Here is a 56594-nt window from a genome sequence, read left to right as displayed (position 1 = left end):
CACCGGTGCCGACAGCTACCTGTCACGCGACGCGGGCGGTTTCGACCGTGCCGTCGGCGAAGACGGCCGCCAGCTTTCGGGCGGCCAGCGCAGCTTCCTTGCGCTGACGCGCGCCATGGTCGAGCCGCGCGAACTCCTGTTCCTCGACGAGCCGACCGGCGCCATGGACAGTGATACCGAGAAGCTTTTCGTCGAACGCCTCTCGCAGTCGGTCACGCCCGACCAGACACTGGTCATCTCGACCCATCGTCCGGCGCTGTTCGCGATCTGCGACCGCCTGATCGTGCTCGATCGCGGCCGCATCGCTGCCGACGGCCCGGTGAAGGAAGTCCTCGCCAAGGCCGGTGCCGCCCGCGGAGACGCCTCGTGACCTCGGCCGCGACCCACAAGGCCCGCCGCTACGGCGCATTCGCGCTGCTGGCTGGCGCGAGCTTCCTTGTCGGGACTTCTTCGCTGCTCGTCCCGCAGGAAACCGTTGCCGCGATGGCCGTGCTCGAGCCCGAATTGCAGCAGGATCTCGCTGCCATGACGACGTCAAGCGAGGCCGACGAAACGCTTGCGAACACCGATCCGCAGGGTGCGCTGGAGCGCAATCTTGCGATCCCGACCATGAAGGGCGGCATCGAGCGCGCAGGACGTTTCGCAGGCATCCCGATGTCGTCGGCGCACTATGGCACGGCAACCGAGTGCCTAGCGCAGGCAGTTTACTACGAAGCCGCGCTGGAACCGGAGAAGGGCCGCCGCGCGGTCGCGCAGGTGGTGCTCAACCGTGTCCGCCATCCCGCCTATCCCAACACTGTCTGCGGCGTCGTCTACCAGGGCTGGAACCAGCCTGTCTGTCAGTTCAGCTTCACCTGCGACGGCGCGCTGATGCGCAAGCCGCGTGCAGACCTGTGGCGCAATGCCAAGGCCATCGCCCGCGATGCGCTGTCGGGTTACGAGGTCGCCGAAGTGGGCACCGCGACGCATTACCACGCCGATTACGTAGTGCCCTACTGGGCGTTCCGCCTCGGCAAGATCGCGCAGGTCGGCCGCCACATCTTCTACCGCTTCCCCGGTTCGCCCGGCCGGTCGGCCAGTTTCTACGGCAGCTGGGGCGGCCGCGAATACAAGCCAGCTATCGACTTCGCGCGTTTCCGCACAGGCGATGACGCGGTCGAACTCGCTGCCAGCGCCGCACCCGAATACACGCCCGGTCTTACCGTCACTCCCGACATTAAGGACCGCCATGCCGCAGCCGACGTCGGCGGGCGGATCGACACCACGAAGACCTGGCGCCTGAGCATTCCCGATCCCGTACAACTGAGCGCGAGCTATCGCTCGACGGCCGGCGGGCAGGGCGAAACCATCACCGCGCCCGCAACAGTTTCGGAGCAAGAGCAATGAGCGTTACCCAGCGCTGGAATGCGATGACTGCCTCGCGCCGCCTCATCATCGTCGCGGCGGTGGGGATCGCGCTGCTGTTCTCATGGGCCGCCGTCGCGGAGGTCGACCAGATCACGCGCGGCACCGGCAAGGTCATTCCCTCGAGCAAGGCGCAGTTGGTCCAGCCCGCCGAACCCTCGGTCGTGTCCGAGATCCTCGTGCGCAACGGCCAGAGCGTGAAGAAGGGCGACTTGCTGGTCCGCCTCGACGATTCCCAGAGCGCGTCCGCCCTGGGCGAACTCCAGACCGAGAACGAGCGTCTGCAGGCCCGAGCCCAGCGCCTCGATGCGGAAGCCGGCGGTTCGTCGGCCGGATGCGAAGCCGGGACCGCCTGTGCCGAGGAGCGCCGACTTGCGCAGGCCCGTGCCGATACGGCTCGCGCTCGCGAGTCCTCGCTCGCTTCGGCGGTAGAGCAGCGCCGCCGCGACTTGTCGGAAGCGCAGGCCACCGCGTCGAGCCTCGAAAGCAGCCTGCGCCTCGCGCGCGAGCAGGTCGACATGCTGCGCCCGCTGGCAGAAAAGAACATCGTCCCGCAGACCGACCTGCTGTCGGCCCAGCGCGAAGTCGTCGACCTGCAGGGCCGCCTCTCGGCTGCGCGCCAGGCCGCAGGCCGCGCTTCGGCAGCGATCCGGCAGGCACAGGCCGACCTTAGTCAGGCGCGTGCCGATTTCCGCCAGCAGGCGCTGGCAGAGCGTAGCGAGATCACCACGCGTATCGCGGTGAACGAGGAAAGCATTCGCGGTGCTTCTGCAAGGCGAGACCGCAACGAATTGCGCGCGCCGTCGGACGGCGTCGTCAACGATCTCCAGGTCACCACGCAGGGTGGCTTCGTCAATGCAGGCGAGCAGATCATGCAGATTGTGCCCGTGGGCGACAAGCTGCTGATCGAAGCGCGCATTTCACCCAGCGACCGCGCTTTCGTGAAGGTCGGTGACAAGGCCAACGTCAAGGTCACCGCCTACGACTTCTCGATCTATGGCGGCATGCGCGGCAGCGTCGTGCAGGTCAGCGCCGACAGCATCTTCGACGAGGTCGAGCGCGAGGCCTATTACGCCGTCGTGATCGAGACCGACCGCGCCTTCATCGAGAAGGGCGGTGTCCGCCTGCCGATCGTGCCGGGCATGGTCTGCGACGTTGAAATCCTGACCGCGCGCCGCAGCGTGCTGTCCTACCTCTTCAAGCCGGTGAACCGCGCCTTCGACAGGGCGATGACCGAGCGATAAGGTTGGGGGCGAGGGGCGCGGTGCCGCAGCACCCGCCTCTCAATATCCGTGCAGGAAATTCTGCTTCGCGCCCAGGCTCATGACCGGGCGGTAGCCGTGGCTCTGCGATCCGTCGAGCGGGGCGCTGCCGACATTGTCGAGCATGACGAAGCCGTCCTCGGTCTTCACCACTAGCACGGCGTGGTCGCGGCGGCGGATCAGGTCGCGTGCGAGCGTGAGCATCATGTCTTCACGCTTGATGCCGGCCGCTGCGAGCAGCTCCATCTTGAGCAAGGCGAAGTCTTCACAGTCGCCGCGCCCGAGGCGCAGCGTCGTGGCTGCATCTGCCCAATAGTCGCTGCGGCCGAACAGGTCCCGGTCCTCGGCATGGCCGATGCTGCGATTGACCCACGCATTGACCGAAGCGATCAGATCCGCGCGATCCGCCTTGGGGCCGGAAATCGCTGCGAGCGTGGGGGCAAGATCGGTGCGAGCGCCGCTCACGCGGTTCCACTGGGCATCGAAGCTGGTGCGTCCGATCGGCACCATGCGGCTGCCGAGGATGATGCCGTCACGCGGCTCCGCACGCGGTGCGAAAATGGAAAAGCCCGGGCGCTGTGCAACGAAGCCTGCCGGCTTTGCAGCGAGCTTCGGATTGAGCTTGAAGGGCTGCGGGGCAAGCGCGCAAGTCCGCGTCTCGCGCGGCGCAGGAGCGGCTGCGGGTTCGAATTTGGCAGGCGCGCCGGACAGCAGCGGATGCGACGAGGGCGCTTCCTGCTGCGCGCGGATCGCGTCTAGCGCGCTGGTTCCGCCGAGGATCTGTGCTCCCTTGCTGGGCGCGCTGTCGGACATCGAGACCGGGGCGCTCGGAGCAAATGCCGAGGAGCAATTGGTTGCTTCGATCGCAATCGCCGCCGGTACCATTGCGGCGCCGGGGATGGCGGCCTGCGCGGCAGGCGCGAGTGCGAATGTGGCGGCACCGGCGAGCGCAAAGCGCAGCGCAGTTTTTGCCATGCGGGCGGTGTGAGAGCTTCCGGCCATGGGGCATGGCTAATGGCCTTGCCTCAATGTTCGGTTTCGCGTTCTGGTTAACGCGGGCGCAAGGATTGGCCCGCCCGAAGATCTCCTTCGGCGGAAATTCGCTGCTTCGCGATGCCCTTCAAATCATTTGATCGTGCTTGACGATCAGGCGCTGCGCCGCTGCGACCTCGTGCGACGAGAGTAGCGGCCGCGCGGACGCTGACGTGCCCGGCGTGCTTTCCGGCGCTGGTCGGGAAGTGCCGAGCCATAGCTGAAATAGGACTGCGTGACGCGCTTCCTGCGTTTCCGCGAGAGTCGGTCGATGATCGATTTCATGCCGTCATTCGCGCGCAGGATTAGCCAACCTGCAAAGTCGCAGGCGTCGTAGACAAACAGGAACGGCCACGCGATCGCCATCCACGGGCGGCCGTCGAGGCAGTAGGCGGTGAAGGAGTCCGGGAGCAGGCGGGAGTGGAGCGCGGCCAGAACAAAGCACGCGCAAATATAGGCGCAGAAAACTGCGAGCGGAGCGACCATCTTTTTCCTCTTTTCGGGAGCACCTCTTACGGGTGCGCGGTGCCGTTATTGCGGCAGGCTGCCTCGCACAAGAGGTGAGGCGAATAATTCCGGAATAATCCCGATTTGTTGCCGCGATGACCCGGTTTTGCATGCAAAAAGGGCGGCGCCTCGCGGCACCGCCCTCTGCGTGATCTCTCGGGTGAGAGACCGAAGCGTAAGCGAAAGGCTTACTTGAGCTCGACGGTACCGCCGGCTGCTTCGATCTTGCCCTTGATTTCTTCGGCTTCAGCCTTGTTGACGCCTTCCTTGAGCGCCTTCGGTGCGCCTTCGACAAGAGCCTTGGCTTCGGTAAGGCCGAGACCGGTGATGGCACGGACTTCCTTGATGACCTGGATCTTCTTGCCACCGTCGCCGGTGAGGACGACGTCGAATTCGTCCTTTTCTTCAGCAGCGGCACCTGCGTCGCCACCGCCGGCCGGGCCAGCAACAGCAACAGCAGCAGCGGCGCTCACGCCCCACTCTTCTTCAAGTGCCTTGGCAAGCTCAGCGGCTTCCATGACGGTCAGCTTCGACAGTTCTTCAACAAGCTTGGCGATATCAGCCATGATGTTTCACTCCAATAAATAGGCCGGGGCGGATGATTGGTTTGCCCCGATGAATAAGTCGCGTTTGCGAGAGGTCTCTTACGCTGCTTCCTTGGCGCCATAGGCACCGAAGACACGTGCGAGCATCGAAACGGGCTCCTTGACCGTGCGGACAACCTTGGTTGCCGGCGCGTTGAGGAGGCCCACGATCGTGCCACGCAGTTCGTCGAGGCTCGGCATCGAGGCGAGTGCCTTGACCCCAGCTTCGTCGAGCGCAACCGCTCCCATGGAACCACCGACGATTTCGAGCTTATCGTTCGTCTTTGCGAATTCCACTGCCACCTTGGCAGCTGCAACCGGGTCTTCGCTGTAGGCGAGGGCGGTCGGGCCGGTCAGGTGGTCGGCGATACCGGTATAGTCGGTACCGTCGAGAGCGAGCTTGGCGAGACGGTTCTTCGCAACCTGGTAGGACGCACCGGCTTCACGCATCTTCGTACGCAATTCGGTCGACTGGGCGACCGTAAGGCCCAGGTTGCGGGTCACGACGACCACGCCAGCCTGGTTGAAGACTTCGCTGAGCTGGGCGACCGCGTCGGCTTTCTGCGAACGATCCATGCCATACTCCTTCACTATGACCCCGCCGGAAATGCTCCGCCGGGATCGGCTACGTTTGTCCATGCCGATAGCTCGACACGGGCGGGTCCGTTGATGGGGAAGGAGTGCGCCTGATGACGCGAAACGGCGGGGTTGAAGCCCACCTGAAAATCTCTTTTCCCCGTCTAGGCTGGAAATTAAGACCGGCAAATTCCGGTCACCAACTGTCTCGGACGGATGAGGGCGAATACAAAGAGACCCGCCTTCGGTGGCGGGCCTCTAAGGATTTCAGCGATTCTGTCAAGCCCGCGCAGGGCGCGGACGCCACGATCACATTTCGGTTTCTTCCGTGTCTTCTTCATATTCTTCGAGCGATTCCTCGGTCGTGACCGGTGTGTCGTCGACGAGGCCTTCGGACTCCAGCATGCCGTCCTCGCTGGGATTATAGGCTTCGGCGTCTTCATCGCCGGTCTCTACGGTGGTCGCATCGTTCGTAATGTCCGCCGTGTCACTGCCGTCGATCGGATCGCCGCAGGCCGAAAGCGCGAGGGCTGCGGGCAGGGCGGCGATCAGGATGGTTTTCTTCATGGATAGGTCCCCAGTATCGGCCGGGGCAGGGCGCGCCCGGATCGGTTTTCCAACGCCGCCGGGCTGCGCCTGTTCCACTTTCCCTCAGTCGCGGTGGATCTGATAGGCGAGCAGGTCGCCCGGCTGGCAGTCCAGCTCGCGGCAGATCGCCTCGAGCGTGGAGAAGCGGATCGCCTTGGCCTTGCCGGTCTTGAGGATCGAGAGATTGGCGAGGGTGAGGCCGACACGGTCTGCCAGCTCCGTGAGGGTCATGCGGCGTTCGTGCAGCAGGTCGTCGAGTTTGACCATGATCCGGGTTCTTTCTTCGGCTGGCATCACACGGTCCCTTCGAGATCTGCGCGCATTGCGGCACCGTGACGGAACACGCGGGCGAGGATGAAGAGTAGGATCGCAAGCAGGACGCCGGTCAGCGAGAAATCGATGTCGACCGTCAGGTTCTCTTCGGGGAAGTATTTCACGAGATAGACCGCCATGGCTGCAATCGGGAAGGATGCCAGTTGGAAGATCAGGGCGATCCAGCCCATCCGCGTGAGCCGCTGCGCATTGTCGGCGCTGAAGGGGTCGCCATCGCCGACCGTATCGATGATGCGGCCGAGCAACTGGAAGAAGTGGAACGCCATCGCCACGATCACGGCAGCGGTTGCGATCAGTACCAAGCTGATAACGAAGGCGGGCAGGAATTCTCCACCAGCTTCGACGACCGTCTTCGCGAAGTCGGCCTGATGGTAGATCAGGAACGGCACGAGGAGCACCAGCAGCGCGGCAACGAGGCCGGTGATGCCCATCAGCAGCAGGGTCATAATCTTTCCTGCCGAAAGTAGAGGGTCTCTAGAAAGCTTTTTCATGGGTTTTCTCCGGCTTGGCTTACGCGATCGCTACAGGAAGGATCGGGCTGGCCTGCGCGGGCGGGACGGTGACGATCATCTGCATCGACACGATGGTGATCGCGAGCGCTGCGAAAGCGGCGGCGAACTGGTTGGATACGCGGGGCATTTATCGAACTCCTTGATCTTCAATATCGATAATCAATAAGTCGAGGCGCGTTTATTGTCAATCAATAATATCGAAAAACGATAACACCCTTGCGGATGAGGATTTTGGCTGGGCCGGGAATGCGGCTATGGGGTGAATTCCGGCCTGCTTCTGAAGGGGAAAGCATGACGAGAGTCCGCAGCCTGTTCCTACGCCTGACGCTCTTCTATCTCGTGGTAACGGGGGCAGTCGTGGGGTTCGTCTCCCTTTTCCCCTCCATGACCAACTACATGCCGATCGGCGGCGCCCAGACGCTTCTGAGTGCGCAATCGGGCGATCCCTTCCAGGGTATCGGCATCGGTGCCACCCAGGTCGGCAATCTAGCCCAGTCGATCGTCTGGCTGTTCGTGGCTGTCTGCGGCGCAGTGCTGACCACGCTTCCGGTCACATGGGTCTACATGGCCTCGCGCAGCCGAACCGAATACGACCAGGCGCTGGTGGAAACGATGATCGTCCTGCCGATCGCCGTCACCGCCATCGTGGTGATGGTGCATAATTCTCTCGCGCTGGCTTTCTCGCTTGCAGGGATCGTGGGCGGCGTGCGTTTCCGCAACACGCTCAAGAGTTCGGGCGATGCGATCTATATCCTCCTCGCCACGGGCATCGGCCTTGCCGCCGGGATCGGTGCGCTGGAGATCGCACTGGTCATGACCGTGTTGTTCAACTTCACCTTCGCCTTCCTGTGGGTCGCCGACTATGGCGGGCTGACCGGTACGCATCGCTACCTGCGACCGAACAATGTGCACCTTGAGGAAGAGGCCGAAGACGATCCGCAGGGACGCGACCAGTCGGGTGAGGGCGGAGGCCCGCGCAGCTAGCGGCAGCGCCCCGTCAGCCTGGCCTGGAAGGTCTCCGGACTGTCGATGTCCTCATAGAAGCCGGCGAGGTAGGACAGCATCTCCTGCTTCGTCGCGGCACTGGCATAGGGCGTGGCGGTGATTTCCGCCTCCAACTGAGGCCTCAGCTTGCGCATCCGGTCTGCCTCTGCGGGGAGAAGCGCATTGAAGGCACAAAAGCCGCGATAGACTCGGGTTTTGACCGAGCGCGTCTTCAGTCGCTCGTTCGGTTCGGCATAAATCGCGTCCACCAGCCCTGCGGCATCGAAATCGTAGGGCACGGGAGTGAGCGCGCCGCGCGCGGACTTTTCCGCCCCGAACAGGCGCGAGTTGTGACAGCAGTCGGACTTCTCCGGGCCGATCACCATCGACCAGTCGGTGTTGCCGATCATGTACTGGAACATCGCATATCGGGCCGCATCGCCCTGATCGAGGCTGGCGACGGGGATGTCTCCCGTGTCGATCTCTTTCATCCCCAGCCGGCGCGCAGCATCATCGCCATCCTCGATGAAGAATCCCAGCCGCGTCGCCACGACTTCGCCATCGTCGACATAGCGGATCCGCGCGAGCCTGACGCGCAGGCTTTCGGGCGTTACGCGGTTGTAGAGCCGGTAGGCGGCGTATTCGCGAAGGATCGTCTGCTCTGCCGCATCCACGTTTCGGCAATGGGTCACCAGCTTGATCCGCCCCTGCCGGTAGAACAGCGATTGCTCGCCGGGCTTCTCGGGAAAGGCGATGCGAAGCGGGGGGAAGCGGCATTTGTCGCGCTCGCGGCGGGACTTGCCGCGCGCGGCAAGCGTGATGGCGTGGCTCTCGCCTGCCGCATCCAGCCTTGCGGCGTGCGGCTTGGTCGATCGCTGCGCCCTACGCGCAATGCTTTTGACAGGGCCAGTCAGGGTGACTTCGATGATCGAATCGTCGTCGAACAGGGGGGTGACCTCGCCCGCTGCGGCCATGCTCTCGCTGCCGGGAACCGCGGCGCAAAGCGCGCCTGCAACACCAAGGACAAGCCAACGATTTTCCATCAGGTCTCCCTCCCGATCTCCGGCATGCATAACACAGGTCGCGGCCTCTCGGCAGTGCCGGCCGTTTCGAAGGCCAAAGAGGTGTTTGACTTAGCCCCGACGACTTCCTACATGCCCCCTCGACCGCACGCTTCGAGCGAGTCTGATTCATGCGCGGGGATCGGACACAGGATGGAAGCGGCGTTTCCATATCGCGACGCTTTTCATGAGCTGCAGCTGCCGCCGCTACCGGTGCGCATTCGCTGCGGCCTTTTTGCGTCCCTAGCGATATGGCTCTCACGCGCATGAGAAACACTTTCCGGTTCCGACCGCGCGGAACCAGATGCACACAAGAAGAGGTACACACCCCTTATGGCTACCAAGGCGAAGGCACCCCGGAACACTGCTTCCGGTACTGCAAAGCGGCGTATCCGCAAGATCTTCGGCGACATCCATGAAGTCGTCGACATGCCCAACCTGATCGAGGTCCAGCGCGAGAGCTACGAACAGTTCCTGCGCTCGAACAAGGAAGCGGGTCACGTTTCCGGCCTCGAGAAGACGCTGCGCTCGGTCTTCCCGCTGCGCGACTTCGCTGGCACCGCCGAACTCGACTTCGTGCATTACGAACTCGAACCGCCCAAGCACGACATCGTCGAATGCAAGCAGCGCGGCATCACCTATGCCGCGCCGATGAAGGTCACGCTGCGCCTGATCGTCTTCGAAGTCGACCAGGAAACCGAGACCCGCTCGGTCCTCGATATCAAGGAGCAGGACGTCTACATGGGCGACATGCCCCTGATGACGGACAACGGTACCTTCATCATCAACGGCACCGAGCGCGTTATCGTCTCGCAGATGCACCGTTCGCCGGGTGTGCTGTTCGACCACGATCGCGGCAAGACCCACAGCTCGGGCAAGCTCCTCTTCGCTGCCCGCATCATTCCTTACCGCGGTAGCTGGCTCGACTTCGAATTTGACGCCAAGGACATCGTCAACGTGCGTATCGACCGCAAGCGCAAGCTGCCGGTCACCGCGCTGCTCTACGCCCTCGGCCTCGATGCCGAAGGCATTCTCGAGCACTTCTACGAAACCGTCACCTGGAAGCGCGCCAAGGACGGCTGGGAACTGCCGTTCGTCGCGGAAAACTGGCGTAACCAGAAGCCGGCTTTCCCGCTGGTGGATGCTAAGACCGGTGAAGAAGTCTTCGCCGCAGGCACCAAGATCAGCCCGCGTGCTGCCAACAAGGCGGCCAAGGACGGTCTCACCACGCTGCTGCTGCCGACCGAAGAAGTCTTCGGCCGCTACGCCAGCGAAGACCTGATCGACGAAAGCACCGGCCGCATCTACATCGAAGCGGGCGACGAAGTCTCGGCAGAGAACCTCGAAGTGCTCGACGCTGCCGGCGTCGACAGCCTCGACCTGCTCGACATCGACCACGTCAACACCGGTCCGTGGATCCGCAACACGATGAAGGTCGACAAGGCCGAGAACCGTGATGAAGGTCTGGAAGCGATCTACAAGGTCATGCGTCCGGGCGAACCGCCGACCAAGGAGACCGCAGAAGCGCTGTTCGAAGGCCTGTTCTTCGATTCCGAGCGTTACGACCTGTCGGCCGTCGGCCGCGTCAAGCTCAACATGCGTCTCGACCTCGATGCCGAAGACACCGTCACCACGCTGCGCAAGGAAGACATCCTCGCCGTGGTCAAGGAGCTTGTCGACCTCAAGGACGGCAAGGGCGAAGTCGACGACATCGACAACCTCGGCAACCGCCGTGTCCGCTCGGTCGGCGAACTGCTGGAAAACCAGTACCGCGTAGGCCTGCTGCGCATGGAACGCGCCGTGAAGGAGCGCATGAGCTCGGTCGACGTGTCGACCGTCATGCCGAACGACCTGATCAACGCGAAGCCCGCCGTGGCTGCCGTGCGCGAGTTCTTCGGCTCGAGCCAGCTCTCGCAGTTCATGGACCAGACCAACCCGCTGTCGGAAGTCACCCACAAGCGCCGCGTTTCGGCGCTTGGCCCGGGCGGCCTCACCCGCGAGCGCGCAGGCTTCGAAGTCCGCGACGTTCACCCGACGCACTATGGCCGCATCTGCCCGATCGAAACGCCGGAAGGCCCGAACATCGGTCTGATCAACTCGCTGTCGACCTTCGCCCGCGTCAACAAGTACGGTTTCATCGAAACCCCGTACCGCGTCGTGAAAGACAACAAGGTCACCGACGAGGTCATCTACCTCTCGGCGATGGAAGAGCAGAAGCACACCGTCGCACAGGCTTCGGCCGATCTCGACGACAAGGGTGGCTTCGTGGAAGAGCTGGTCTCGGCCCGTCAGGCTGGCGACAACCTGATGGCTCCGCGCGAAACCATCACGCTGATGGATGTGAGCCCCAAGCAGCTCGTCTCGGTCGGTGCATCGCTCATTCCGTTCTTGGAAAACGATGACGCCAACCGCGCACTGATGGGCGCCAACATGCAGCGTCAGGCCGTTCCGCTCGTACAGGCGGAAGCGCCCTGGGTCGGCACCGGCATGGAAGAAACCGTTGCGCGCGATTCGGGCGCGGCCATCACCGCCAAGCGCGGCGGCGTGGTCGACCAGGTCGACGCGACGCGTATCGTGATCCGCGCCATCGGCGATGTCGAACCCGGCCAGTCGGGCGTCGACATCTACACGCTGCAGAAGTTCCAGCGTTCGAACCAGGACACCTGCATCAACCAGCGTCCGCTGGTGAAGGTGGGTGAAACGATCGAAGCCGGCGACGTTATCGCCGACGGTCCTTCGACCGATCTGGGCGAACTGGCACTGGGCCGTAACACGCTCGTCGCCTTCATGCCCTGGAACGGCTACAACTACGAGGATAGTATCCTCATCTCCGAACGCATCGTGAAGGACGACGTCTTCACCTCGATCCACATCGAGGAATTCGAAGTCATGGCCCGCGACACGAAGCTCGGCCCGGAAGACATCACCCGCGACATCCCGAACGTCGGCGAGGAAGCCCTGCGCAACCTCGACGAGGCGGGCATCGTCTACATCGGTGCCGAAGTGCACCCGGGCGATATCCTCGCAGGCAAGATCACGCCGAAGGGTGAAAGCCCGATGACGCCGGAAGAAAAGCTCCTGCGCGCCATCTTCGGTGAAAAGGCCAGCGACGTTCGCGACACCTCGCTCCGCCTGCCGCCGGGCGTTGCCGGTACCGTGGTCGAAGTCCGTGTCTTCAACCGTCACGGTATCGAGATCGACGACCGTACGCGTGCGATCCAGAACGAGGAAATCGAACGCCTCCGCAAGGACGCGGCCGACGAACGTGCCATCCTCAACCGTGCGACCTACAACCGCCTGCGCGACATGCTCACCGGCCAGACTGCCTCGGCAGCTCCGAAGGGCGTGAAGAAGGGCAGCGAGATCACCGAAGAGGTGCTCGAGGGCGTCGAGAAGCACGAATGGTTCAAGTTCGCCGTTGCCGACGACAACCGCCAGGCACAGCTCGAAGCGGTCAAGTCGCAGTACGACGAGAGCGTGAAGGTCATCGACGACAAGTTCGAAGACCGGAAGGAAAAGCTCGAGCGTGGTGACGAACTGGCACCGGGCGTGCTCAAGATGGTCAAGGTCTTCGTTGCCGTGAAGCGCAAGCTTCAGCCGGGCGACAAGATGGCCGGCCGTCACGGTAACAAGGGTGTCATCTCGCGCATCCTGCCGGTCGAGGACATGCCGTTCCTCGCCGACGGTACGCCGGTCGACATCGTGCTGAACCCGTTGGGCGTGCCTTCGCGCATGAACGTCGGACAGATCTTCGAAACGCACCTCGGCATGGCTGCCCGTAACCTGGGCATGCAGATCGGCGAGCAGCTCGAAGACTGGAAGAAGGCCAATCCGAACGCAGCCGAGGATTATTCCAAGGCCAAGCCGCCGGAAGCCGTGATCGAGCGCCTGAACGACGTCTATGGCGAACGTTACGCGGAAGACCTCAAGGCCCGTTCGACCGAGGAAATCGTCGAGCTCGCAGGCAATCTGTCGCGCGGTGTCCCGATGGGTACCCCGGTGTTCGACGGCGCCCGCGAAGGCGACGTTACCGTGGAACTGGAGCGTGCCGGTCTCGATGCGGACGGCCAGTCGGTTCTCTTCGACGGCCGTACCGGTGAAGCGTTCGACCGCAAGGTGACCGTGGGCATCATCTACATGCTCAAGCTGCACCATCTGGTCGACGACAAGATCCACGCCCGTTCGATCGGCCCGTACTCGCTCGTCACCCAGCAGCCACTGGGCGGTAAGGCGCAGTTCGGCGGCCAGCGCTTCGGTGAGATGGAGGTCTGGGCACTCCAGGCCTACGGTGCAGCTTACACGCTGCAGGAAATCCTCACCGTGAAGTCGGACGACGTGATCGGCCGTACCAAGGTCTACGAAGCCATCGTCAAGGGCGACGACACGTTCGAGGCAGGCATTCCGGAGAGCTTCAACGTTCTCGTCAAGGAAATGCGCAGCCTGGGTCTCAACGTCGAACTCAAGTCGCTCAGCGACGACGAAGACGACGACGGCCTCGCGATCGCGGCGGAATAGGGGGCTTCTCGCCCCCACCGCTTTCCGCCCATTAGAAATACCCCTTAGGGAATTAAGTCATGAACGAACTGACCAAATTCACCAACCAGCTCGCGAAGCCCGAAACCTTCGACGAGATCCAGATCGGCATCGCCAGCCCCGAGCGCATCCGCTCGTGGTCTTTCGGCGAAATCAAGAAGCCGGAAACGATCAACTACCGTACGTTCAAGCCCGAGCGTGACGGCCTGTTCTGTGCGCGCATCTTCGGTCCGGTGAAGGACTACGAATGCCTTTGCGGCAAGTACAAGCGCATGAAGTACAAGGGCGTCGTCTGCGAGAAGTGCGGCGTCGAAGTCACCGTGACCAAGGTTCGCCGTGAGCGTATGGGCCACATCGAGCTCGCCGCTCCGGTCGCGCACATCTGGTTCCTGAAGTCGCTGCCGTCGCGCATCGGCCTGCTGCTCGACATGCAGCTCAAGCAGCTTGAGCGCGTGCTCTACTTCGAAAGCTACATCGTGACCGAGCCGGGCCTGACCGCGCTCGAGAAGAACCAGCTTCTCACCGAAGACGAAATGCTCGAAGCGCAGGACGAGTACGGCGAAGACGCCTTCTCGGCCGACATCGGTGCATCTGCGGTCAAGACCATGCTCATGGATCTCGACCTCGAGCAGGAAAAGGAAGACCTGCTGGAAGAGCTCGCGACCACCAAGTCGAAGCTCAAGCCCGCCAAGATTATCAAGCGCCTGAAGGTCGTCGAAAGCTTCATCGAATCGGGCAACCGTCCCGAGTGGATGATCCTCGAAGTCGTTCCGGTCATTCCGCCCGAACTGCGCCCGCTCGTCCCGCTGGATGGCGGCCGCTTCGCGACTTCGGACCTCAACGACCTCTACCGTCGTGTGATCAACCGTAACAACCGCCTGAAGCGCCTCATGGAGCTGCGCGCGCCGGACATCATCGTCCGCAACGAAAAGCGCATGCTGCAGGAAGCTGTCGACGCACTGTTCGACAACGGCCGTCGTGGCCGCGTGATCACCGGTGCCAACAAGCGTCCGCTCAAGTCGCTGTCCGACATGCTCAAGGGCAAGCAGGGCCGCTTCCGTCAGAACCTGCTCGGTAAGCGCGTCGACTATTCGGGCCGTTCGGTCATCGTGACCGGTCCGGAACTCAAGCTGCACCAGTGCGGCCTGCCGAAGAAGATGGCGCTCGAGCTGTTCAAGCCGTTCATCTACGCCCGCCTCGACGCCAAGGGTCTTTCGATGACCCTCAAGCAGGCGAAGAAGTGGGTCGAGAAGGAGCGCAAGGAAGTCTGGGACATCCTCGACGAAGTCATTCGCGAGCACCCGGTTCTTCTGAACCGCGCACCGACGCTTCACCGCCTCGGCATCCAGGCATTCGAACCGGTCCTGATCGAAGGTAAGGCTATCCAGCTTCACCCGCTGGTCTGCGCCGCCTTCAACGCCGACTTCGACGGTGACCAGATGGCCGTCCACGTCCCGCTGAGCCTCGAGGCACAGCTGGAAGCGCGCGTCCTGATGATGTCGACCAACAACATCCTCTCGCCCGCAAACGGCAAGCCGATCATCGTGCCTTCGCAGGACATGGTGCTGGGTCTCTACTACCTGTCGATGGAGCGTCAGGAGAAGAAGCCCGAGTATGTCGATGGCGACAAGAAGGGCGAGAAGCACGAACGTCTGCCGATGTTCGCCGACATGGCCGAAGTGCACCAGGCCCTGGAAACCAAGTCGGTCACGCTCCACTCGAAGATCATGGCCCGCGTCCCGCAGGCCGACGAGAAGGGCAATGTCGAGATGAAGCGCTTCGTCACGACGCCCGGCCGTATGCTGATCGGCGAGTGCCTGCCGAAGAACCACAAGGTTCCTTTCGACATCGTCAACCGCCTGCTGACGAAGAAGGACATCGCCGACGTGATCGACGAAGTCTATCGTCACACCGGCCAGAAGGACACGGTGCTGTTCGCCGACGCCATCATGGTGCTGGGCTTCCGCCACGCGTTCAAGGCCGGCATCTCCTTCGGTAAGGATGACATGATCATTCCGGAATCGAAGGAAGGCATGGTCGAGGAAACCAAGGCGCTGGTTGCCGACTACGAGCAGCAGTACCAGGACGGTCTCATCACCCAGCAGGAAAAGTACAACAAGGTCATCGACGCGTGGAGCCAGTGCGGCGACCGCGTGGCCGACGCCATGATGGAAGAGATCAAGTCGCAGCCGATCGACAAGGACGGCAAGGAAGCGCAGATCAACTCGATCTACATGATGGCGCACTCCGGTGCGCGTGGTAGCCCGGCCCAGATGAAGCAGCTGGCCGGTATGCGCGGCCTCATGGCCAAGCCGTCGGGCGAGATCATCGAAAACCCGATCATCTCGAACTTCAAGGAAGGCCTGAACGTCCTTGAATACTTCAACTCGACCCACGGCGCGCGTAAGGGTCTGGCCGACACGGCTCTCAAGACGGCAAACTCGGGTTACCTGACCCGCCGTCTGGTCGACGTGTCGCAAGACTGCGTCATTGTCGAAGAGAACTGCAAGACCGACAATGCGCTCGAAATGCGTGCGATCGTGCAGGGCGGTAGCGTTATCGCCTCGCTCGGCGAGCGTATCCTCGGCCGTACGGTTGCCGAAGACATCGTGAACGCGGCTACCGGCGAAGTCATCGTCAAGGCCGGCACGCTGGTCGACGAACCGATGGTCAAGGTCATCGAGGAAGCGGAAACGCAGGTCGCCAAGATCCGCAGCCCGCTCGTCTGTGAAGCCAAGCAGGGCGTTTGCGCGACCTGCTACGGCCGTGACCTTGCTCGCGGTACGCCGGTGAACATCGGTGAAGCTGTCGGCGTTATCGCCGCACAGTCGATCGGTGAGCCGGGCACGCAGCTGACCATGCGTACCTTCCACATCGGCGGTGCCGCACAGCTCAACGAAACCAGCCATCTCGAGGCGATTTCGGACGGTAAGGTCGTCTATCGCGACATGCCGACGATCACCGACAAGAAGGGTCGCATCCTGTCGCTCGCCCGCAACGGCGAACTGGCAGTCATCGACGCCGAAGGTCGTGAGCGCGAAATCCACAAGGTGCCTTACGGTACCGTGCTGATGCACAAGGATGGCGGCAAGGTGAAGGAAGGCGATCGCCTGGCGGAATGGGATCCGTTCTCGCTGCCGATCATCACCGAGCAGTCGGGTGTCGTTCGCTTCCAGGACCTCATCGACGGTACCTCGATGGAAGAACGCGTCGACGATGCCACGGGTATCGCTCAGCGTGTGGTCACCGAGATCCGCACTGGCGGCCGTGCCAAGAAGGAAGACCTTCGTCCGCGCCTGACCCTTCTGGGTGAAGGCCAGACCGACGAGACCGATGCCGCGCGCTACATGCTCGCACCGGGCACCGCGATCTCGGTCGAGGATGGCCAGCAGGTCGAGGCGGGTGACATCCTTGCCCGTGCTTCACGTGAAGCTGCCAAGACCCGCGACATCACCGGTGGTCTGCCGCGTGTCGCCGAACTGTTCGAGGCCCGCGTGCCGAAGGACAATGCGATCATCGCCAAGATTTCGGGCAAGATCGAATTCGTCCGCGAATACAAGGCGAAGCGCAAGATCGCGATCGTTCCGGAGGAGGGTGATCCGGTAGAATACCTGATCCCCAAGACCAAGATCATCGACGTCCAGGAAGGCGACCACGTCAAGAAGGGCGACACGCTGATCTCGGGCTCGCCGAACCCGCACGACATCCTCGATGTCCTCGGGATCGAGGCGCTGGCCGAGTATCTCGTGAACGAGATCCAGGAAGTCTACCGACTGCAGGGCGTGAAGATCAACGACAAGCACATCGAGGTGATCGTTCGCCAGATGCTGCAGAAGGTCGAGATCACCGATGGCGGCGACACCGTGCTGCTGCCGGGTGAACAGGTCGACCTGGAAGAACTCAACGAGACCAATGCGAAGCTTGGCCGGAACAAGGAGCCTGCAAAGGGCACCCCGATCCTGCTCGGCATCACCAAGGCCTCGCTGCAGACGCGTTCGTTCATCTCGGCTGCGTCGTTCCAGGAAACGACCCGCGTGCTCACCCAGGCTTCGGTCGAGGGCAAGAAGGACACGCTGGTCGGCCTCAAGGAAAACGTCATCGTGGGCCGTCTCATCCCCGCCGGTACCGGCGCGGGCATGAACCGCATGCGCGTGACCGCCTCCAGCCGCGACGCTGCGCTGCGTGCACAGTGGAAGAAGGCCCAGGAAGCGATCATCGCAGCCAATACCGCAGAAGAAGAGCACGAAGCCGAGCTGGCTCAGGGCCCCGAAGCTGCGATCGGCGACGATCCGCTGGCAGCCATGGAAGGTGAAACCCACGGCACTGATGCCGATGCGGGTGACTACCTGAACGAAGAGGCGAAGGACGGCGAATAAGTCTGACTGACCTCTGACGAGAAAAGGGCCCCGCCGGATCGATCCGGCGGGGCTTTTTCTATATCGCCGTCAATAATGGCTGACTCCCGCGCCGAAAAACCGCGCTTGACCGCCGTTTGTCAAAATTGCACGATCACGAAAGGGCAACAGGGGAAGTCGCACCCGGGATGTTGCCCAAGGGGGAAGGCCGTGCAGCTTGCAGGTCTAGATAGTGATCAATCGACAGAGTCCGTGCAGGCCCTGCCTGCCGACATGCTCGAACACCTGCTTCTCTACCGCAGGCTGCGCAGCTTCACATCAGGCGCAACCCTGTCGCTCATCCCGGCGCTGGGCGCCATCCTGACCCTTGCCTACACCTTCTGGAACGTGGCGCCCAAGTCACTGCTTCTCGGTTGGGCTGCTGCCCAGATCGCGCAATTGAGCGTGTATCTCTTCCTCGACCGAAGGCTCGACGTCGAAACCGCCTCGCTCGACGAGCTGAAACGCCACTGGCGCAGGTTCCTCTTCCTGCAAGCGGTGGGAAGCTCGATCTATGTCGTCGTCTTCCCGTTCCTTGCTCCGTTTGCCGAAGGACTGAACATTGCGGTTCTCGGCATAGTCGGCACGGCAGTGCTGTGCGGCGTGCTGTTGGTCCACCGCACCGTGCCGCAGGCAGCGACCTTCCATGTCCTGACGATGACACCTTCCCTGTTGCTGACGGCGTGGATGATCGGCGGCGTAGGGGCATGGCCCACCATGCTTCTTCTCCTGTCCTTCGCTTTCGCGCTTTTGATGACGATCCGTACGCAGGATCGCCATTTCATCGCTGCCGGCGCCGCGGAAATCGAGCGCCGCGAAAGCGCGATGACCGTGAGCATGCTGCTCAACGACTATGAGGAACAGTCGTCCGACTGGCTTTGGACCGTCGGACCCCGCGGCAATTTGCGCGACGTGAGCTCGCGCCTTGCAAAGGCGACAGGCCATGAAACCGGCCGGCTTGAGGGATCTCCCCTGCTCGACCTGTTCATGCATGGCGAACAGCGTGACGAACTGGCCCGCCATATCGTCGAGCGCAGCGCATTTCGCGATCTTCTGGTCAAGCTGCGGATCAATGGCGAAATGCGTTACTGGCGCCTTTCCGCCCGGCCTCGCGTCGATGGTCGGATGAGCGGGGTCGCGCGCGACGTCACGAGTGACAGGCTGGTAGAAGAGCGCGTCGCCTTCATGGCGCATTATGACAACCTCACCGGCCTCGCCAACCGCTACCTGTTCAATGAAAGGCTGCGTGGCCTTGCCGGTGAAACGCGCTCGAATGGCGCCAGCATCGCGCTGTTCTATCTCGACCTCGACGATTTCAAGGCAGTCAACGATTCCCGCGGCCACTTGGTTGGCGACCGCCTCCTGCGCGAGGTCGGGACGCGGCTGGAACAGGAGATTCGCAGCGAGGACCTGGTTGCGCGCCTTGGCGGTGACGAATTCGCCGTCCTCATCGAGACGCGCGCAGGCGATGGCCTGCTGATCGAGCGCGCACATCGCTTCCTGTCGGTAATACGCGCACCCTACGAGATCGACGGACAGAGCTATCGCATCTCGACCAGCGTTGGCGTTGCCCGCTGCATCGACGGGGATTGCGATGCGGACGAGCTGATGCGCCGTGCCGATCTGGCGCTTTATGCCGCCAAGGAAAAAGGGCGCGATCACCTCGCCCTTTTCGAGCCCGAACTGGACCGCAAGGCACGCGAGCGCCGGGATATCGAGAACGATCTTCGCGACGCTCTTTCGCGCGCGCAGATGCGCCTGCATTTCCAGCCGATCATCGATCTCGATTCGGGCAAGACCACCGGGGTCGAGGCGTTGCTGCGCTGGTACCACCCGCAGCGCGGCATCATTTCACCGCTCGATTTCCTGCCCGTCGCCGAGGAAACGGGAATGATCTCCTCGCTCGGTGAATGGGCCATCCGCGAAGCGTTGGCGCAGGCATCGAAATTGGAGGGCGATTTCCGCCTCGCAATCAATCTCTCGCCTACGCAGGTCAAGAACCCGAACCTCGTCGCGACTGTCGCGCAGGCGATACACAAGCACGATTTCGCGCCCGAGCGGGTCGAGCTGGAGATTACGGAGCACGTCCTGCTCGACCAGACGGACGCCAGCCGCTCCACCCTGATGCGTCTTCGCGAACTGGGTGTCCGCATCGCGCTCGATGATTTCGGGACCGGCTATTCCTCGCTCGGCTACCTGCGCAGCTTCCCGTTCGACCGCATCAAAATCGACCGTGCATTTGTCGAAAACGTTACCGAGGACCTGCACAGCAAGGCCATCATCTCCAGCATCACCCGCCTCGCGGATGCACTGGACATGCAGACTACGGCAGAAGGCATCGAGAACCGCGAACAGCTGGATATCCTGCGCAAGCTGGGTGTGGAGGAGGCTCAGGGCTTCCTCGTCGGCAAGCCGATGCCGCTGGAGGAATTCAAGCTGGACGAAGAAAACGGAGGGCTGCTTTGCCTGCCCGATCCCAAGCTCAGCGACAGTTTCCTCGACTATCGCGAACGCCGCGAAACGGCGGTCAAACGCCGCGGCGGCCGCGCCGCCTAACCCTTTTCTCGCCATGGGCTGCGCCGCCTGCTATCGGCGCCCGCATGACCACGATCACGCGATTTGCCCCGTCTCCGACCGGGCGCCTCCATGTCGGCAATATCCGCACCGCGCTCCATAACTGGATGCTCGCCCGCAAGGCCGGCGGTCGCTTCATGCTGCGCATCGACGACACCGATGCCGAGCGTAGCCGCGAGGAATATGTCGACGCGATCCGCGAGGATCTGGCCTGGCTCGGCTTGTCGCCGGACGGTGAGGAACGCCAGTCGGAACGGCTGGAAAAATACGATGCGGCTTTCGAGGCGCTGAAGGCTGCCGGACGGGTCTATCCCGCCTACGAAACCGCACAGGAACTGGAACTCAAGCGCAAGATCCAGCTCGGCCGCGGCCTGCCGCCTATCTATGATCGAGGCTCGCTCAAACTGACCGACGACGAACGCAGCGCGAAGGAAGCCGATGGCGTGCTCCCGCACTGGCGTTTCAAGCTCGAACATGACGAGCCCATCCGCTGGGAAGACGGTGTCCGCGGCACGCAGAAATTCGATCCTGCACAGCTGTCCGACCCGGTTATCCGACGTGCTGACGGCAGCTGGCTCTATATGCTGCCCAGCGCAGTCGACGATCTCGACATGGGCGTGACCAGTGTTCTGCGCGGCGAAGACCATGTCAGCAATACTGCCGTTCAAATTCAGATGTTTACCGCGCTTATTGCTGCACAATATGCTGCAGCAAAAATGCCGTCGTTTGCGCACGAGGCCTTGCTGGTTGGCAAGGAGGGCAAGCTGTCCAAGCGGCTCGGTTCACTGGGCTGCGACGCGTTTCGCGAGCGCGATATCGAGCCCGAGGCCGTGATCGCGCTGCTGGCCCGCCTAGGCACGTCGCAGCCGGTCGAACCAATCGCCGAACGCGCACGGCTGGTGGAGACATTCGACCTTTCGACCTTCGGTCGTGCGCCAGCGAAATTCGACGAGACCGAACTGGACCGCCTCAACGCGGCGATCGTTCACCAGATGGATTTCGCCGAAGTCCAAGGCCGGCTTCCCGGAGGCATGGACGAGGCGGGATGGCACGCGGTGCGTCCGAACCTCACGCATGTGGGCGAGGCGGCAGATTGGTGGAGGCTTGTCACCGGACCGATTGACCAGCCGGACTTTTCGGACGAAGACCGGGCGTTTCTGGCGCAAGGAGTAAATGCGCTCACCTGGAGCGAGACGCCGTGGCAGGACCTTACCGCAACTCTCAAGCAGGCGACCGGCCGAAAGGGCAAGGAGCTGTTCCTTCCACTGCGCCGCGCGCTGACGGGTATGGACCACGGCCCCGACATGAAGGAACTGTTGCCGCTGATCGGGGAGGAGCGTTCGCGGGCCCGCCTGCGGGACGCAGCGACCGGCTAAGCCCGCTCAGCTCTCGTGATTTTCCAGTTCGTCGCCGCTTACGGTGACGACATGCATGAGATTGGTCGAACCCGGCGTGCCGAAAGGAACGCCTGCCAGCGCAATGAGCTTGCTGCCTGCGCGGCCAAAGCCGTGGCGCAGCGCCATGCGCTTGCCCTTGGCGATCATCTCTTCGAAGCTGCCGATGTCCTTGGTCGCAACGGCGTGGGCGCCCCATAGCAGGCCGAGACGGCGGGCGGTCTTCATGCTTGGGGTCAGGACCAGAACAGGCACGTTCGGACGCTCGCGGGCGACGCGGCGCGCGGTGGAGCCGCTTCCGGTAAAGACAGTGATCGCCTCGATCGTGACCGTGTCGGCAACGGTCATGCAGGCGTGTGCGAGCGCGTCTGCAGTCGTCGCATCGGGCGGCGTGTCGAGGAAGCGCACACGTTCCAGATAGGATTCGTCGCTTTCGACCTGCCGCGCGATGCGGTGCATGATCGTCACTGCCTCTTCGGGCCAGTCGCCCGCAGCGGTTTCCGCCGAAAGCATGACCGCATCGGCCCCGTCATATACCGCGTTCGCCACGTCGGAGACCTCGGCACGCGTCGGGGCGGGGCTCTCGATCATGCTCTCGAGCATCTGTGTCGCCACGATCACCGGCTTGCCGGCGGTGCGCGCCTTGTTGACGATCTTCTTCTGGAGCGGCGGGACTTCCTGCGGCTCCAGCTCTACGCCGAGGTCGCCGCGTGCGACCATGATGCCGTCGCTCAGCTCGATGATCTCGTCGAGGCGGCGCACGGCCATCGGCTTTTCGATCTTGGCGCACAGCGCACCCTTGCCGCCCATAAGGCGGCGGGCTTCGGCAAGATCTTCGGGGCGCTGGACGAAGGACAGGCCGATCCAGTCGACGCCTTGGTTCATCGCGAAGGCGAGGTCCTTGCGGTCCTTGTCTGTAAGCGCGGGGATGGGGACTTCGGCGTCGGGCACGTTCACGCCCTTGCGGTCCGAGATCACGCCGCCGACTTCTGCCGAGCAGAGGATTTCCTGATCGTCGGCGCGGATTACCTTGAGGCGGATCTTGCCATCGTTGATCAGCAGGCGCTGGCCTTTTTCGAGCAGGCCGAACAGTTCGGGATGCGGCAGCTGGACGCGCGTTTCGTCACCCGGTTCGGGGTTCTGGTCGAGCGTGAAATGCCCCGAGTGGCGGATCACCGCCTGCCCGTCCTTGAACTTGCCCACGCGCAGCTTCGGCCCCTGCAGGTCGGCAAGGATCGCGATCGGGCGATGGAAGTCCTTCTCCATCGCGCGGATCGCCTTGATCGTCTTCTCGTGATCGGAATGCTCGCCGTGGCTCATGTTGACGCGGAAGGCGTCGACGCCGGCCTTGAACAGGCGGGCGAGCATTTCGGGAGAACGGCTGGCCGGGCCTACCGTGGCGAGGATCTTGACCTTGCGGCCGCGGGGATCAATGCGCTTGGGATCGAGCTTTTGCATGGACACCGCCTATGGCAGAGCCGTGTGGCAACTCAAGGACAAGCTTTCGATGGATACCAATTCAGACGCACTCGACCAACTCGACGATGCCGTAGCGGCACAGGCATTTCGCAGGCTGGTCCGCCACCTGCAGGATCGCCACGATGCGCAGAATATCGACCTGATGGGGCTGTCGGGTTTCTGCCGGAACTGTCTTGCCGACTGGATCCTCGACGCAGGCTTCGAAGGCGATAAGGCGGCGGCGCGCGAACTGATCCACGGCATGCCTCAGGACGAATGGAAGGCAACCCGCCAGACGCCCGCTACGGAAGAGCAATTGGCGCGCATGAAAGCGAGTGTCGCGAAAAATCGCGTGGACTAGCGAGTCGCCGCCTTCACCTGATCGGGGAGGGTGGCTATCGAACGCCTCAACCGATTCTCATTTCATTGGAGCAACCCTGAAAATGGCCGAAGCCACCGACGACCGCCTGCGCCTGCTGATCGAGCGCATCGAACGCCTCGAGGAAGAAAAAAAGGGCATCGCCGACGACATCCGCGACGTCTACGCCGAGGCCAAGGCCGTGGGTTACGACACCAAGATCATGCGCCAGGTCATCCGCCTTCGCAAGATGAAGCCCGACGAGCGCAGCGAGCAGGAAACCATTCTCGACACCTACAAGGCCGCGCTCGGAATGGGTTGATTTTGCAGGCATCCGTCCTATCTCGATAATACACCAATCGAGATAGGAGGAACTGCACATGCCCGGACCCTGGAAAGACGCGCGCGGCATCATCGTCACCACCACGCCCACCATCGAGGGGCAGCCGATCCGGGAATATCTGGGCATCGTCACCGGCGAGGTGATCGTCGGTGCAAACCTCTTCCGCGACCTCTTCGCCAATATCCGCGATATCGTGGGCGGCCGCTCGGGCAGCTACGAGCGCATCCTCGCCGATGCGCGCAACCAGGCGATCGAGGAACTGCAGGCCGAATGCGCGACTCGTGGCGGCAATGCCGTGGTCGGCGTCGACCTCGACTACGAAGTGATCGGCGACACTGGCTCGATGCTGATGGTCTCGGCCAGCGGCACCGCGGTGAAGGTCTAACCTAGCCGCGTACGAGGCCCAGCGCCTCGTAGGTCTTCTCGAGCGTCGGAACCGCGATCTCGCGCGCTTGCGATGCGCCGCGCGCGAGGATTGCGTCGAGTGCCTCGCGGTCTTCGAGGAGGCCATTGAAGCGTTCCGAGATCGGACGCAGGGTCTCAACCAGCACCTCGCCCAGCGCGGGCTTGAACTTGCCGAAGCCTTCGCCGCCGAAATCCTTGAGCACGCTTTCGACGCTGCCGTCGGTCAGCGCGGCGTAGATCGTCACGAGGTTCAGTGCCTCGGGGCGGTCTTCCAGACCCTTCTCCTCGCTCGGCAGCGGCTCGGGATCGGTCTTCGCTTTCTTGACCTTCTTCATCACTTCGTCGGCATCGTCGGCGAGGTTGATGCGGCTCATGTCCGAAGGATCGGACTTGCTCATCTTCTTCCCGCCGTCACGCAGGCTCATGATGCGCGCGGCTTGCGGCGGTACGATCGGGTCGGGCAGGGTGAAGACCGGCGCCTCTTCGGAGGCGAAGTCGTTGTTGAACTTCTGCGCGATGTCGCGAGCGAGTTCGAGATGCTGCTTCTGGTCCTCGCCCACCGGCACATGCGTTGCCTGGTAGAGCAGCACGTCGGCAGCCTGCAGGACCGGATAGGTGAACAGCGCGACCGACTGGCCCTCGCGGTTCTTGCCCGCCTTGTCCTTCCACTGCGTCATGCGGTTGAGCCAGCCCATGCGGGCCGTGCCGCCGAGCAGCCATTGCAGTTCTGCGTGCTGCGGCACCTGCGCCTGGTTGAAGACGACGCTCTTCGCCGGATCGATGCCGCAAGCGACCAGCGCCGCGGCCATCTCCAGCGTACCCTTGTTCAGCTCGGCCGGATCATGCGGCATGGAGATCGCGTGCAAATCGGCGAGGAAAAACAGGCATTGGCTGCCCTCTTCCATCTCGTCCTGCATCCGCACCCAATTGCGGATCGCCCCCAGGTAGTTTCCGAGGTGGAGATTGCCGGTTGGCTGGATGCCGGAAACAACACGCATTGGATCAGAGAGCTTTCTTCTTGGTGAGGGCAGCGATGCGCTGCTTGTCGATGGCACCGACAAGGTATGCGACGCCGAAATAGACCACTGCCGAACACAGCACGAGCGCGGCGAGCGCCCCGATGCGGGCAAAAAGGCCTGCGGAATACCAGCCGGTTAGCAAATCGCGCGCGAACCACAAGGCGGCGCCCATGGCGAGTGCGGCGACGAGTTGGCGCAAGACGCGGCCAACGAGCGCGAGCGGGATGGTGTAGTAGCCGCGCTTCACGAGAACCGCGTAGAGATAGCCGACATTGATCCATGCGCCGATGACGCTGGCCGCGGCGATACCGGGGACACCGTAGCCGAGCGGCTCGATCGTGAGCCACGGCAGCGACAGACCGATATTCCAGATGCAGCTCACCACGAATACGAAGAGCGAGATGAAAGCTGCATAAACCGGCGTGCGCGTATCGGAGCGCGCGTAAAAGTTCGGCACCAGCACTTTCACGAGGACATAGGCGGGCAGCCCAAGCACCAGAACGCCGAGTACGGCCCCTGCGGCGTTCGCATCTTCAATTGTGAAGCGACCGCCCTGGAACAGCATCGTGATGAACGGCGTCGCACAGATCGCAAGCGCAACCGCCGCCGGAATGGTCAGCAACATCGACAGCTCGATGGCATCGGACTGGATGCGGTCCGCGCCTTCCTTGTTGTTGCCTCCGACGAACTTGGAGAGCGTCGGCAGGATCGCCGTCGACAGCGCAATGCCGATGATGCCAAGCGGCAACTGGTTGAGGCGGTCGGCATAGTTCATGTGGCTGACCGAACCCGTCGCCAGCTGGTTGAGGAAGTAAAGCTGGACCAGCGTGTTGATCTGGTAGGCGCCGCCACCGATCGCGGCGGGCAGTGCGATGATCGACAGGCGCTTCACCTCCGGCGTTATACGCGGCCACAGGATACGAGGGCGGAAGCCTTCCACCCGTGTCCAGATGTAGAGCCAGGCAAGCTGCAGTACGCCTGCGACCGGAACCGCCCAGGCGATGACGTAGCCGACCTGCTCGACGCTCCAGCCGAAAGTCGCGGCGGCATATTCGCCGCCCAGCAAGGCCGAGATCAGCACCACATTGAGGATGATCGGAAAGCTCGCCCCCGGCGCGAACCGGCTCACCGAATTGAGCATGCCCGTGAACAGCGTAACGAGGCTGACCAGCAGGATGTAGGGGAACATGATCTGAGCGAAAGCGACGGCGATGTCGTATTCGACCGGATCGATGGGCTTGTCCGATAGCACGTAGATCACGCCCGGCATGGCGATCATCATCACCGCGCACAGTAGGATCAGCACCGGCAGGAAAATGCTCAGCACATCGTCAGAGAAACTGCGCGCGCTTTCCAGCCCACCGTCACCGTGAAGGCGCTTCGAGAACATCGGCACGAACGCTGCCGAAAAGGCGCCTTCCGCAAACAGGCGTCGGAAGACGTTGGGTATGATGAAGGCCTGGAACCAAGCGTCGGTCACCGCATTGGCGCCGAGGACGCGCGAGAAGATCATCTCGCGCGCCATGCCGGCCACGCGGCTCACCATGGTGAGCGATCCGATCGTGCCGACGTTCTTGAGCAGGCTCATGGCCTAGCCTTGGCTTTGCGCTATCAGGCGTCGCCGGTCGGCGCGGCCGGGGCGCCTTCGCCCTGCGCTTGCGCCGCACGGGCCTGGAGCTGCTGCTGGTAGAGCGCGCCGAAATCCATCGGGTCGAGCAGCAGCGGCGGGAAGCCGGCTTCGCGCACGGCGTCGGAAACGATCGCGCGAGCGAAGGGGAAGAGCAGGCGCGGTGCTTCTGCGAAGAGGAATGCGTGGGCATGCTCTTCGGGCAGGTTGCGGATGCCGACGAGGCCGCAATAGGCCAGCTCGACGATGTAAAGATTGCCTTCTTCGGCATCGGCGCGTGCGGTCAGCTTCAGCTCGACTTCGTGCACTTCGTCGGTGATCTGGCTGGCGCCGATGTTCACCTGGATGTCGACCTTGGGCTGATCGTTCCACTGGTAGCACTTGGGCGCGTTCGGGTTCTCGACCGAGAAGTCCTTCACATACTGGTTCAGCAGGCCCACCGAGGGGCGGTTGTCGGCGCCATTGGCACCGGCTGCGGGATCCATGTCGAGATCGGTCAGAACGTTGTTGTCGTCAGCCATTTTGGTCACTTCTTGTCGAGAAACTGGAAAATTACGCAGGGAAGGCGAGTACACCGTCCCACGGTTCGCTGGCGCGCCTAGCACCGCCTTGCGCGCTGGGCAATGCAGCTGGCAGGCTACACCTTGGCGCAAGCACCAGCCGATGCGCCGAGAATGGTTCATTGCCCGTTTGTAATTCGACCCTATCTAGGGCAGACAGGACTGGAACTTAGAGAGCCCGCCGGGCGTAGCTCTCATACAAGCTGAACGGAAATTTCACGTGATCACCGAGATCGTCATCCTCGCCGCCATCGCAGCCTTCCTTGGCCTGCGCCTCTATTCCGTGCTCGGCCAGAGGTCGGAGCATGAGGAGGAGCCGATCTCGCGTCGCTACGATTCGCCGGAAAACCGCATCGCTCCCGCGACCGAACGCCCGAGCGAGCCTGTCCGTGAACCCGTGCGCCTGCGCAGCATCGACAATGGCTCGAGCGCGAACGAGGCAGGTGTGCGAGCCATCGCCTCGGCCGATCCGCGGTTCGACCTTCTCGGCTTCCTCGAAGGCGCCAAAGCTGCTTACGGCATGATCCTCGAAGCCTTCTGGAACGGCGACAAGGAAACCTTGCGCGACCTGACCGACGATGACGTCTATGCCGGATTCTCGGCCGCAATCGACGCACGCGAAGCGGCTGGCGAAACGCTCGACAACCGCCTGATCCGGATCGAGGATGCGACCATCCATTCGGCCGAACTCGACAAGCGCACCGCACGTATCGCCGTGCTGTTCGTCTCCGACATCGCATCGGTCACGCGCGACAAGGACGGCAATGTCGTCGCCGGTTCGCTCGACGATGCCGTGGAAAGCCGCGATATCTGGACCTTCACCCGCAATGTCGATGCGATGGACCCGAACTGGGTCCTCGACGAGACCGACCAGGGCTAAGCCACCCGCCAAGCTGGAGAAAGGCATGCAACGTCTAGCCGGGCTGGTTGCAGCCTTTGCCCTTGCCGGATGCGCGGCCAATCCCGATGCGCGCCCGCCCGAAGACCTCGGAGTCGTCGAGGCGCCCGAACCTGCACCGGTGGACACGGCCTCTGCTGCCACCCTCATGCCCGGACCCGATATCGAGACCATGCCCTTCGTCGGTTTCGACGCCGCGCCCGCGCTCGAAGCCTTCAAGCGCTCGTGCGACAAGATCCTTTTCCGTGACGATACCAGCGGCCTCACGCGCCGTGTCGACTGGCAGGCGCCCTGCGGCGCGGCGGTGAACTGGTCGGGCGATGCAGGAGAATTCTTCCGCAGCCAGTTCGAGACGGTCATCGTCGGCGACGGGACGGCCTTCGCCACCGGCTATTACGAACCCGAAATTCTCGGCAGCCGCACGCGCCAGCCCAGCTACGAAGTGCCGGTCTACGCGCTGCCCGACGATCTCGAACGGGCATGGCCTGACGATGTCTCCGAAGACGAGCGCACCGGTCGCCCGCCGCTCGGCCGTTACAACGAGGCGGGCGAGTTCGTCCGCTATTTCGAGCGTTCCGAAATCGTGGCGGGCGCGCTGGACGGCAAGGTGCCGGTGATCGCCTGGGCCGCCGACCCGGTCGAATTCTTCTTCCTCCAGATCCAGGGCAGCGGCCTGCTGCGCCTTCCCGACGGCGATGTCATGCGCATCGGCTATGCGGGCCAGAACGGCCGCGAATATGTCGCCATCGGGCGACCCATGCGCGAGCAGGGCCTGATCGGGGAAGGCACCGAGTACCCGACTTCGATGCAGGGCCTGATGGCATGGCTGCGCGCCAATCCGGAACGCGCCGACGAGATCATGAACCTCAACAAGAGCTGGATCTTCTTCCGCGAGCTCGACACCGACGGGCCGCTGGGCTCGCTCGAAGTGCCGGTCTACGCCCGCGACAGCGTGGCGGTCGATCCCAAGTTCGTTCCCTACGGCGCACCCGTCTGGCTCGACATGGAAGCCAATGTTGCCGACGGTCTGTGGATCGCGCAGGACACCGGCGGTGCGATCAGGGGCGCGAACCGCTTCGACACATTCTGGGGCAATGGCGCGGACGCCCGCGAGATTGCAGGGGCAATGAGCTCAAGCGGCAAGGCGTACCTGCTGCTGCCCAAGGGGACGCGCGCGCGCCTGAAACAATGAGCGCGCCGCGGGGACTCTCGGCCGAAGAAGCGGAAGCCTGGGAAAAGGTCGCCGCAACGGTGAAGCCGATGCACGCGCGGCCGAAACCGGCACGGCAGGACGCCGCGCCCAAGCCGGTGATGCCGAAGAAAGTCCTGCTCAAGCCGCAGCAGGCCAAGCCGCCTGCAAAGCCCGCTCCGCCGCCTGCCACGACGCCGCAGAACAATCTCGACGGTCATTGGGACAAGCGCCTCAAGTCGGGCGCGATCCAGCCCGACTTCACGCTCGACCTTCACGGGCACAATCTCGATGGCGCCTACAACCGGCTGATGAGCGGTGTGGCGCAGGCCCGGGCCATGGGCGCCCGCACGATCCTGCTGGTGACGGGCAAACCGCGCCCTGTCGATCCGGCCGATCGCGGAGCCAAGCGCGGTGCGATCCGCGCCAAGGTGCTCGACTGGCTGGCCGCATCGAGCCACCACTCGGCCATCGCGGCAGTGCGCCGCGCGCATATTCGCCACGGCGGCGAGGGCGCGCTTTACATCGTGCTCAGACGCGAGCGGTGATCAGCTTGCGCATGCCCATGAGCAGCGCACCGAAAGCCATGAAAACCAGTCCGAGGCCGGCGACATTGAGCAGCAGCTGGCCCCAGCCGAGTTGCGGCAAGTCGAGGAAGAAGTAAGGGTAGAAGCCCGTCGTCTCGCCCACCACCAGCGCAAAACCAGTGTAGAGGATCGGCACCGCTATCACGATCGGCAGCGTGCGCCAGCCGGTCGCTTTCACGCCGGAGAACGCCAGCCACCAAAAGACGGTGGCGAGCGGCACAACAGTGTGGTGCATCTGGTTCGTATACCAGTCCCAGCCGACCGGATGATGGTCTGCCGCGAGCAGCAGGTGGTAGACGATGCCGACCATCGCCAGCGCTGTCGCGAGGGCAAAGGCGATCCGCGCATCCAGTTTCCCGCGCAGTGCGACCCAGCCCAGCAGGAGTGCGGCCGCCATATTGCTCCAGATCGTGAAGTAACGCAGCATCAGCGCGAGATTGAGCAGCGGGTTGTTGCCCTCGTTGATCAAGGTCTGAGCGCCGATCGCGACGAATGCCGCGATGGAGATGATGCCCGCGACGCGGCGCGAGAGGGACGAGTGCGAAACGATCATGCGCTCTCCCTAGCGCGCCTCGACCAGCCGTAAAGGCAAGAAAAAGGCCCCCGACGTTTCCGCCGGGGGCCCTCTGCGACCACAAAGGGTCAGAACAACGCCTTACTTGTGGTACTTGGCGTAGGTCAGATCGAAGCGATCCGCGTCCATGACCTTGGTCCAGGCCTTGACGAAGTCGCGGACGAACTTCTCCTCGTTGCCGTTCTCGGCATAGACCTCGGCAACTGCGCGCAGGCGCGAGTTGGAGCCGAAGACGAGGTCGGTGCGCGTGGCGCGCCACAGTTCCTTGCCGGTCTTGCGGCAGGTGCCGACGAATTCCTCGTCGCCGCTGTCGTCGACTTCTTCCCAGATCACGCCCATGCCGAGCAGGTTGACGAACCAGCTGTTGTCCAGCTTGCCCGGGGTTTCGGTGAGAACACCGATGCGGTTGCCGTGGGTCGTGTGCTTGGTCACCGCGCCCATGGCCCGCATCCCGCCGACCAGTGCGGTCATTTCGGGGATCGAGAGACCGAGCAGGTGCGCCCTGTCGACCAGCATGTCCTCGGTCTTCACCGAAGCCTTGGTCTTGAGGTAGTTGCGGAAACCGTCTGCAAAGGGTTCCAGCGGCTCCCAGCTCTCGGCATCGAAGTCTTCACGGCTAGCATCGCCGCGGCCGGTGGTGACCGGGACGCTGATGTCGAAACCGGCATCCTTCGCTGCCTTCTCGACTGCGGCCGAACCGGCGATGACGATGGCATCGGCCATCGAGATGCCGCCACGGATCTCGTCGAGCTTGGTGAGGACCTTGTCCAGTTCCTCGGGATCGTTGACCTTCCAGTTCTTGATCTCGTCGAAGCGGATATGCGCGCCATTGGCGCCGCCGCGATGGTCAGAGTTGCGGTAGGTCGAGGCCGAGGCCCAGGCCGCCTTAACCAGTTCGGAAACGGTCAGGCCGCTATCGAGAACCTTCGACTTGAAGGCGGAGACATCGCTGTCCGAAACCTGCGTGCCGGCGGGGACGGGGTCCTGCCAGATCAGGTCTTCTTCGGGCACTTCCGGGCCGAGGTAACGGACCTTTGGACCCATGTCGCGGTGGCACAGTTTGAACCACGCGCGGGCGAAGGCATCGTCGAGCGCCGCCTGGTCGTCGCGGAAACGCTCGGAAATCTTGCGATATTCCGGGTCGCGCTTCAGCGCCATGTCGGCGGTGGTCATCATCGTGGGGACCTTCTTGGACGGATCGCGCGCGTCGGGCGCCATGTCCTCGGGGTCCGGATTGATCGGCTGCCACTGGTTCGCACCTGCCGGGCTCTGGACGAGCTCGTAGTCATACTTGAACAGCAGGCGGAAGTAGTCGTTGCCCCACTCGGTCGGGTTCGGGGTCCAAGCGCCTTCGATGCCCGAAGTCGTGATGTGACCCTTGCCAATTTCCTCGGGGTCGGTCAGCCAGCCGAAGCCCATGCGGTGCAGCGTTTCACCTTCTGGCGCACTGCCGAAGGTGTCGGCGGGCTTGGCGCCGTGGGCCTTGCCGAAGGCGTGTCCGCCGGCGGTAAGGGCAACGGTTTCTTCATCGTTCATGGCCATGCGGGCGAAGGTTTCGCGCATGTCGCGGGCCATGCCCTCGGCATCGTGCGGGTTGCCGCCCGGGCCTTCGGGATTGACGTAGATGAGACCCATCTGGATCGCGGCGAGCGGGTTCTCGAGCGCCATGCCCTCGTCGGGCTGGATGCGCGTTTCAGCGCCGGTATCGACCCACTTCTCTTCGGTGCCCCAATAGACGGTCTCGGGATCGAACACGTCCTTGCGGCCGCCGCCGAAGCCGAACACGGGACCACCCATGCTTTCGATCGCGACGTTACCGGTAAGGATGAAGAGGTCGGCCCAGCTGATATGCTTGCCGTATTTCTGCTTGATCGGCCACAGCAGGCGGCGGGCCTTGTCGAGGTTGCCGTTATCGGGCCAGCTGTTGAGCGGAGCAAAGCGTTGCTGGCCGCTGCCGCCGCCACCGCGACCGTCGCCGGTGCGATAGGTACCGGCCGCGTGCCATGCCATGCGGATGAAGAACGGACCGTAATGGCCGTAGTCTGCCGGCCACCATTCCTGACTGTCCGTCATCAGGTCGGTCAGGTCTTTCTTAAGCGCCTGGTAGTCGATCGCGTTGAAGGCTTCGCAATAGTCGAAATCTTCGTCCATCGGATCGGCCGCGCGACCGCCTTCGGTCAGGATTTCCAGGTCGAGCTGGTCGGGCCACCAGTCGCGGTTACGACGACCGAAAAGGTCTCGCGTGCCCGCATTACCATGGAACGGGCAGCCGCTGATATCTCCGGTTTTGGCGTCCATCTAATCGCTCTCCTCTTGTATAAAGACTCGGGTCTCCCGTCCGAGTTGACATTTGAGAAGATGAACCCGCCCCTTTAATTCGTCCAATCGATTAAACGGTTCAAATTGATTGGCTGAGGCGATTTTACGACGAGGCGTGCTCCAGGCACGAAAAACGCCGCCATTCGCTTGGAATGACGGCGCTTTTCCAACTGATCTGGATCAAATTCAGGCAGCCTGGGCGATGTCCTCGGCAGGCTCGGTACGGATGAGGTAGTCGAAGGCCGAGAGGCCGGCTTTCGAGCCTTCACCCATGGCCACGACGATCTGCTTGTAGGGCACATCGGTGACGTCACCGGCGCCGAAAATGCCCGGCAGGTTGGTGCGGCCTTCCTCGTCGGTGACGATCTCGCCGAACTTGGTGAGTTCGAGGCCGCTTCCTTCGAGCCATTCGGTATTCGGCACGAGGCCGATCTGGACGAACACGCCTTCCAGCTCGATCCGACGTTCGTCGCCGCTCTTGCGGTTCTTCACCACCAGCCCGTCGACCTTGCCATCCTTGCCGGTAATCTCGGTCGTTTGGCCGCTAGTGACGATCTCGACATTGGGCATGCTGCGAAGCTTCTTCTGCAGCACTTCGTCGGCGCGCAGCTTTTCGTCGAATTCGATCAGCGTCACGTGGCCGACGATCTTGGCAAGGTCGATCGCCGCTTCGACGCCCGAGTTGCCGCCGCCGATCACGGCGATACGCTTGCCCTTGAACAGCGGGCCGTCGCAGTGCGGGCAGTAAGCTACGCCCTTGTTGCGATACTCCGCTTCTCCCGGAACGCCGAGGTTTCGCCAGCGCGCGCCGGTCGCGAGGATCAGGCTACGCGACTTGAGCGAGGCACCGTTGCCCAGTTCGATCGTGTGCAATCCGCCTTCTTCCTTGGCAGGCACCAGCTTCACGGCCTTGGCGAGGTTCATCAAGTCGATGTCGTATTCGCCGACATGGCGTTCGAGATCGCCGGCGAGCTTGGGGCCTTCGGTGTAGGCGGTGCCGGGCAGGTTCTCGATGCCGAGCGTGTCATGCAGCTGGCCGCCGAAACGTTCGGCTGCGATGCCGGTACGAAAGCCCTTGCGTGCGGTGTAGATCGCCGAGGCTGCGCCGGCAGGGCCGCCGCCGATAATCAGCACTTCGAACGGATCCTTGGCCCAGAGCTTCTCGGCTGCCTTGGCATCCGCGCCGGTATCGATCTTGGCGAGGATTTCGGCGAGTTCCATCTTGCCGTTGTAGAAGGGCTCGCCGTTGAGGAAGGTCGCGGGCACGGCCATGACGTCGCGCTTCTCGACTTCGTCCTGGTAGGTGCCGCCTTCGATCAGTGTCGCGGTGATACGCGGGTTTTCCAGCGCCATCAGCGTCAGCGCCTGCACCACGTCCGGGCAGTTGTGGCACGAGAGCGAGAAATACATCTCGAAATTGAAATCGCCTTCGATTCCGCGGACCTGTTCGAGCAGGTCGGCATCGACCTTGGGCGGATGGCCACCGGCCCACAGCAGGGCCAGCACCAGCGAGGTGAATTCGTGGCCCATCGGCAGGCCCGCGAAACGCACCCACTTCTCCGCATCGCTCGCGCGGCGGATCACGAAGCTCGGCTTGCGGTGGTCCGTGCCGTCGAAGCTTGCGCTGACCATGTCGTGCAGCGCGCTGATTTCTTCGAGCAGTTCGCGCGTTGCACGCGATTTCTCGTCATCGCCGAGCGAGGCGGCCAGCTCGATCGGCTCGCGCAAATTGGCGAGGTAGGTCTTGAGCTGCTGGGTCAGGTTTGCATCGAGCATGGACGGACTCCGGGCGTTGAGCGGTGACGGGTTTCGAAAACGACGGGGGGTAAAGACCCGGGAGCTAAGGGGGGGAGGAATGCCCCCGGGTCTTCCAGCGACCCGAGACTATATTCTCGGGCTTGGGGGGTGGGGCCACTAGGCAACCCCACCTGAACTCAGGCTGTCAGCTTAGATCTTGCCAACGAGGTCGAGCGAGGGGGCAAGCGTGTCGCTGCCTTCTTCCCACGCGGCCGGGCAGACCTGGCCGGGGTTGGCGCGGACGTACTGTGCAGCCTTGATCTTGCGAGCCAGTTCGTTGGCATTGCGGCCGACGCCTTCGCAGGTCTGTTCCATGATCTGGATCACGCCATCGGGATCGACGACGAAGGTTGCGCGGTCGGCAAGGCCTGCGCCTTCACGCAGCACGTCAAAGTTGCGTGCAAGGACGTGGTTCTGGTCGCCGAGGAACGGGAAGTTCAGCTTGCCGATCTTCTCCGAGGTGTCGTGCCATGCCTTGTGGCTGAAGTGCGTGTCGGTCGACACGGCGTAGACTTCGACGTCCATCTTTTGAAGCATGTTGTACTGCTCGCCGAGGTCTTCGAGTTCGGTCGGGCAGACGAAGGTGAAGTCGGCCGGATAGAAGAAGAAGACGGCCCACTTGCCCTTCACATCTTCGTCGGTGACTTCGAAAAAGTCCTTGCCGGCCTGGAAGGCGGTTGCGTTGAACGGCTTGATGGTGCTGCCGATGATACCCATTGGTTGTTCTCCGTTGTTCGGGTGGAAACTGATGGGTTCCAGATAGGCCCTGTTGCGATGCACAAAAGCGATATGTTGCGATTGCGAGCATCGGAATTTTCAATCAATCGATTGGAACTTTCGAAAAGCGCAACTGGTTGGCGATTATCGTGCATTTTACGCAACTTTGAGGATTTTCCGGCATTTCTGCCAGAAAGACCTTCGCATGCTCGATTTCTCTGCTAATGAGAATTCTTCGCAATAAGAGGATTCGATATGCGTAAACTTGCTTTCGCCGCTGCACTCGCCAGCAGCACCCTTGCTCTGGCCGCCTGCTCGGGTGGTGCAGACGACGCTGCCGTCGATGCCGACGAGACTGCAGCCGCCACCGACGTTGACGCTGCTGCCGAAACGACCAGTGTCCTCGACGCCAGCACCGCAACTGCCGAGCAGCTTGCTGCTGTCGAAGGTGTGTCGGAAGAACTCGCCGCTGCGATCGTCGCAGGTCAGCCCTTTGCAGACGTGACCGCGTTCAACGCACTGCTGCTCGAAACGCTGTCGGCAGACGAAGCCGCAGCCGTGCTCGAAACCGTGTTCGTGCCGGTCAACCTCAACGAGGCGACCGAAGAGCAGATCCGCCTGATCCCGGGCATGACCGACAAGATGGTCCACGAATTCGAAGAATATCGCCCCTACGAAGACATGGCCGAATTCGACCGTGAAATCGGCAAATATGTCGACGAGGCCGAAGTGGCCCGCTTCCGCAACTACGTCACTCTCTGACGATATTGCAGCACGACCCTGACCCCTTCGATCACCACCAGGATGCCCACGTGGATCCAAGCGGTGGTCGGATCGAAGGCGGACAGGACCCAGTGCAGGAAGACCAGCACCGCCGCCGGATAGACGAGGCGGTGCAGCGTCTTCCATGACCGCTTGAGTGCCCTCGTCGCGATGTCGTTCGATGTCGCGGCGAGCGGTACGAACAGCGCAAAGGCCAGCCAGCCGGTGAGCAGGTACGCATCGTCCATTTCCGCCAGCACCGCGGAAAGCGAGGCCTTCTTCCAGAGATAGATCCCGGTGTGGAACGCGGCATAGCCAAAGCTCGCCACGCCGATGTCACGCCTGCGCCGCATCAGCCAGACGGCCCACTTCTGCTTGCGAAACGCGAGCCGGATCGGAGTCACCGCCAGCGTCACCAGCAACAGCCACGCGGCCCAGTCTCCGCTGTCGGCGATCGCATGCCCGTAGCCATAGAGATCGGGCGTCATAATCCAGCGCCAGCTCATCCAGATCCCGGGCAGGGCAAGCAGCAGCCACAGCAAGGGGCGCGAATTTGCGAAGGTCTTCATTGCGGGCAGTCTTCCGAAGGAATGCGGGCTAGCCGCACTGCGCGCGGTGGAGCAATTTGTGGTCCGCCAGCACCAGCGCCATCATCGCTTCGACAACTGGCGTACCGCGGATGCCGACGCAGGGGTCGTGGCGGCCCTTGGTACGGACCTCGGTGGCCTTGCCCTCGCGATCTACACTGGCAACCGGTGTGAGGATCGAGCTGGTCGGCTTGAACGCAACGCGGCAGACTACCGGCTGGCCGGTAGAAATGCCGCCCGCGATGCCGCCTGCGTGGTTGGCTGCGAATTCCACGCCATCTTCGCCGGGTGACATGGCATCGGCGTTCTGTTCTCCCGTGAGACGCGCTGCATCGAAGCCGTCGCCGATCTCCACGCCCTTGACCGCATTGATGGTCATCATGCCGGCTGCGAGATCGCTGTCGAGCTTGGCGTAGACCGGCGCGCCCCATCCGGCGGGAACGCCTGTCGCCACGCATTCGACCACGGCGCCGAGGGACGAGCCTGCCTTGCGGGCATCGTCCACGAGCTTTTCCCAGCGTTTCGCCGCCTCGGCATCAGGGCACCAGAACGGATTGCGGCCGATTTCCCCGGAGTCGAAATTCGCAGGGTCGATCCGGTCGCCGCCGATCTCGGCGACATAGGCGAGGATTTCGACCTCGCCGATCACCTTGCGCGCAACGCCGGCTGCAGCCACGCGCATCGCCGTCTCGCGCGCGCTCGACCGCCCGCCACCGCGATAGTCGCGAAAGCCGTACTTCGCGTCATAGGCATAGTCGGCATGGCCGGGGCGATAGGTGTTCGCGATCTCGGAGTAATCCTTCGATCGCTGGTCCGTGTTCTCGATCAAAAGGCTGATCGGCGTGCCGGTCGTTTTGCCCTCGAACACGCCCGATAGGATGCGGACCTCGTCGGGCTCCTTGCGCTGCGTGGTGAACTTGTTCTGCCCCGGTTTCCTCGCGTCGAGGAAGGGCTGGATGTCGGCCTCGCTCAGCTCGATACCTGGCGGGCACCCGTCGAGGACCGCGCCGATGGCAGGGCCATGGCTTTCCCCCCAGGTGGTGAAGCGAAGCACGCGTCCGAATGTGTTCCAGCTCATGGCCCCTTCCTGTCTCAACTGTGGGGCCAAGTCCACTAGGGCTGGACCAAGCCATTCTTGTGGCGCAAGAACAAAAGGCGCTCATGCAGCGGAGCGTAGCGCGGAAAGAGACCTATGATTGCGAAGCTGAAAGGCCTGCTCGACGAAACCGGTGCCGACTGGGCGGTGATCGACGTCTCGGGCGTAGGCTATCTCGTCCATTGTTCGACCAAGACACTCGCCGCGCTGGGCGAGAAAGACGAGGCCTGCACGATCTACACCGACCTGCAGGTCTCCGAGAACGACATGCGCCTGCTCGGTTTTGCCGAGGCAGCCGAACGAGACTGGTTCCGGCTGCTCACGCAGGTGCAGGGCGTGGGCAGCAAGGTCGCGCTCGCGATCCTCTCGGCGCTCTCGACTGGCGAGGTGCAACAGGCCTGCGCCAATGGCGATGCCGCCACCGTTGCGCGCGCGCAGGGCGTGGGGCCGAAGCTGGCGGGGCGCATCGTCAACGAGCTGAAGGACAAGGCCGGCGCGCTTCCAGGCGGCGGCTCCGCAGGCGGTGTGGCGCCGGCGACACCGGCCGGCGGCGCGAGTGCCGATGCAGTGAGCGCGCTCGAGAACCTCGGCTTCAAGCCGGCAGTGGCGGCGCGCGCAGTGGCGGCAGCGCAGGGCGACCTGGGCGAAGGCGCGAGCGAGGGCGACCTTATCCGCGTCGCATTGAAGAGGGCAGCAGGATGAAAGTGACGGCATTGAAGCTTGGCTTGATGAGCGCAGCAGCAGCGCTGCTAGCGACTGCGGTTAGCGCTCAGGACATGAGCGCGTTCAAGACCGGACCCGTCTTCGAAGACTTCGGCCCGCATGCTCCGGTCGAAGGCGTCGAGACCTTCGCGCCTGATACCGAGTTGTCGCACAGCTTCGACGTCGCAGAGCCAGCCAAGGACGGCGGTCGCAATCGCGGTTTCGAAAGCGCGGCCCGCTTCATCAACATGCATGTCGCGCATGGCGTGGCCGAAGAGAACATCCGCGTCGCCGTGGTGGTGCATGGCAAGGCGGTCCACGACCTGCTCTCGGCAGATGGCTGGGCGGCGCACGATATGGAAGGCGAGAATGGCAGCGCCTCCATGGTCCGTGCTATGCTGGATAAAGGCGTGCGCTTTATTGTCTGTGGTCAAAGCGCGGCGACCTATGGGGTGAGTAAAGACGAGCTGATCGAGGGCGTCGAAATGGACCTCTCCGCCATGACCGCCCACGCGAAGCTCCAGCAGCGCGGCTACACGGTGAACCCGTTTTGAAAAAACCGTCCCATATATCGCCGGAACGGCTGGAAGAGCTTCAGAAAAAGACCGGCCCTCAAGCCGAGTATTGGATTGAAGAAGGTAAGTTTTTCCGTGATCAAGCTGCTTCGACAGAGCGGTGGACGCTTGCAGCCCAGCTAACAATCACCTCTGGCGGTGTGATTACCATCTTAAACGCATCCGGCATTGATGATAACTCAAGGTTTTATGCGCTGATTTGGTTTTTCGTCGGTCTGCTTTCGACCGTCGCACTGGCCTACTTAAAGGCAAACGCATTTGCGAATATGTACGGGTTCGTTTCGAAAGCAGCTCGCGGACTTCAGGAGTTCGCGACCACTGGGAATGCCGAGAACTTACCTGATGCAATCGATTTTGAGTCAGGTCACGAGGTCAAGCGATATGAGAAGCTGACAGGACTGCTCTATTTCGTTCCGTTCGTTTCGATCATTGTCGCCGCTCTGATTACGCTAGAAGGCTTAAATTGACCGAACCCGTCCCCCTCCATTCGCCCGACCGGCAGCCGGAAGACCCAGATGCGGCGCTGCGGCCCAAGAGCCTCGAGGAGTTCGTCGGGCAGAAGGCGGCGCGCGAGAACCTTCGCGTGTTTATCGAGGCCGCGAAAAACCGTGGTGAGGCGATGGACCATGTGCTGTTCTTCGGACCTCCCGGCCTCGGCAAGACCACGCTGGCGCAGATAGTGTCGAAGGAACTTGGCGTCGGCTTCCGCGCCACCTCTGGCCCGGTAATCGCCAAGGCGGGTGACCTCGCCGCGCTGCTCACCAATCTCGAGCCGAACGACGTGCTCTTCATCGACGAGATCCACCGGCTCAATCCGGTGGTCGAGGAAGTGCTCTATCCGGCGATGGAGGACCGCGCGCTCGATATTATCATCGGCGAGGGCCCCTCGGCGCGCAGCGTGCGGATCGACTTGCCGCCCTTCACGCTGGTCGGCGCGACCACGCGGCAGGGGCTGCTGACCACGCCCTTGCGCGACCGTTTCGGCATTCCGGTGCGGCTCAACTTCTACACCGAGGACGAACTGCTCAAGGTCGTCACTCGCGGGGCTGGGTTGCTCGGCATGGGGATCGACGAGGGCGGTGCGCGCGAGATCGCCCGCCGTTCGCGCGGCACGCCGCGTGTCGCAGGCCGCCTGATGCGCCGCGTGCGCGACTTCGCCTCCGTGCTGAGAGAGCCGACCGTGACCAGCAAGGTCGCCGACGAGGCGCTGACCCGGCTCGAGGTCGACAGCCTTGGCCTCGATGCGATGGACCGCCGCTACCTCACCATGATCGCGACCACCTACAAGGGTGGCCCCGTCGGCGTCGAAACGCTCGCGGCTGGCCTTAGCGAACCGCGCGATACGGTGGAGGAAGTGATCGAGCCTTACCTCATCCAGCTCGGCCTGATCGCCCGCACTGCGCGCGGCCGCATGCTCAACGATGGCGGCTGGACGCACCTCGGCTTGAGCCCGCCACAGGGCGGACTGTTCGAAGAAGGGAAATAGGCAAGGGGTAGCCCCGATTGCCAAACGGCAGGCTTCGTGAGAGACTGCCGCGCATAAGACGAGGGTCGCATCCACTTTTGGGGAGGGGATGACGATGCCTTACAAATACGGACATTACTGGGTCGGGTTCGTGGTGCTGGTCACGGTCGCTGGCTTCTGGCCGAGCTATTTTCTGCTGTTCGCGACACCGATACCCTTCGCCTTCCATGTCCACGCTTTCACATCGCTGGCATGGCTGCTCTTCCTCATCGCGCAAAGCCTGACCATCCATAACCGGCAGCCCGCCTGGCATCGCACAATGGGGCGGGCGAGCTTCGTCCTTTTTCCGCTGCTGATCCTAGGCTTCGTGTCGATCATCAATCTTTCGGCCAGCCGCTTTGCCGCCGAGGAAAACCCCTTCATCATGCAACTGGGCCCGGCTTTCGGGATAGGGATGGTCACGGCCATCGCCGCCTATCTCTACCTCTTCTACAACGCGCTGAAGCACCGCAGGAACGTGAGGCTGCATGCGGGTTACATGCTCGCCACTCCCGCCATCCTTTTCGAATCCCCCTTCAGCCGCGTGATCGATCTCTACATCCCGTGGCTCGACTTCCTCAGCAGCGAGGGACCGCGCGATGTGCTCGACGTCATCGTGATCAGCGACGGGCTCGTCTTCCTCTTCGCTGCCGCGCTCTACCTTCGCGACCGGAAACATGGCGCGCCGTGGCTGGCGGTGATGTTTTTCGTAGCCGCACAGATGGTGCTGATGTGGTTTGCCGAATACATCCCCAGCATGAGCGCCGCCTTCGCGCTTTATGCCCAGATCCCGCCTGCCATCACACTGGCACTCGGCGCGCTGGCAGGGATCGCTGCGGTCTGGTTCGGCTGGCAGCACGGGTTGGGGCCGACGCGCAAGGCACCGGTCGCGCACCCCGCCTGAGCACTGGGCAAATGAAAAGGGCGGCTCCTCGCGGAACCGCCCTTCGATCTGTTTGTACCGTGCTGCTTACGAAGCGGCGAGCTTGCGTAGTACGTAGTGGAGGATGCCGCCGTTGCGGTAATACTCCATCTCGTTCGCCGTATCGATGCGGCAAAGTGCGGTGAAGGTGGCCTTCGAGCCGTCTTCATGCGTCACTTCCACTTCGACGTCCTGGCCCGGGGTCAGGTCGGCAAGGCCCTTGATCGTGAAGGTGTCGTCCGCGCCGAGGCCGAGGCTCTGGCGGGTGTCGCCATCCTGGAACTGCAGCGGGAGCACGCCCATGCCGATCAGGTTCGAGCGGTGGATGCGCTCGAAGCTTTCGACGATCACGGCACGAACGCCGAGCAGGATGGTGCCCTTTGCGGCCCAGTCGCGGCTCGAACCCGTGCCGTATTCCTTGCCAGCGACGACGACCAGCGGCGTACCGTCGGCCTTGTGCTTCATGGCGGCGTCGTAGATCGGCATCTGCTCACCCTTGTAGGTGGTGATGCCGCCCTCGGTGCCGGGGACCATTTCGTTCTTGATGCGGATGTTGGCGAAGGTGCCGCGCATCATGACTTCATGGTTGCCGCGGCGCGAGCCGTAGGAGTTGAAGTCCTGCTTCGAGACCTGATGGCTCTTGAGGTATTCGCCAGCGGGGCTGTCTTCCTTGATCGAGCCTGCGGGCGAGATGTGGTCGGTCGTAGTCGAATCGCCGAGGATCGCCAGCGGCTTTGCATCGGTGATGTCGGTGACCGGTGCCGGCTCCATGTCCATGCCTTCGAAGAAGGGCGGGCTGGCGACGTAGGTGCTGGTCGGGTTCCAGGTGTAGGTGTCCGAAGCTTCGACCTTGATAGCCTGCCAATGCTCGTCGCCCTTGTAGACGTCGGCGTAGCGGCTTTCGAACATCTCGCGGTCGATGTTCTTGGTGCGGTGCTCGCGGATTTCCTCATTGGTTGGCCAGACATCGGCCAGCATCACGTCGTTGCCGTCCTGGTCCTGGCCCAGCGGGGTTTCGGTGATGTCCTTCGTCACCGTGCCGAGGATCGAGTAAGCAACCACGAGCGGCGGCGAAGCGAGGAAGTTGGCGCGCACGTCGGGCGACACGCGGCCTTCGAAGTTGCGGTTACCCGAGAGGACCGATGCGGCGACGATGTCGTTGCCGTTGATGGCCTTGCTGATCGGCGGAGCGAGCGGGCCCGAGTTGCCGATGCAGGTGGTGCAGCCATAACCGACGAGGTCGAAGCCCATGGCGTCGAGATCGTCCTGCAAGCCCGACTTCACGAGGTAATCGGTGACGACCTGCGATCCTGGTGCGAGGCTGGTCTTCACCCACGGCTTGGGCTGGAGGCCCTTTTCGCGCGCCTTCTTGGCGACGAGGCCGGCGGCGATCAGCACATCGGGGTTCGAGGTGTTGGTGCAGCTGGTGATCGCGGCGATCACGACGTCGCCATCGCCGACGTCATGGTCCTTGCCTTCGACGTCGACGCGCAGCGGCGCATCCTTGTTGTAGATCGACTTGAGGTCGGTGTTGAACAGCTCGTCGACCTGCGGAAGTGCAACGCGGTCCTGCGGGCGCTTGGGGCCGGCGAGACTGGGCACGACCTTGGAAATGTCGAGTTCGAGCGTCTTGGTGAAGACCGGCTCGTTCTCCGGCGTGAACCACATGCCCTGTTCTTTCGAATAGGCTTCGACGAGCGCGATGGTTTCCTCGTCGCGGCCGGTGAGGCGCATGTATTCGAGCGTCTTGTCGTCGATACCGAAGAAGCCGCAGGTCGCGCCGTATTCGGGCGCCATGTTGGCGATCGTCGCACGGTCGGCGAGGGTGAGGTTGGCAACGCCTTCGCCGTAGAATTCGACGAAGCGGCCGACCACGCCGACTTCGCGCAGCATCTGCACGCAGGTAAGCACAAGGTCGGTCGCGGTCACGCCCTCTGCCATCGCGCCGGTCAGCTTGAAGCCGACGACTTCGGGGATGAGCATCGAGATCGGCTGGCCGAGCATCGCTGCTTCGGCTTCGATACCGCCGACGCCCCAGCCAAGGACGCCAAGGCCGTTGATCATGGTGGTGTGACTGTCGGTGCCGACGCAGGTGTCGGGATAGGCGACGGTCGCGCCGTCAGGGCCTTCCGAGTTCCACACGCCCTTGCCGATGTATTCGAGGTTCACCTGGTGGCAGATTCCGGTGCCCGGGGGCACTGCGGAGAAGTTCTTGAAGCTCTTCGAGCCCCACTTGAGGAAGTCGTAACGCTCGGCATTGCGGGCGTATTCGAGCTCGACGTTCTTTTCGAAAGCCTTGGGGTGGCCGAATTCGTCGACCATGACCGAGTGGTCGATCACGAGGTTCACGGGAACCTGCGGGTTGATCTTCGAGGTGTCGCCGCCGAGCTTGCCGATCGCATCGCGCATTGCAGCGAGGTCGACCACGCAGGGCACGCCGGTGAAGTCCTGCAGCAGTACGCGCGCCGGGCGGTACTGGATTTCCTTGCCGGTCGCCGGGTTCTTCTGCCAGTCGGCGATTGCCTGTGCGTCGTCGGTCGAGACGGTGAAACCACCGTCTTCGAAGCGCAGCATGTTCTCCAGCAGGACCTTCAGGCTGAAGGGAAGCTTCGACACGTCACCGATTTTCTCGGCCGCCTTCTTGAAGGAGTAGTAGGCGTAATCCTTGCCGTTAACGGTAAGGGTTGAGCGTGTTCCGAGCGTGTCCTGGCCGACCTGGGTCATGCGGGCTTTCGTCCTTTCTGTCTGGAGCCGTCACGAGACCAATGGTCCGGACAGCGAAATGTGCCGCGCCTGTGCGCTGTGACGGTCAAAAAATCAAGGGTTGGCGCGTCTCAGAAACGCTTCGCCGGGAACCAGAAAAGCTCTTCATCGATTATTAAGGCAAAATCTGGGCAACTGGAGCGCACGGCCACAAACCGCCGGAAGCGCGCGGCCCGATGAGGAGTTTATTATGAATACCCTGCGGAACGCGACGCAAACGTCGCGCCGAACCCTTCATGTCGCCGTTACCGCTGCCGTTCTCGGTGTTGCAGCCATGTTCACCGCTGCATTCACCTTCGCAGGCAATGATGCGCAGGCAAGCGAGGCGACCCAGGTCGCGGTAGCAGCGCAGCGTTAAAGAGCTCTTTGCTCGGGTCGCCGGCGAGTGGCGATCCAGCACCCGATGACGATCAGGACGGCCCCCGCAACGGTGGTCGGTCCGACCCTCTCCCCGAAATAGAGCCAGCCGAAGAGCGAGGCCCACAGGAAGCCGGTATATTCGATCGGCACGAGCCTCTGCGCCTCGGCGCGGGCATAGGCCCAGGCAAGAAATAAGGCTGCGCCCACGGCCAGCGCCGCGCCTGCGCCGATCTCCAGCCATGCGCGGCCTTCGGGCCAGACCAGCAGGAAAGGCGCTCCGGCTAGCAGCACGAAACTGACGATCCCGTTCTGGAATGTGCTGACCTCGACCGGCCCGGCGACAAGTGCCTGCTGGCGCTGGAGAACGAGATTCCACGCATAGAGCAGGGCAGACACGCCGATGAGGATAAGGCCGGTCACGGCATCCTCGGTCATCCGTTCTCGCCCGATCCTGCCGCCGACGATGACCATAACACCCGCGAGGCCCAGGATGGCTGCGATGATAGCGCGCCGCTCTATCTTTTCGCCGAGCAGCCATGCCGCGAGGAAAAGCGCGATAAGCGGGGCCACGAAGCTGATCGCGATGGCCTCGGCCAACGGAAGGCGCACGAGCGAGGCAAAGAAGGTCCAACCCATGAAGGCGACCACCACCCCACGAACGATATGCACACGCATGACATGTTTCTCGGGCATCCGCCGGCTACGCCACAGCCAGAAAGGCGCGATCATCGCAAAGCCCAGCAGGCAGCGCAGCAAATATGCGCTGTAGGCCCCGACTGCGATCGAGGCGCTCTTCATCACTGCATCCATCGCGGAGAAAAGTGCAATTCCCGCCATGGTCGCCAGAATGGGGCGCAAATGCTCGGCAGAATTGCTCATCGGGCCGGACCATAGGGTCGTGAACGCGGCAGGTCATCACGGTTCAGCGACCCGCAAGCAGCTTTCGGCGAATATATGTTCAAACAACAATGGCGCACTGCGCGCCGCGCAGCTATTTACGCTGCCGTCACATACTGGTGGGACTGATGAATAAACCGACCCTTCTTTCCGGCGCCGCCCTGATCGCGGCAGGCCTTTTCACGGCAGCATCGGCGCAGGAATCTGTGCCCGAAAGCATACTGCCACAGACCGAAAGGCAGGAAGAACGGGCCAGCGAAGCGCCGCAGACGGTGGAGGAGGCCTTCGGCGACATCCGTATGCAGAGCGGCGAGGTGGTGCAGGAAGTGCCCTCGCTCGAAGGCGTCTGGACTGTCGAGCAGGTCCAGCAGCTTATCGAATTCATCCCGACACTGACTGCTGAAGGCCTTCGTCCCGAAGATTACCGGCTCGATGCCTTGCAGGAGCGTGCCGCTGAAGGCGAGAGCGATGCGCTCAACGTGCTCGCCAGCGAGACCTTTGTCTGGCTGGTTGAGGACCTGCGCGACGGCCGGACCCCGATGGAATCGCGCCGCCAGTGGTTCGTGGTCGACCCCGATGCCGATCGCCTGCCGACTTGGAAATTGCTCGAGGACGCGTTGGCGACTGGGGACATCACCGGCACGCTTACCGGCCTGCATCCGGTCCATCCCGATTACGCAGCGCTGCGCGAAGAGCTCGCCACTGCAACCGATCCCGCCCGCATCAAGCTGATCCGCGCCAACATGGATCGCTGGCGCTGGCTGCCGCAGGATCTCGGCAAGCAATACCTCATGACCAATGTGCCCGAATTCATGCTTCGCCTGACGGTGAACGGGCGCATCATCAAGAGTTATCGCACGGTTGTCGGCAAGCCCGGCCGCACGGCCACGCCGCAACTCTCCGAGATGGTTGAAGCCATCATCTTCAATCCGACTTGGACCGTTCCGCAGTCGATCGTCGTCGGCGAAGGTTTGGGCAACAAGGTTCTCAGCAACCCGCAGTGGGCCGCTTCGCAGGGCTACAAGGCGACCAAGGGTGCCGGCGGATGGATCGGCGTCGTCCAGCAGCCGGGACCGCTCAACGCTCTCGGACTGATGAAGCTCGACATGCCCAACGAGCATGCAATTTTTCTTCATGACACGCCCAGTCGCCACCTGTTCAACCAGGCTAACCGCGCACTCAGCCACGGCTGTATTCGCGTGGAAGGCGCTCTCGAAGTTGCCATGACCATGGCGATGCTCGGCAATGCCACGAGCAAGGCCGAATTGCCCGACATCCAGCAGGAAGTGACGGAAATCAGCGCGAGCCGGGAATATACGCGTTATCCGATGGCGAAGCAGTGGCCGGTCTACATCACCTATTTCACCATGGCGACCGACGTGAATGGCGAGATGAAGGCGTTCAAGGATCTCTACGATCGCGACAAGCCGGTACTCGAGGCACTCGATGCACCGCGCGTTTCGGACCGTGCCCGCGAAACGAGCGAGGAAGCCGTCGAGATCATCGACGACATGCAGATTACCGCCTGATTAGAATACGCCGGGATTGGTGCGTTCGAACGTGCCGCCGTTCTCGTTCATGACCAGTTCGGTCTGCGTGATCGGCGGACGCATGCGGCTGCCGTCTTCGGCAAGGCCGAGACTCTCGGCGTAGAGCAACCGGCCGCCGCTCAGGTCGATCAGCACCTTGTCGAACTGGTCCGGGCCAAGGGCGAAACACCCGTTCGAACGGCCAAGGCGGCCCCAGCGCGAGACATGTTCGGGGCGGGCATACTCAGCCTGATGCATCACGATGGCACGGGGAAGGGCAAGGTCGTTGGTTGGGTCGAGCCCGTCCAGCCTGATCGAGGTGCCGTAGCGTCCGGTATACCAGCTGCGCGTCATATAGGCGCCGCGGCTCGTCGCTTCGCTCCCCTCGATGTTCGAATAGCGCTTGAGCCAGCCGTCATGTTCGCTGTCCGAACCGGTGCCGTGGCTGACATGGAAACTTTCGACGCGTTCGTTGGCGAGATCGACGAAGTGGAAGCGCTTCTGCGAGGAATGCAGGCCGAAATCGGCGATTCCCACAATGTCCTTCTTCCAGATCGCATTGCCGACCCGCGCGAGTTGCTCGCGCGCAATGGCGAACAGCTGGGCATCGCGGCTCGCGGTCGGGTTCACCTGCGCAAACGCCCGGCCCGCAAAACTGGTTGCGGCAGTGGCGGCGAGGGTGCCCTTGAGAAGGTCGCGGCGATTCATGTGCCTATCCTATAACATCCGACACACTAGCGGAAGCTGAACGAGCATTGGTCCGCGCGCAGGCGAGCATCGAACGCGCGTGGCGATCGGCGACTTCGCGCGGATCGCGCCCGTATCCTCCGCCTAGCGCGCTGGCGACGGGAATGCCGCGTTTGCGTGTCTCATCAATGACATAGGCGTCGCGGCGCTCCAGCCCTTCGTCGGTAAGGGAAAGACGGCCAAGCTTGTCGTTTCCGTGTACGTCCACGCCTGCCTGGTAGAGCACCATGTCGGGCGCAAAATCTGCGAAGATGCCCGGAAGGTGGCGATCGAGCGCCTCGAGGTAGCCTTCGTCGTCGACTCCGTCGCCAAGGGGCACATCGAGGCTGGAGCGGGCCTTGCGAACGGGGAAGTTCTTCTCAGCATGGAGCGACAGGGTGAAAATGTCGTCACGACCTGCTGTCAGGCTGGCCGTCCCGTCGCCTTGGTGGACATCGAGATCGACGATCAGAACGCGGGCCGCGTCGCCTTCCGCAATCAGACGGTTCGCGCACACGGCAAGGTCGTTGAAGACGCAATATCCAGCGCCCGTATCGTGCAACGCATGATGGCTGCCGGCTGCCGAATTCGCGGCATAGCCATGTTGCTTAGCAAGCTGCGCGGCGAGCCATGTGCCGCCATTGGTATGAGCCACGCGCTGCGCGATATGCGGAGTGACGGGAAAGCCGATCCGCCGCTCCTTTTCGTGCGGAACGCTGGCCGTGAAGACCTGCTCGACATAGTCGGGGCAATGGACAGCCTCCAGCCAGCGGCGCGGCATGGGGGCAGGTGCGTGCTCGGTCAGCGGATATCCGCTTTCGCGCAAGGCCACCATGACCGCCATGTACTTGTCGAAGCGGAAGGTCCCGCGCGTAGGGGCGGGCGCCATGTAATCGGCGTGGTGGACGACGTGGAGAATGGCTCTACCCGCGCTTAGTGGCCGCCTCTGCGACCAGTTTCTGCAGGTTCGGGACAGCTGCCATGGTCGCGGCGGGCATCTCGGACACGATCGCGAGGCGTTCGGGCGCGTTTTCCTTCAGCCAACGCACCGTGGGCGCGGCGGGATCGAGGCGGGACTGCGAGAGGAATTTCGAGATCTTGGGATTGCTCGCCCACAGGAAGCGGTTCTGGCCCGTGCCCAGCAAAGTGCCTGCATAGCCGTCGATATCGTCGACGAAGGTGACCGGCTTGCACAGCGCGTTCTTTTCCTCGTCGGTGTCGAAATTGGCTTCGACAAAGGCAGTCACCGCCGCGTTCAATGTAACGAGCGGGACGTGAAGCAACTGCATCACGATTTTGTCGTCCTGCCATTGCGGCGAGACCGGCTTGGGTGTGACCGCCGATGCCGTGCAATCGACGAACAGCGTGTCTTCGGGAACCTCGACCTCTCCCTCAGCGAGGATCATGCGGCCCGGTTCGATCGACTGCACCCGTCCCTTGCGGACGACATTGCCGATCGTCCTCAGGCGGTCGACTTCGCCTTCGGATATGGTGGCATAGTGGAACATTTTCGGCTCGACCCCGGTGTCGATCCGCAGCATGGCGCCGTCCTTCTCCAGCCGGTGGAAAATATCGGCCACGCTCTCTGCTTTTGCCGCAGCCTTCATGATCGCGAGCTGTCCGCCGACGGTTCCTTCGAAAAATTCCTCGCCCGGCTGTGTGATGGTGCGGTTGATGAGCCAGCTTTCACGCGGCTTGACCCAGGTTATCGCATCGGGCGCAAAGCCTGCCTCGAGCAACCAGACGCCTGCATCCATTGCGGTCTTGCCTGCACCCAGGATGACGACGTGCGAGGGAATGCCCTCCTTGGCGCGCCACAATTCCGGCAGCTTGCCGGGTACTTCGACGCGCACTCCATCGGCCACCGCGAACTTGCGGGTATGCGTCGTGGGAACGGAAGTCGCGAAATAGGTGGTGTCCACCAGCTTGCGCCGGACTTTCACCGCGTGCTCTTCGCCCGAGAAGATATTGCGGAAAGCCTTGTCGCCTAGGTACTCGCTGTTCGGGAAATAGCGCACGCGGCCCGTGGGCAGCAGGTGGTCGCGCATGACCGACTGGAAATAGGCAAGCACCTCGGCGCCACTGGCAAGCTCGTAAAAGCCCTTGTTCGGGCCCTCCTCGTCGATCCGGTCGTGGCCCAGCGGCACGCTTTCAACGCCATAGGTGGCGCTCGGCTGGTGCAGCGCGACGAAGGAATAGGCGTCGTTCCAGTGTCCGCCGGGCGCGGAGTGCCTGTCGACCATGATGACGTCGGCATCGGGATCTTCGGCGATCAACGTGTCGACGAAGGACAGCGCCGTCGCGCCCGCGCCGATGACCAGATAGTCGGTTTCGAGGGTCATCGGCGTATCTCCCGTTGCTTAGCTGGCGAGGCGCACCAGCTCGTCGTAGATTTCGTCTTCGCTGCGGCTGGCTGCATTACGCCATGTGGTCGCGGTATCGGCATTTACCAGAGTTCCGAAGGGTGTGAGAACCAGCAGGTTCGGCGTGCCGGGAAGCTCTTCAAGACCGAAACGGGCCGCGATGTCGAGATTATGCCCGTCGCCTGTTTGCGGCATGCCGACATTGACGAAGACCAGCTCGTACTCCGCCTCGACCAGTTGCTGGAAGCGCGGCGTTTCGAGCCAGCCAGCAAGCGCGCGGCTGTCGTGGCACCAGTTGGCACCCATAACCAGCATGACGTGCTTGCCGCTCGACATGGCGCGCTCGAGTGCGGCATCGACTTGGGCGGAAGCGTCATCGGATACGGTGAAGGACCGCGCCTCAGGATGATGCGCGACCGGTGCTTCGGGAGTGCTGGCGCAAGCTGCAAGCGTTAGCGAGGCGGCCAGCGTCAGGACTGCACGCTTCATTCCGCAGCCTCTGCGTGCGGATCGAATGCGGTTGCTTCGCCGGCTTCGATCTTTGCCGCCTTTTCCTCTACCAGCCTTACGATGTGATCGAGCATGTCCTCGCTCTCGATGTGATGATCCTTCACACCCGAGAGGTAGACCATGTGCTTGCCCGATCCGCCGCCGGTCAGGCCGATATCGGTTTCGCGCGCTTCGCCGGGTCCATTGACCACGCAGCCAAGGACCGAAAGGCTCATCGGCGTCTTGATGTGCTCGAGCCGCTTTTCGAGCGTTTCGACCGTGCGGATCACGTCGAAGCCCTGACGCGAGCAGCTCGGGCAGGATACGACGCGTACGCCGCGGGTCCTGAGGCCCAGCGCCTTGAGCATCTCGAAGCCCACTTTGACTTCCTGCTCCGGTTCCGCCGAGAGCGAGACGCGGATCGTGTCGCCAATGCCCGCCCAGAGCAGGCTACCGATGCCGATGCTCGACTTGACGGTGCCGCCGATCAGGCTGCCCGCCTCGGTAATGCCGAGGTGCAGCGGGCAGTCCACCGCGTCCGCCAGCCCGTGATAGGCAGCGACCGCGAGGAACACGTCGCTGGCCTTCACCGCGACCTTGTATTCGTGGAAATCGTGATCCTGCAGCAGCTTGATGTGATCGAGCGCGCTTTCGATCAGCGCCTCGGGGCAAGGCTCACCGTATTTTTCGAGCAGGTCCTTCTCGAGGCTACCGGCGTTCACACCGATACGGATCGCGCAGCCGTTCGCCTTGGCCGCGCGCACGACTTCGGCAACGCGGTCCGACGAACCGATATTGCCCGGGTTGATGCGCAGGCAGGCCGCGCCCTTGTCTGCTGCTTCGAGCGCGCGCTTGTAGTGGAAATGGATGTCCGCAACGATCGGGACGTTCGCCGCCTTGGTGATCTTGTCGAAATTCGCCGTCGATTCCTCGGTCGGGCACGACACGCGGATGATGTCTGCTCCGACGTCCTCGCAGCGGCGGATCTGATCAATCGTGGCAGCTACATCCTCGGTTGGCGTATTGGTCATGGTCTGGACCGAAATCGGCGCATCCCCGCCGACGGGGACATTGCCGACCATGATCTGGCGGGACTGGCGGCGCTCGATATCGCGCCAAGGGCGTACGGAAGACATGTGGCGCGATATAGGGGAGGGTTGATGAAGGAGCAATGACAGGCACAGCGACTTGCTGCATGAGGCTTGAATGAGCGAAGACACTGACGAGATCATTACGACGGAAGCGCTCCTTTTCGGGCGCGTCCTCGACGGCAAGGGCGGGGCGCGCGAGATCGGCTGGGAAGAAGCGCAGGCCTGGCAACCCGCAGCGCCGGGCGAGGTCCTGTGGCTGCATCTGTGCCGCAATCGCCCGGGCGTACAGGCATGGCTGGAGGAGCAGCTCCACGTCCCCGAACCCACGGCCGAATTGCTCACCAGCGACCAGACCCGCCCGCGTGCCTTCCGCGATGGCGAAACGCTTGTCGGAACTCTGCGCGGGATCAACTTCAATCCCGGTGCGGAACCGGAAGACATGATCTCCATGCAATTGTGGTGCGACGGGCGGCGGCTCGTCACGCTGCGCCGTCATCCGCTACAAACACCGCGCGAGGTCATGGCCATGCTCGACCGCGGGAGCGGGCCGCCCGATGCGGGGGCCACGATCACGCTGCTCGCCGAACTTATGATCGCACGAATGAGCCAGTCGATCGTCGACATGAACTTCGTGCTCGACACGCTGGAGGACGAGGATCCCGAAAAGGATCCGGAAGGCATGCTGAAACGCATCTCCACCATCCGGCGCAACTGCCTTGGCCTGAAACGCCACATGGCGCCGCAGCACGAGGCGCTCGAACAGATCAGCCGCGATTCTCCCTACTGGTTCGAGGAAGAAGACCGCCGCGAGATCGCCGAAAGTATCGCGCGCCTGCGCCGCTATCTCGACGATATCGACATCAGCAAGGAAAGCGCGCTGGTGCTGCAGGACGAACTGCGCGCCCGCAGCCTCGCGAGCAGCGAGCACGCGACCTACATGCTCACCATCGTGGCGGGAATTTTCCTGCCGCTCGGCTTTCTGACCGGACTGCTCGGCATCAATGTGGGCGGCATGCCCGGCATGGACGACCCCGACGCCTTCTGGCGCGTGGTAGCCCTGTGCCTGTTCCTGTTCGTCGCGCTGATCGTGGTGTTCAGGCGATTGCGCTGGCTCTAGCTATCAGCCGCCCGCCTTCTGCGAGGGGATGAACTCCTCGCGGACGGCCTTGGCGATCAGTTCGAGCGGGATGATGCCCTGGCTCAGCAGGAAGTCGTTGAACGCCTTCTCGTTGAAGTCCGCACCCAGCGCGAGCTCGGTCTCGACGCGCAGGTCGATCAGCTTGCGATAGCCATAGTAGTACGAACCTGCCTGGCCGGGCATACGGAATTCGTAGCGGTCGAGTTCCTGTTTGGTCATGCCGGGCGAGAACAGCGCTTCTTCGCGCAGCACGCGCTCGGCCTCGTCGCGTGTCATAAGCCCCAGGTTGAGGCTCGGGTCGAGGAAGGCGCGGGCGGCGCGCAGCAGGCGGAACTGCAGTGCGATGAACTGGCCCTCGATCGGCTCGTGCGGGAGCATTTCAGCCTCGGCATAAAGCGCCCAGCCTTCGACGTTCACGCTGTTGAAGGCATAGAGCATGCGGGCGAGCGATACGCCTTGCTCGACCAGCGCGGCAAACTGCATTTCATGGCCCGGACGCGCTTCGTGCGCGCTCAGCGTCCAGCTGGCGGCGGGGAAGTTGAAATCGTCATAGCGGTCTTCCGGCCCTGCGGTCGGATTGCCAACCGTGAGGACGAATGTGCCCTGTTCGCCGGTGTTTCCGATCAGGCGCGGCGGGCGCATGTGCGGCGCGGGCTGGGCGGCGCTTTCGGCCTGCGAAGCAACGCGCATCTGCAATTCGGTATCGGGCAGCGAGACGATCTCGTTCTCGCGGATCTTGGCTTCCAGCTCGCGGTTCACTTCGCGGTAGAAGTCCTCGATCTCGTCATTGGGCACGGTCATCTTCTTGAGGTTCGCCATGACCGAGGCCATGTCGGTTTCCTCCCAACCGTATTTCTCCGCGATCTGCGGGGCGAGCGCTTCCATCTGTGCGCGCAGTTCATAGAAACCGCGGCGGGCCTGCTGCATGGATTCGCGCGGCGCCATGTCGATGCCGACCTGCTTGAGGCTGAGCGCGTAGAGTTCTTCCGGCAGGCGCGCGCTATCGCGGCTGGCGGGGATCACGGTCGAGCGTGTCCATTCGCCATAGTCGGTAAGCTGCGCTTCCATGGCATCGAGTGCTTCGTCCGCACCTTCGATCTCGTATTTGCCGAAGAGGTCGCGAATGCCCGCGATGAAGGTCGGGATCTTGCCGATCGATTCCTCGACCTCGACCACATAGGGGCCCATCTTCCCTTCGCCGCGGCTTGCTTCGAAGCGACGCTTGGCGAGCTCGGTCATAGGCTCGGTATCGGGCCAGGTGCCGGTGTAGCGCTGCAGCAGCTCGAGTGCCTTTCCGCGGCGGTGTTCGGCGGTCTGGTCGGACAGGAGCTGGCCGATATTCCCGAACATGCCCTGCGGCACCTGCGAGAAATCGAGCATGTACTTGTTGCCGAGCTCGATGCCCTCGATGTCCTGCTTCAGCGAGCCGATCAGGATGTCGAGGTCCTGCAGGACGTAGGGGTTCGTCTCCATGGCCTTGGCCGCCTCGAACTCCGTGATCAGCGATCGGGCCGCGGCGATATAGCGCTCGTCGCGGTCGGCCGACATGTCGTTGACGAGGCCATCATACTGTTCATAGCCGGCCGAGGAGGCACCGGTCGGGAAGAACGTCGCCTGCATGGCGATGACCTTCTGGGTGTAGGCGTTGCTGGTTTCGACCCAGTCCGGCGTCGCGGGTGCTTCCTGTGCTGCAAGCGGCGTAGCAGGCAGGGCAATGGTCTTGGCGGTGGCGAGCGCGATGGCTGCGGCGAAGGTCTTCATGGATTTCTCCCCTCTGTGTTGCCAGCAGGGGTGCGCCTTCGCCGCGCCTATTGCAAGCTGGTGCTAGACGAACGCGCCTTACCAGCGGACGAGCGGCGGGACTGCGTACCGTCCGACGACCGCCAGCAGTGCCACCGGGGCGGTGTGCCAGATGGCGAGGTGCTCGATCGTGTCGATCGGGCAGGCAAGCCCGTAAGCGAAGCTACCGATCGCACCGGCGGCCAGACCTGTGAGCGTGCCTGCAGCACTGAGCGATACCGGCGCGCCGCGGCGCAGCCACAGGACGAGCGCCGCAGGGGTAACGAGGCCGAAGCCCGTGCCTGCAAGGAAGCAGTCGAGACCGTAGATGTCGCTCGAGATCGCGGAATACAGGCCGCCGACGCCCAGCATCAATCCGGCCGAGATCGGCAGCAGTGCCAGCATACCGGCAGACCAGCGCGCGCCGTCCTGCCTGTTGCCGACGCTCGGGCTCGCCATGCGCACGACCGCAAGGGCCGCGGCCGCACCGACAACCGCGAACATGCCGTTGGCGATGAAGAAGATGCCCGACGCGCGGCCCTGCACGATGCCGTGCCACAGCCCGTCGAGCAGTTCGACGAGGATCACCGTCGCAACGGCCGACAGGGCAACCAGCGCCATGCCGTGCCACAGGCGGATCGGCTGCACCGGCTCAAGTTCGCTAGCCAGCGTGTCGATCAGGGAGTTGGGAACCCGGTTCATTGTTATTCTGCCTTCTCAACGAGCGCGGACAGCTTTTTGAGCCCGCGATGGATATTCACTTTGACCAGGCTTTCGCTCTGGCCGGTCTTTTCCGAGGCCTCGGCAATCGACAGCCCCTCGATCTTGACCAGTTCGATGACTTCGGACTGCTTCTCGGGCAGGTGCACGAACAGCCGTTCCAGGCTCATGCGGGCCATCACGGCCTCTTCCTTGCTGTCTTCGGGTGCATCGTGATCGCCCAGCTCGTCTTCCGCCGAGCGGTAGACCTTGCGCAGGTGATCGACCCAGCGATAGCGCGCGATCGCCGCGAGCCACGGGTAGAATGCGCGGGTCGGATCCCAGGTGGCGCGCTTGTGGTGCACGGCCATCATCACTTCCTGCACAAGATCGTCGAGCTGGGCCGGGGCGACGCGCTTCCTGTAATAGCGTTCGAGCCAGAGCTGCACTTCCGCGAGCAGCGCGCGGTACATGCCCGCATCGCCTTTCTGCGCAGCGGCCATCATGGCGGCCATTTCCTGTTCGTCGGCGATCATGGTGTCCGCTCCCGTCTGGTCCTGACTATCACCGCGCGCGCCGTGAAGCGAGCAGGGCGTCGAGGGAGAACAGGCCCCCGCCACGGCTGACGAGGATCGCGGCCATGGCAACCCACAGGATATGTGTCGCCCACCATGCCTCGGGATAGACGAAGAACTGGATGACCAGCGTCATGAGAAGCAGCGAAAGGGCGGCGAAACGGGTAAAAAGGCCGAGCACCAGGAGGACGGGGAACAGGTGCTCGGCATAGGTGGCGAGCGGGACGGCAAGGTCCACCGGCAGGGGGAGGCCGGTGTATTCATGTTCGAACAGGAAGTAGGTCGTGTCGTTGATCGACAGGGCAGTGCCTTCTTCCACCTTGGTCCGGCCCGATCGCCAGAAGATCCCCGCCAGCGCCACGCGGGTGACCAGCAATGCAAGGCCTTCGGGCAGGCGGGAGGCCAGAAATGCCGTCAGGCGATCGTGAAGGGTCAGTACGTTTTGCAT

54 protein-coding genes (1 of these 54 cut by a window edge) are annotated in these 56594 nt (G+C 63.0%); 24 read left to right on the top strand and 30 right to left on the bottom strand.

The window, feature by feature from the left end:
- The 3 genes in view from K3165_RS12325 to K3165_RS12315 are tightly spaced (each overlapping or abutting the next) and all read left to right on the top strand, a layout consistent with a single transcriptional unit that may run on beyond the window.
- Positions 1-370: the end of a type I secretion system permease/ATPase gene (locus K3165_RS12325; protein WP_221549192.1), read on the top strand. 1775 nt of this gene lie to the left of the window's left edge; the window shows 370 of its 2145 coding nt (coding positions 1776-2145); the start codon falls outside the window, past its left edge; the stop codon is at positions 368-370.
- A complete protein-coding gene (locus K3165_RS12320) occupies positions 367-1386 on the top strand; it encodes a cell wall hydrolase (protein WP_345721107.1) in 1020 nt (339 codons plus the stop codon). Before K3165_RS12325 ends, K3165_RS12320 begins: the two co-directional genes overlap by 4 nt.
- Positions 1383-2648 carry an HlyD family type I secretion periplasmic adaptor subunit gene (locus K3165_RS12315; protein WP_221549191.1) on the top strand — a complete coding sequence of 422 codons (1266 nt, stop codon included), beginning with the start codon at positions 1383-1385 and terminating at the stop codon, positions 2646-2648. Before K3165_RS12320 ends, K3165_RS12315 begins: the two co-directional genes overlap by 4 nt.
- 39 nt (positions 2649-2687) lie before the next feature.
- Here K3165_RS12315 and K3165_RS12310 read toward each other — a convergent pair whose 3' ends face one another.
- A complete protein-coding gene (locus K3165_RS12310; RefSeq protein ID WP_221549190.1) occupies positions 2688-3641 on the bottom strand; it encodes a transglutaminase-like cysteine peptidase in 954 nt (317 codons plus the stop codon).
- Positions 3642-3673: 32 nt separating this feature from the next.
- Here K3165_RS12310 and K3165_RS14120 point away from each other — a divergent pair, with 32 nt between their 5' ends.
- A complete protein-coding gene (locus K3165_RS14120; protein WP_282098690.1) occupies positions 3674-3799 on the top strand; it encodes a hypothetical protein in 126 nt (41 codons plus the stop codon).
- Between the two features lie 13 nt (positions 3800-3812).
- On the opposite strand, the gene K3165_RS12305 is transcribed toward K3165_RS14120, so the two are convergent.
- From K3165_RS12305 to K3165_RS14115, 7 genes are all read right to left on the bottom strand, one after another.
- Positions 3813-4184: a hypothetical protein gene (locus K3165_RS12305; protein ID WP_221549189.1), complete on the bottom strand. Its 372-nt coding sequence runs from the start codon at positions 4182-4184 to the stop codon at positions 3813-3815.
- A gap of 209 nt (positions 4185-4393) precedes the next feature.
- The gene (gene rplL / locus K3165_RS12300) at positions 4394-4771 is read right to left on the bottom strand and encodes a 50S ribosomal protein L7/L12 (protein ID WP_090477479.1); all 378 of its coding nucleotides are present in this window, start codon (positions 4769-4771) and stop codon (positions 4394-4396) included.
- A gap of 78 nt (positions 4772-4849) precedes the next feature.
- Entirely contained in the window at positions 4850-5365 is a 516-nt protein-coding gene (gene rplJ, locus K3165_RS12295; RefSeq protein ID WP_221549188.1) for a 50S ribosomal protein L10, read from the bottom strand.
- 309 nt (positions 5366-5674) lie between these two features.
- Positions 5675-5932: a hypothetical protein gene (locus tag K3165_RS12290; RefSeq protein WP_221549187.1), complete on the bottom strand. Its 258-nt coding sequence runs from the start codon at positions 5930-5932 to the stop codon at positions 5675-5677.
- Between the two features lie 84 nt (positions 5933-6016).
- Complete coding sequence (locus K3165_RS12285) at positions 6017-6247, bottom strand: helix-turn-helix domain-containing protein (RefSeq protein WP_221549186.1); 231 nt, start codon at positions 6245-6247, stop codon at positions 6017-6019.
- Entirely contained in the window at positions 6247-6732 is a 486-nt protein-coding gene (locus K3165_RS12280) for a DUF2975 domain-containing protein (RefSeq protein ID WP_221549185.1), read from the bottom strand. Before K3165_RS12280 ends, K3165_RS12285 begins: the two co-directional genes overlap by 1 nt.
- A 64-nt stretch (positions 6733-6796) precedes the next feature.
- Positions 6797-6925, bottom strand: coding sequence for a hypothetical protein (locus K3165_RS14115; protein WP_282098689.1), 129 nt, complete (start codon positions 6923-6925; stop codon positions 6797-6799).
- A gap of 164 nt (positions 6926-7089) precedes the next feature.
- Here K3165_RS14115 and K3165_RS12275 point away from each other — a divergent pair, with 164 nt between their 5' ends.
- Positions 7090-7782: a DUF4956 domain-containing protein gene (locus K3165_RS12275; protein WP_221549184.1), complete on the top strand. Its 693-nt coding sequence runs from the start codon at positions 7090-7092 to the stop codon at positions 7780-7782.
- On the opposite strand, the gene K3165_RS12270 is transcribed toward K3165_RS12275, so the two are convergent.
- The gene (locus tag K3165_RS12270) at positions 7779-8825 is read right to left on the bottom strand and encodes a hypothetical protein (RefSeq protein WP_221549183.1); all 1047 of its coding nucleotides are present in this window, start codon (positions 8823-8825) and stop codon (positions 7779-7781) included. The genes K3165_RS12275 and K3165_RS12270 overlap by 4 nt on opposite strands.
- 351 nt (positions 8826-9176) lie before the next feature.
- Between K3165_RS12270 and rpoB the strand changes: the two genes are divergently transcribed.
- The 4 genes from rpoB (at position 9177) to gltX (ending at position 21720) form a co-directional block, all read left to right on the top strand.
- Positions 9177-13358 (top strand): DNA-directed RNA polymerase subunit beta, encoded by a 4182-nt coding sequence (gene rpoB / locus K3165_RS12265; RefSeq protein ID WP_221549182.1) that lies wholly within the window; start codon positions 9177-9179, stop codon positions 13356-13358.
- Between the two features lie 59 nt (positions 13359-13417).
- Positions 13418-17752, top strand: coding sequence for a DNA-directed RNA polymerase subunit beta' (gene rpoC, locus K3165_RS12260; protein WP_221549181.1), 4335 nt, complete (start codon positions 13418-13420; stop codon positions 17750-17752).
- Positions 17753-17983: 231 nt separating this feature from the next.
- Positions 17984-20326: a putative bifunctional diguanylate cyclase/phosphodiesterase gene (locus K3165_RS12255; protein WP_221549180.1), complete on the top strand. Its 2343-nt coding sequence runs from the start codon at positions 17984-17986 to the stop codon at positions 20324-20326.
- Between the two features lie 44 nt (positions 20327-20370).
- A complete protein-coding gene (gene gltX, locus K3165_RS12250; RefSeq protein WP_221549179.1) occupies positions 20371-21720 on the top strand; it encodes a glutamate--tRNA ligase in 1350 nt (449 codons plus the stop codon).
- A gap of 6 nt (positions 21721-21726) precedes the next feature.
- On the opposite strand, the gene pyk is transcribed toward gltX, so the two are convergent.
- The gene (pyk, locus tag K3165_RS12245; RefSeq protein ID WP_221549178.1) at positions 21727-23196 is read right to left on the bottom strand and encodes a pyruvate kinase; all 1470 of its coding nucleotides are present in this window, start codon (positions 23194-23196) and stop codon (positions 21727-21729) included.
- 49 nt (positions 23197-23245) lie between these two features.
- Here pyk and K3165_RS12240 point away from each other — a divergent pair, with 49 nt between their 5' ends.
- The 3 genes from K3165_RS12240 to K3165_RS12230 all read left to right on the top strand — a co-directional run bounded on the left by K3165_RS12240 (position 23246) and on the right by K3165_RS12230 (position 24282).
- Positions 23246-23557 (top strand): DUF1244 domain-containing protein, encoded by a 312-nt coding sequence (locus K3165_RS12240; RefSeq protein ID WP_221549177.1) that lies wholly within the window; start codon positions 23246-23248, stop codon positions 23555-23557.
- 82 nt (positions 23558-23639) lie between these two features.
- The gene (locus tag K3165_RS12235) at positions 23640-23876 is read left to right on the top strand and encodes a DUF2312 domain-containing protein (protein ID WP_090477501.1); all 237 of its coding nucleotides are present in this window, start codon (positions 23640-23642) and stop codon (positions 23874-23876) included.
- An 88-nt stretch (positions 23877-23964) separates the two neighbouring features.
- Entirely contained in the window at positions 23965-24282 is a 318-nt protein-coding gene (locus K3165_RS12230) for a heavy metal-binding domain-containing protein (protein WP_221549474.1), read from the top strand.
- 1 nt (position 24283) lies between these two features.
- Here K3165_RS12230 and trpS read toward each other — a convergent pair whose 3' ends face one another.
- From trpS to secB, 3 genes are read right to left on the bottom strand one after another with little or no spacing between them, the layout of a single operon-like run.
- Positions 24284-25300 carry a tryptophan--tRNA ligase gene (gene trpS / locus K3165_RS12225; protein WP_221549176.1) on the bottom strand — a complete coding sequence of 339 codons (1017 nt, stop codon included), beginning with the start codon at positions 25298-25300 and terminating at the stop codon, positions 24284-24286.
- Between the two features lie 4 nt (positions 25301-25304).
- Positions 25305-26909 (bottom strand): murein biosynthesis integral membrane protein MurJ, encoded by a 1605-nt coding sequence (murJ, locus tag K3165_RS12220; protein ID WP_221549175.1) that lies wholly within the window; start codon positions 26907-26909, stop codon positions 25305-25307.
- A 23-nt stretch (positions 26910-26932) separates the two neighbouring features.
- The gene (secB, locus tag K3165_RS12215) at positions 26933-27469 is read right to left on the bottom strand and encodes a protein-export chaperone SecB (RefSeq protein WP_221549174.1); all 537 of its coding nucleotides are present in this window, start codon (positions 27467-27469) and stop codon (positions 26933-26935) included.
- A gap of 259 nt (positions 27470-27728) precedes the next feature.
- Here secB and K3165_RS12210 point away from each other — a divergent pair, with 259 nt between their 5' ends.
- Genes K3165_RS12210 through K3165_RS12200 form a run of 3 tightly spaced genes read left to right on the top strand, consistent with a single transcriptional unit; the run spans position 27729 to position 30143 of the window.
- On the top strand, positions 27729-28388 hold the full coding sequence (locus K3165_RS12210) for a Tim44/TimA family putative adaptor protein (RefSeq protein ID WP_221549173.1): 660 nt from the start codon (positions 27729-27731) through the stop codon (positions 28386-28388).
- Positions 28389-28413: 25 nt separating this feature from the next.
- Positions 28414-29598: a murein transglycosylase A gene (gene mltA / locus K3165_RS12205; RefSeq protein ID WP_221549172.1), complete on the top strand. Its 1185-nt coding sequence runs from the start codon at positions 28414-28416 to the stop codon at positions 29596-29598.
- Positions 29595-30143 (top strand): Smr/MutS family protein, encoded by a 549-nt coding sequence (locus K3165_RS12200; RefSeq protein WP_221549171.1) that lies wholly within the window; start codon positions 29595-29597, stop codon positions 30141-30143. The genes mltA and K3165_RS12200 overlap by 4 nt, the downstream gene beginning before the upstream one ends.
- Here the strand turns inward: K3165_RS12200 and K3165_RS12195 are convergent.
- The 4 genes from K3165_RS12195 to ahpC all read right to left on the bottom strand — a co-directional run bounded on the left by K3165_RS12195 (position 30127) and on the right by ahpC (position 35589).
- Positions 30127-30735: a Pr6Pr family membrane protein gene (locus tag K3165_RS12195; RefSeq protein WP_221549170.1), complete on the bottom strand. Its 609-nt coding sequence runs from the start codon at positions 30733-30735 to the stop codon at positions 30127-30129. The two genes, K3165_RS12200 and K3165_RS12195, sit on opposite strands and share 17 nt — an antisense overlap.
- Before the next feature lie 102 nt (positions 30736-30837).
- Positions 30838-33054 (bottom strand): catalase/peroxidase HPI, encoded by a 2217-nt coding sequence (gene katG / locus K3165_RS12190; RefSeq protein WP_221549169.1) that lies wholly within the window; start codon positions 33052-33054, stop codon positions 30838-30840.
- 207 nt (positions 33055-33261) lie between these two features.
- A complete protein-coding gene (gene ahpF / locus K3165_RS12185; RefSeq protein ID WP_221549168.1) occupies positions 33262-34851 on the bottom strand; it encodes an alkyl hydroperoxide reductase subunit F in 1590 nt (529 codons plus the stop codon).
- A 171-nt stretch (positions 34852-35022) separates the two neighbouring features.
- Positions 35023-35589, bottom strand: a complete 567-nt coding sequence (ahpC, locus tag K3165_RS12180; protein WP_040966000.1) for an alkyl hydroperoxide reductase subunit C — start codon at positions 35587-35589, stop codon at positions 35023-35025.
- A 255-nt stretch (positions 35590-35844) separates the two neighbouring features.
- On the opposite strand from ahpC, the gene K3165_RS12175 reads away from it, so the two are divergent.
- A complete protein-coding gene (locus K3165_RS12175) occupies positions 35845-36351 on the top strand; it encodes a ComEA family DNA-binding protein (RefSeq protein ID WP_221549167.1) in 507 nt (168 codons plus the stop codon).
- On the opposite strand, the gene K3165_RS12170 is transcribed toward K3165_RS12175, so the two are convergent.
- Positions 36336-36920: a protein-methionine-sulfoxide reductase heme-binding subunit MsrQ gene (locus K3165_RS12170; RefSeq protein WP_247714129.1), complete on the bottom strand. Its 585-nt coding sequence runs from the start codon at positions 36918-36920 to the stop codon at positions 36336-36338. The genes K3165_RS12175 and K3165_RS12170 overlap by 16 nt on opposite strands.
- 28 nt (positions 36921-36948) lie before the next feature.
- Positions 36949-38016: a chorismate synthase gene (gene aroC / locus K3165_RS12165; RefSeq protein WP_221549166.1), complete on the bottom strand. Its 1068-nt coding sequence runs from the start codon at positions 38014-38016 to the stop codon at positions 36949-36951.
- Between the two features lie 114 nt (positions 38017-38130).
- Here aroC and ruvA point away from each other — a divergent pair, with 114 nt between their 5' ends.
- The 5 genes from ruvA to K3165_RS12140 all read left to right on the top strand — a co-directional run bounded on the left by ruvA (position 38131) and on the right by K3165_RS12140 (position 41719).
- Complete coding sequence (ruvA, locus tag K3165_RS12160; protein WP_221549165.1) at positions 38131-38736, top strand: Holliday junction branch migration protein RuvA; 606 nt, start codon at positions 38131-38133, stop codon at positions 38734-38736.
- Between the two features lie 26 nt (positions 38737-38762).
- On the top strand, positions 38763-39290 hold the full coding sequence (locus K3165_RS12155; protein ID WP_247714128.1) for a DsrE family protein: 528 nt from the start codon (positions 38763-38765) through the stop codon (positions 39288-39290).
- Positions 39287-39778 carry a hypothetical protein gene (locus K3165_RS12150; RefSeq protein WP_221549163.1) on the top strand — a complete coding sequence of 164 codons (492 nt, stop codon included), beginning with the start codon at positions 39287-39289 and terminating at the stop codon, positions 39776-39778. The genes K3165_RS12155 and K3165_RS12150 overlap by 4 nt, the downstream gene beginning before the upstream one ends.
- Complete coding sequence (gene ruvB / locus K3165_RS12145; protein WP_221549162.1) at positions 39775-40797, top strand: Holliday junction branch migration DNA helicase RuvB; 1023 nt, start codon at positions 39775-39777, stop codon at positions 40795-40797. The genes K3165_RS12150 and ruvB overlap by 4 nt, the downstream gene beginning before the upstream one ends.
- Before the next feature lie 94 nt (positions 40798-40891).
- On the top strand, positions 40892-41719 hold the full coding sequence (locus K3165_RS12140; protein WP_221549161.1) for a hypothetical protein: 828 nt from the start codon (positions 40892-40894) through the stop codon (positions 41717-41719).
- Between the two features lie 66 nt (positions 41720-41785).
- On the opposite strand, the gene acnA is transcribed toward K3165_RS12140, so the two are convergent.
- Positions 41786-44461, bottom strand: a complete 2676-nt coding sequence (gene acnA / locus K3165_RS12135; protein ID WP_221549160.1) for an aconitate hydratase AcnA — start codon at positions 44459-44461, stop codon at positions 41786-41788.
- 229 nt (positions 44462-44690) lie between these two features.
- Between acnA and K3165_RS12130 the strand changes: the two genes are divergently transcribed.
- Positions 44691-44858 carry a hypothetical protein gene (locus tag K3165_RS12130; RefSeq protein ID WP_221549159.1) on the top strand — a complete coding sequence of 56 codons (168 nt, stop codon included), beginning with the start codon at positions 44691-44693 and terminating at the stop codon, positions 44856-44858.
- Here the strand turns inward: K3165_RS12130 and K3165_RS12125 are convergent.
- Positions 44855-45739 (bottom strand): DMT family transporter, encoded by an 885-nt coding sequence (locus K3165_RS12125; RefSeq protein WP_221549158.1) that lies wholly within the window; start codon positions 45737-45739, stop codon positions 44855-44857. The genes K3165_RS12130 and K3165_RS12125 overlap by 4 nt on opposite strands.
- Before the next feature lie 146 nt (positions 45740-45885).
- Between K3165_RS12125 and K3165_RS12120 the strand changes: the two genes are divergently transcribed.
- The gene (locus K3165_RS12120; protein WP_221549157.1) at positions 45886-47286 is read left to right on the top strand and encodes a L,D-transpeptidase family protein; all 1401 of its coding nucleotides are present in this window, start codon (positions 45886-45888) and stop codon (positions 47284-47286) included.
- Here the strand turns inward: K3165_RS12120 and K3165_RS12115 are convergent, their stop codons facing one another.
- Genes K3165_RS12115 through ispG form a run of 5 tightly spaced genes read right to left on the bottom strand, consistent with a single transcriptional unit; the run spans position 47287 to position 52000 of the window.
- The gene (locus tag K3165_RS12115; protein ID WP_221549156.1) at positions 47287-47994 is read right to left on the bottom strand and encodes a murein L,D-transpeptidase catalytic domain-containing protein; all 708 of its coding nucleotides are present in this window, start codon (positions 47992-47994) and stop codon (positions 47287-47289) included. It lies immediately after the preceding gene.
- A gap of 4 nt (positions 47995-47998) precedes the next feature.
- On the bottom strand, positions 47999-48901 hold the full coding sequence (locus tag K3165_RS12110) for a histone deacetylase family protein (RefSeq protein WP_221549155.1): 903 nt from the start codon (positions 48899-48901) through the stop codon (positions 47999-48001).
- A 34-nt stretch (positions 48902-48935) separates the two neighbouring features.
- The gene (locus K3165_RS12105; RefSeq protein ID WP_221549154.1) at positions 48936-50354 is read right to left on the bottom strand and encodes an NAD(P)/FAD-dependent oxidoreductase; all 1419 of its coding nucleotides are present in this window, start codon (positions 50352-50354) and stop codon (positions 48936-48938) included.
- 18 nt (positions 50355-50372) lie between these two features.
- Entirely contained in the window at positions 50373-50864 is a 492-nt protein-coding gene (locus K3165_RS12100) for a thioredoxin family protein (RefSeq protein WP_221549153.1), read from the bottom strand.
- Entirely contained in the window at positions 50861-52000 is a 1140-nt protein-coding gene (gene ispG, locus K3165_RS12095; RefSeq protein WP_221549152.1) for a flavodoxin-dependent (E)-4-hydroxy-3-methylbut-2-enyl-diphosphate synthase, read from the bottom strand. The genes K3165_RS12100 and ispG overlap by 4 nt, the downstream gene beginning before the upstream one ends.
- 70 nt (positions 52001-52070) lie before the next feature.
- On the opposite strand from ispG, the gene K3165_RS12090 reads away from it, so the two are divergent.
- Entirely contained in the window at positions 52071-53072 is a 1002-nt protein-coding gene (locus tag K3165_RS12090) for a zinc transporter ZntB (protein WP_221549151.1), read from the top strand.
- Positions 53073-53075: 3 nt separating this feature from the next.
- Here the strand turns inward: K3165_RS12090 and K3165_RS12085 are convergent, their stop codons facing one another.
- The 4 genes from K3165_RS12085 to K3165_RS12070 all read right to left on the bottom strand — a co-directional run bounded on the left by K3165_RS12085 (position 53076) and on the right by K3165_RS12070 (position 56594).
- A complete protein-coding gene (locus K3165_RS12085) occupies positions 53076-54854 on the bottom strand; it encodes a DUF885 domain-containing protein (RefSeq protein ID WP_221549150.1) in 1779 nt (592 codons plus the stop codon).
- A 78-nt stretch (positions 54855-54932) separates the two neighbouring features.
- Positions 54933-55574, bottom strand: a complete 642-nt coding sequence (locus tag K3165_RS12080) for a DUF1109 domain-containing protein (RefSeq protein ID WP_221549149.1) — start codon at positions 55572-55574, stop codon at positions 54933-54935.
- A 2-nt stretch (positions 55575-55576) separates the two neighbouring features.
- Positions 55577-56107: a sigma-70 family RNA polymerase sigma factor gene (locus K3165_RS12075; RefSeq protein WP_221549148.1), complete on the bottom strand. Its 531-nt coding sequence runs from the start codon at positions 56105-56107 to the stop codon at positions 55577-55579.
- Between the two features lie 28 nt (positions 56108-56135).
- The gene (locus tag K3165_RS12070) at positions 56136-56594 is read right to left on the bottom strand and encodes a DoxX family protein (protein WP_221549147.1); all 459 of its coding nucleotides are present in this window, start codon (positions 56592-56594) and stop codon (positions 56136-56138) included.

This window comes from Qipengyuania xiamenensis (genome assembly GCF_019711495.1).
In the GTDB taxonomy this organism is placed as follows: Bacteria; Pseudomonadota; Alphaproteobacteria; order Sphingomonadales; family Sphingomonadaceae; genus Qipengyuania; species Qipengyuania xiamenensis.
The sequence above is the reverse complement of the archived record's forward strand: the minus strand, read 5'-3'. Positions and strand labels throughout refer to the sequence as shown.

Coding starts and splice junctions, on each gene's coding strand:
- K3165_RS12315 (WP_221549191.1), top strand. CDS start 1,383: ATGAGCGTTACCCAGCGCTGGAATGCGATGACTGCCTCGCGCCGCCTC.
- K3165_RS12310 (WP_221549190.1), bottom strand. CDS start 3,641: ATGGCAAAAACTGCGCTGCGCTTTGCGCTCGCCGGTGCCGCCACATTC.
- K3165_RS14120 (WP_282098690.1), top strand. CDS start 3,674: ATGGCTAATGGCCTTGCCTCAATGTTCGGTTTCGCGTTCTGGTTAACG.
- K3165_RS12305 (WP_221549189.1), bottom strand. CDS start 4,184: ATGGTCGCTCCGCTCGCAGTTTTCTGCGCCTATATTTGCGCGTGCTTT.
- rplL (WP_090477479.1), bottom strand. CDS start 4,771: ATGGCTGATATCGCCAAGCTTGTTGAAGAACTGTCGAAGCTGACCGTC.
- rplJ (WP_221549188.1), bottom strand. CDS start 5,365: ATGGATCGTTCGCAGAAAGCCGACGCGGTCGCCCAGCTCAGCGAAGTC.
- K3165_RS12290 (WP_221549187.1), bottom strand. CDS start 5,932: ATGAAGAAAACCATCCTGATCGCCGCCCTGCCCGCAGCCCTCGCGCTT.
- K3165_RS12285 (WP_221549186.1), bottom strand. CDS start 6,247: ATGCCAGCCGAAGAAAGAACCCGGATCATGGTCAAACTCGACGACCTG.
- K3165_RS12280 (WP_221549185.1), bottom strand. CDS start 6,732: ATGACCCTGCTGCTGATGGGCATCACCGGCCTCGTTGCCGCGCTGCTG.
- K3165_RS14115 (WP_282098689.1), bottom strand. CDS start 6,925: ATGCCCCGCGTATCCAACCAGTTCGCCGCCGCTTTCGCAGCGCTCGCG.
- K3165_RS12275 (WP_221549184.1), top strand. CDS start 7,090: ATGACGAGAGTCCGCAGCCTGTTCCTACGCCTGACGCTCTTCTATCTC.
- K3165_RS12270 (WP_221549183.1), bottom strand. CDS start 8,825: ATGGAAAATCGTTGGCTTGTCCTTGGTGTTGCAGGCGCGCTTTGCGCC.
- rpoB (WP_221549182.1), top strand. CDS start 9,177: ATGGCTACCAAGGCGAAGGCACCCCGGAACACTGCTTCCGGTACTGCA.
- rpoC (WP_221549181.1), top strand. CDS start 13,418: ATGAACGAACTGACCAAATTCACCAACCAGCTCGCGAAGCCCGAAACC.
- gltX (WP_221549179.1), top strand. CDS start 20,371: ATGACCACGATCACGCGATTTGCCCCGTCTCCGACCGGGCGCCTCCAT.
- pyk (WP_221549178.1), bottom strand. CDS start 23,196: ATGCAAAAGCTCGATCCCAAGCGCATTGATCCCCGCGGCCGCAAGGTC.
- K3165_RS12240 (WP_221549177.1), top strand. CDS start 23,246: ATGGATACCAATTCAGACGCACTCGACCAACTCGACGATGCCGTAGCG.
- K3165_RS12235 (WP_090477501.1), top strand. CDS start 23,640: ATGGCCGAAGCCACCGACGACCGCCTGCGCCTGCTGATCGAGCGCATC.
- trpS (WP_221549176.1), bottom strand. CDS start 25,300: ATGCGTGTTGTTTCCGGCATCCAGCCAACCGGCAATCTCCACCTCGGA.
- murJ (WP_221549175.1), bottom strand. CDS start 26,909: ATGAGCCTGCTCAAGAACGTCGGCACGATCGGATCGCTCACCATGGTG.
- secB (WP_221549174.1), bottom strand. CDS start 27,469: ATGGCTGACGACAACAACGTTCTGACCGATCTCGACATGGATCCCGCA.
- mltA (WP_221549172.1), top strand. CDS start 28,414: ATGCAACGTCTAGCCGGGCTGGTTGCAGCCTTTGCCCTTGCCGGATGC.
- K3165_RS12200 (WP_221549171.1), top strand. CDS start 29,595: ATGAGCGCGCCGCGGGGACTCTCGGCCGAAGAAGCGGAAGCCTGGGAA.
- K3165_RS12195 (WP_221549170.1), bottom strand. CDS start 30,735: ATGATCGTTTCGCACTCGTCCCTCTCGCGCCGCGTCGCGGGCATCATC.
- katG (WP_221549169.1), bottom strand. CDS start 33,054: ATGGACGCCAAAACCGGAGATATCAGCGGCTGCCCGTTCCATGGTAAT.
- ahpF (WP_221549168.1), bottom strand. CDS start 34,851: ATGCTCGATGCAAACCTGACCCAGCAGCTCAAGACCTACCTCGCCAAT.
- ahpC (WP_040966000.1), bottom strand. CDS start 35,589: ATGGGTATCATCGGCAGCACCATCAAGCCGTTCAACGCAACCGCCTTC.
- K3165_RS12175 (WP_221549167.1), top strand. CDS start 35,845: ATGCGTAAACTTGCTTTCGCCGCTGCACTCGCCAGCAGCACCCTTGCT.
- K3165_RS12170 (WP_247714129.1), bottom strand. CDS start 36,920: ATGAAGACCTTCGCAAATTCGCGCCCCTTGCTGTGGCTGCTGCTTGCC.
- aroC (WP_221549166.1), bottom strand. CDS start 38,016: ATGAGCTGGAACACATTCGGACGCGTGCTTCGCTTCACCACCTGGGGG.
- ruvA (WP_221549165.1), top strand. CDS start 38,131: ATGATTGCGAAGCTGAAAGGCCTGCTCGACGAAACCGGTGCCGACTGG.
- K3165_RS12155 (WP_247714128.1), top strand. CDS start 38,763: ATGAGCGCAGCAGCAGCGCTGCTAGCGACTGCGGTTAGCGCTCAGGAC.
- K3165_RS12140 (WP_221549161.1), top strand. CDS start 40,892: ATGCCTTACAAATACGGACATTACTGGGTCGGGTTCGTGGTGCTGGTC.
- acnA (WP_221549160.1), bottom strand. CDS start 44,461: ATGACCCAGGTCGGCCAGGACACGCTCGGAACACGCTCAACCCTTACC.
- K3165_RS12130 (WP_221549159.1), top strand. CDS start 44,691: ATGAATACCCTGCGGAACGCGACGCAAACGTCGCGCCGAACCCTTCAT.
- K3165_RS12125 (WP_221549158.1), bottom strand. CDS start 45,739: ATGAGCAATTCTGCCGAGCATTTGCGCCCCATTCTGGCGACCATGGCG.
- K3165_RS12120 (WP_221549157.1), top strand. CDS start 45,886: ATGAATAAACCGACCCTTCTTTCCGGCGCCGCCCTGATCGCGGCAGGC.
- K3165_RS12115 (WP_221549156.1), bottom strand. CDS start 47,994: ATGAATCGCCGCGACCTTCTCAAGGGCACCCTCGCCGCCACTGCCGCA.
- K3165_RS12110 (WP_221549155.1), bottom strand. CDS start 48,901: ATGGCGCCCGCCCCTACGCGCGGGACCTTCCGCTTCGACAAGTACATG.
- K3165_RS12105 (WP_221549154.1), bottom strand. CDS start 50,354: ATGACCCTCGAAACCGACTATCTGGTCATCGGCGCGGGCGCGACGGCG.
- K3165_RS12100 (WP_221549153.1), bottom strand. CDS start 50,864: ATGAAGCGTGCAGTCCTGACGCTGGCCGCCTCGCTAACGCTTGCAGCT.
- ispG (WP_221549152.1), bottom strand. CDS start 52,000: ATGTCTTCCGTACGCCCTTGGCGCGATATCGAGCGCCGCCAGTCCCGC.
- K3165_RS12090 (WP_221549151.1), top strand. CDS start 52,071: ATGAGCGAAGACACTGACGAGATCATTACGACGGAAGCGCTCCTTTTC.
- K3165_RS12085 (WP_221549150.1), bottom strand. CDS start 54,854: ATGAAGACCTTCGCCGCAGCCATCGCGCTCGCCACCGCCAAGACCATT.
- K3165_RS12080 (WP_221549149.1), bottom strand. CDS start 55,574: ATGAACCGGGTTCCCAACTCCCTGATCGACACGCTGGCTAGCGAACTT.
- K3165_RS12075 (WP_221549148.1), bottom strand. CDS start 56,107: ATGATCGCCGACGAACAGGAAATGGCCGCCATGATGGCCGCTGCGCAG.
- K3165_RS12070 (WP_221549147.1), bottom strand. CDS start 56,594: ATGCAAAACGTACTGACCCTTCACGATCGCCTGACGGCATTTCTGGCC.